Origin of the sequence: Mesobacillus zeae (genome assembly GCF_003570705.1) — a bacterium.
Classification (GTDB): Bacteria; Bacillota; Bacilli; order Bacillales; family Cytobacillaceae; genus Mesobacillus_C; species Mesobacillus_C zeae.
In genome coordinates this window covers 287,497-345,167 of sequence record NZ_QWVT01000008.1, presented here as the reverse complement: position 1 = coordinate 345,167, position 57,671 = coordinate 287,497, and the positions used below count along the sequence as shown (strand labels likewise).

The 57,671-nt window shown below is 45.1% G+C and carries 59 protein-coding genes (2 of these 59 only partly in view); all 59 read right to left on the bottom strand.

Annotation, left to right across the window (positions count from 1 at the left end):
* Positions 1 to 414: the 5' portion of a tRNA pseudouridine(55) synthase TruB gene (truB, locus tag D1970_RS04170; protein WP_119111606.1), read on the bottom strand. Its footprint begins 507 nt before the window's first position; the window shows 414 of its 921 coding nt (coding positions 1–414); it begins with the start codon at positions 412 to 414; the stop codon falls past the left edge of the window.
* Between the two features lie 55 nt (positions 415 to 469).
* Complete coding sequence (rbfA, locus tag D1970_RS04165) at positions 470 to 835, bottom strand: 30S ribosome-binding factor RbfA (protein ID WP_119111605.1); 366 nt, start codon at positions 833 to 835, stop codon at positions 470 to 472.
* 18 nt (positions 836 to 853) lie between these two features.
* Positions 854 to 1,135, bottom strand: a complete 282-nt coding sequence (locus D1970_RS04160) for a DUF503 domain-containing protein (RefSeq protein ID WP_119111604.1) — start codon at positions 1,133 to 1,135, stop codon at positions 854 to 856.
* Positions 1,135 to 3,624, bottom strand: coding sequence for a translation initiation factor IF-2 (gene infB, locus D1970_RS04155; protein ID WP_119111603.1), 2,490 nt, complete (start codon positions 3,622 to 3,624; stop codon positions 1,135 to 1,137). The genes D1970_RS04160 and infB overlap by 1 nt, the downstream gene beginning before the upstream one ends.
* 19 nt (positions 3,625 to 3,643) lie before the next feature.
* Positions 3,644 to 3,943, bottom strand: coding sequence for a YlxQ family RNA-binding protein (locus D1970_RS04150; RefSeq protein WP_374978533.1), 300 nt, complete (start codon positions 3,941 to 3,943; stop codon positions 3,644 to 3,646).
* Positions 3,943 to 4,224, bottom strand: coding sequence for an RNase P modulator RnpM (gene rnpM / locus D1970_RS04145; RefSeq protein WP_119111720.1), 282 nt, complete (start codon positions 4,222 to 4,224; stop codon positions 3,943 to 3,945). The genes D1970_RS04150 and rnpM overlap by 1 nt, the downstream gene beginning before the upstream one ends.
* Before the next feature lie 17 nt (positions 4,225 to 4,241).
* Positions 4,242 to 5,354 carry a transcription termination factor NusA gene (gene nusA, locus D1970_RS04140; RefSeq protein WP_119111601.1) on the bottom strand — a complete coding sequence of 371 codons (1,113 nt, stop codon included), beginning with the start codon at positions 5,352 to 5,354 and terminating at the stop codon, positions 4,242 to 4,244.
* A gap of 62 nt (positions 5,355 to 5,416) precedes the next feature.
* Positions 5,417 to 5,887 (bottom strand): ribosome maturation factor RimP, encoded by a 471-nt coding sequence (rimP, locus tag D1970_RS04135; RefSeq protein ID WP_119111600.1) that lies wholly within the window; start codon positions 5,885 to 5,887, stop codon positions 5,417 to 5,419.
* Between the two features lie 224 nt (positions 5,888 to 6,111).
* A complete protein-coding gene (locus D1970_RS04130) occupies positions 6,112 to 10,434 on the bottom strand; it encodes a PolC-type DNA polymerase III (RefSeq protein WP_119111599.1) in 4,323 nt (1,440 codons plus the stop codon).
* A 151-nt stretch (positions 10,435 to 10,585) separates the two neighbouring features.
* Positions 10,586 to 12,292 carry a proline--tRNA ligase gene (locus D1970_RS04125; protein WP_119111598.1) on the bottom strand — a complete coding sequence of 569 codons (1,707 nt, stop codon included), beginning with the start codon at positions 12,290 to 12,292 and terminating at the stop codon, positions 10,586 to 10,588.
* Between the two features lie 117 nt (positions 12,293 to 12,409).
* Positions 12,410 to 13,669, bottom strand: coding sequence for an RIP metalloprotease RseP (gene rseP, locus D1970_RS04120; RefSeq protein ID WP_119111597.1), 1,260 nt, complete (start codon positions 13,667 to 13,669; stop codon positions 12,410 to 12,412).
* A gap of 80 nt (positions 13,670 to 13,749) precedes the next feature.
* Positions 13,750 to 14,892 carry a 1-deoxy-D-xylulose-5-phosphate reductoisomerase gene (locus D1970_RS04115; RefSeq protein WP_119111596.1) on the bottom strand — a complete coding sequence of 381 codons (1,143 nt, stop codon included), beginning with the start codon at positions 14,890 to 14,892 and terminating at the stop codon, positions 13,750 to 13,752.
* A gap of 109 nt (positions 14,893 to 15,001) precedes the next feature.
* Positions 15,002 to 15,790: a phosphatidate cytidylyltransferase gene (locus D1970_RS04110; RefSeq protein ID WP_119111595.1), complete on the bottom strand. Its 789-nt coding sequence runs from the start codon at positions 15,788 to 15,790 to the stop codon at positions 15,002 to 15,004.
* A 12-nt stretch (positions 15,791 to 15,802) separates the two neighbouring features.
* Entirely contained in the window at positions 15,803 to 16,582 is a 780-nt protein-coding gene (uppS, locus tag D1970_RS04105; RefSeq protein ID WP_119111594.1) for an undecaprenyl pyrophosphate synthase, read from the bottom strand.
* A gap of 279 nt (positions 16,583 to 16,861) precedes the next feature.
* Positions 16,862 to 17,419, bottom strand: coding sequence for a ribosome recycling factor (gene frr, locus D1970_RS04100; protein ID WP_119111593.1), 558 nt, complete (start codon positions 17,417 to 17,419; stop codon positions 16,862 to 16,864).
* On the bottom strand, positions 17,419 to 18,144 hold the full coding sequence (gene pyrH / locus D1970_RS04095) for a UMP kinase (protein ID WP_119111592.1): 726 nt from the start codon (positions 18,142 to 18,144) through the stop codon (positions 17,419 to 17,421). The genes frr and pyrH overlap by 1 nt, the downstream gene beginning before the upstream one ends.
* 90 nt (positions 18,145 to 18,234) lie before the next feature.
* Positions 18,235 to 19,119 (bottom strand): translation elongation factor Ts, encoded by an 885-nt coding sequence (gene tsf / locus D1970_RS04090; protein WP_119111591.1) that lies wholly within the window; start codon positions 19,117 to 19,119, stop codon positions 18,235 to 18,237.
* A 141-nt stretch (positions 19,120 to 19,260) separates the two neighbouring features.
* Entirely contained in the window at positions 19,261 to 19,983 is a 723-nt protein-coding gene (gene rpsB, locus D1970_RS04085) for a 30S ribosomal protein S2 (RefSeq protein WP_119111590.1), read from the bottom strand.
* Positions 19,984 to 20,135: 152 nt separating this feature from the next.
* Positions 20,136 to 20,663, bottom strand: coding sequence for a hypothetical protein (locus D1970_RS04080; RefSeq protein ID WP_119111589.1), 528 nt, complete (start codon positions 20,661 to 20,663; stop codon positions 20,136 to 20,138).
* Between the two features lie 10 nt (positions 20,664 to 20,673).
* On the bottom strand, positions 20,674 to 20,991 hold the full coding sequence (locus tag D1970_RS04075; protein ID WP_119111588.1) for a hypothetical protein: 318 nt from the start codon (positions 20,989 to 20,991) through the stop codon (positions 20,674 to 20,676).
* Between the two features lie 4 nt (positions 20,992 to 20,995).
* Positions 20,996 to 22,372, bottom strand: coding sequence for a flagellar assembly protein A (locus D1970_RS04070; RefSeq protein ID WP_181213277.1), 1,377 nt, complete (start codon positions 22,370 to 22,372; stop codon positions 20,996 to 20,998).
* Positions 22,373 to 22,388: 16 nt separating this feature from the next.
* Positions 22,389 to 23,147 carry a FliA/WhiG family RNA polymerase sigma factor gene (locus D1970_RS04065; protein ID WP_119111586.1) on the bottom strand — a complete coding sequence of 253 codons (759 nt, stop codon included), beginning with the start codon at positions 23,145 to 23,147 and terminating at the stop codon, positions 22,389 to 22,391.
* Positions 23,148 to 23,253: 106 nt separating this feature from the next.
* Positions 23,254 to 23,751 (bottom strand): chemotaxis protein CheD, encoded by a 498-nt coding sequence (locus tag D1970_RS04060; RefSeq protein WP_119111585.1) that lies wholly within the window; start codon positions 23,749 to 23,751, stop codon positions 23,254 to 23,256.
* Positions 23,744 to 24,385, bottom strand: a complete 642-nt coding sequence (locus D1970_RS04055; RefSeq protein WP_119111584.1) for a chemotaxis protein CheC — start codon at positions 24,383 to 24,385, stop codon at positions 23,744 to 23,746. The genes D1970_RS04060 and D1970_RS04055 overlap by 8 nt, the downstream gene beginning before the upstream one ends.
* A 26-nt stretch (positions 24,386 to 24,411) precedes the next feature.
* The gene (locus D1970_RS04050; RefSeq protein WP_119111583.1) at positions 24,412 to 24,858 is read right to left on the bottom strand and encodes a chemotaxis protein CheW; all 447 of its coding nucleotides are present in this window, start codon (positions 24,856 to 24,858) and stop codon (positions 24,412 to 24,414) included.
* Positions 24,859 to 24,914: 56 nt separating this feature from the next.
* Entirely contained in the window at positions 24,915 to 26,960 is a 2,046-nt protein-coding gene (locus D1970_RS04045) for a chemotaxis protein CheA (RefSeq protein ID WP_119111582.1), read from the bottom strand.
* 18 nt (positions 26,961 to 26,978) lie between these two features.
* Entirely contained in the window at positions 26,979 to 28,076 is a 1,098-nt protein-coding gene (locus D1970_RS04040) for a protein-glutamate methylesterase/protein-glutamine glutaminase (protein WP_119111581.1), read from the bottom strand.
* Positions 28,064 to 28,948, bottom strand: coding sequence for a MinD/ParA family protein (locus tag D1970_RS04035; protein WP_119111580.1), 885 nt, complete (start codon positions 28,946 to 28,948; stop codon positions 28,064 to 28,066). Before D1970_RS04035 ends, D1970_RS04040 begins: the two co-directional genes overlap by 13 nt.
* Complete coding sequence (flhF, locus tag D1970_RS04030; RefSeq protein ID WP_119111579.1) at positions 28,935 to 30,128, bottom strand: flagellar biosynthesis GTPase FlhF; 1,194 nt, start codon at positions 30,126 to 30,128, stop codon at positions 28,935 to 28,937. The genes D1970_RS04035 and flhF overlap by 14 nt, the downstream gene beginning before the upstream one ends.
* Positions 30,128 to 32,161 (bottom strand): flagellar biosynthesis protein FlhA, encoded by a 2,034-nt coding sequence (gene flhA, locus D1970_RS04025; protein ID WP_119111578.1) that lies wholly within the window; start codon positions 32,159 to 32,161, stop codon positions 30,128 to 30,130. Before flhA ends, flhF begins: the two co-directional genes overlap by 1 nt.
* 59 nt (positions 32,162 to 32,220) lie before the next feature.
* Positions 32,221 to 33,309 carry a flagellar biosynthesis protein FlhB gene (flhB, locus tag D1970_RS04020; RefSeq protein ID WP_119111577.1) on the bottom strand — a complete coding sequence of 363 codons (1,089 nt, stop codon included), beginning with the start codon at positions 33,307 to 33,309 and terminating at the stop codon, positions 32,221 to 32,223.
* Positions 33,310 to 34,086, bottom strand: coding sequence for a flagellar biosynthetic protein FliR (fliR, locus tag D1970_RS04015; RefSeq protein WP_119111576.1), 777 nt, complete (start codon positions 34,084 to 34,086; stop codon positions 33,310 to 33,312). It lies immediately after the preceding gene.
* A 4-nt stretch (positions 34,087 to 34,090) separates the two neighbouring features.
* Entirely contained in the window at positions 34,091 to 34,360 is a 270-nt protein-coding gene (gene fliQ / locus D1970_RS04010) for a flagellar biosynthesis protein FliQ (protein ID WP_119111575.1), read from the bottom strand.
* A gap of 15 nt (positions 34,361 to 34,375) precedes the next feature.
* Positions 34,376 to 35,041: a flagellar type III secretion system pore protein FliP gene (gene fliP / locus D1970_RS04005; RefSeq protein WP_119111574.1), complete on the bottom strand. Its 666-nt coding sequence runs from the start codon at positions 35,039 to 35,041 to the stop codon at positions 34,376 to 34,378.
* The gene (locus D1970_RS04000) at positions 35,034 to 35,708 is read right to left on the bottom strand and encodes a flagellar biosynthetic protein FliO (protein WP_259339547.1); all 675 of its coding nucleotides are present in this window, start codon (positions 35,706 to 35,708) and stop codon (positions 35,034 to 35,036) included. Before D1970_RS04000 ends, fliP begins: the two co-directional genes overlap by 8 nt.
* Positions 35,709 to 35,725: 17 nt before the next feature.
* Positions 35,726 to 36,088, bottom strand: coding sequence for a response regulator (locus D1970_RS03995; RefSeq protein ID WP_119111573.1), 363 nt, complete (start codon positions 36,086 to 36,088; stop codon positions 35,726 to 35,728).
* A gap of 20 nt (positions 36,089 to 36,108) precedes the next feature.
* Positions 36,109 to 37,305: a flagellar motor switch phosphatase FliY gene (fliY, locus tag D1970_RS03990; protein WP_119111718.1), complete on the bottom strand. Its 1,197-nt coding sequence runs from the start codon at positions 37,303 to 37,305 to the stop codon at positions 36,109 to 36,111.
* Positions 37,292 to 38,293, bottom strand: a complete 1,002-nt coding sequence (gene fliM / locus D1970_RS03985; protein ID WP_119111572.1) for a flagellar motor switch protein FliM — start codon at positions 38,291 to 38,293, stop codon at positions 37,292 to 37,294. The genes fliY and fliM overlap by 14 nt, the downstream gene beginning before the upstream one ends.
* Positions 38,294 to 38,336: 43 nt before the next feature.
* On the bottom strand, positions 38,337 to 38,765 hold the full coding sequence (fliL, locus tag D1970_RS03980) for a flagellar basal body-associated protein FliL (protein WP_119111571.1): 429 nt from the start codon (positions 38,763 to 38,765) through the stop codon (positions 38,337 to 38,339).
* Positions 38,755 to 38,976: a flagellar FlbD family protein gene (locus D1970_RS03975; protein ID WP_119111717.1), complete on the bottom strand. Its 222-nt coding sequence runs from the start codon at positions 38,974 to 38,976 to the stop codon at positions 38,755 to 38,757. Before D1970_RS03975 ends, fliL begins: the two co-directional genes overlap by 11 nt.
* A gap of 75 nt (positions 38,977 to 39,051) precedes the next feature.
* Entirely contained in the window at positions 39,052 to 39,855 is an 804-nt protein-coding gene (gene flgG / locus D1970_RS03970) for a flagellar basal body rod protein FlgG (RefSeq protein WP_119111570.1), read from the bottom strand.
* A 78-nt stretch (positions 39,856 to 39,933) separates the two neighbouring features.
* Positions 39,934 to 40,320 carry a TIGR02530 family flagellar biosynthesis protein gene (locus D1970_RS03965; RefSeq protein WP_119111569.1) on the bottom strand — a complete coding sequence of 129 codons (387 nt, stop codon included), beginning with the start codon at positions 40,318 to 40,320 and terminating at the stop codon, positions 39,934 to 39,936.
* Between the two features lie 13 nt (positions 40,321 to 40,333).
* Positions 40,334 to 40,969, bottom strand: coding sequence for a flagellar hook assembly protein FlgD (gene flgD, locus D1970_RS03960; RefSeq protein ID WP_119111568.1), 636 nt, complete (start codon positions 40,967 to 40,969; stop codon positions 40,334 to 40,336).
* 13 nt (positions 40,970 to 40,982) lie between these two features.
* Positions 40,983 to 42,221, bottom strand: coding sequence for a flagellar hook-length control protein FliK (locus D1970_RS03955; RefSeq protein WP_119111567.1), 1,239 nt, complete (start codon positions 42,219 to 42,221; stop codon positions 40,983 to 40,985).
* Between the two features lie 340 nt (positions 42,222 to 42,561).
* Positions 42,562 to 43,170, bottom strand: a complete 609-nt coding sequence (locus tag D1970_RS03950) for a MotE family protein (protein ID WP_119111566.1) — start codon at positions 43,168 to 43,170, stop codon at positions 42,562 to 42,564.
* Positions 43,171 to 43,174: 4 nt separating this feature from the next.
* Positions 43,175 to 43,621, bottom strand: coding sequence for a flagellar export protein FliJ (fliJ, locus tag D1970_RS03945; protein WP_119111565.1), 447 nt, complete (start codon positions 43,619 to 43,621; stop codon positions 43,175 to 43,177).
* Between the two features lie 5 nt (positions 43,622 to 43,626).
* A complete protein-coding gene (gene fliI / locus D1970_RS03940; RefSeq protein WP_119111564.1) occupies positions 43,627 to 44,940 on the bottom strand; it encodes a flagellar protein export ATPase FliI in 1,314 nt (437 codons plus the stop codon).
* 1 nt (position 44,941) lies between these two features.
* Complete coding sequence (gene fliH, locus D1970_RS03935; protein ID WP_181213278.1) at positions 44,942 to 45,697, bottom strand: flagellar assembly protein FliH; 756 nt, start codon at positions 45,695 to 45,697, stop codon at positions 44,942 to 44,944.
* Entirely contained in the window at positions 45,690 to 46,706 is a 1,017-nt protein-coding gene (fliG, locus tag D1970_RS03930; protein ID WP_119111562.1) for a flagellar motor switch protein FliG, read from the bottom strand. The genes fliH and fliG overlap by 8 nt, the downstream gene beginning before the upstream one ends.
* A 10-nt stretch (positions 46,707 to 46,716) precedes the next feature.
* A complete protein-coding gene (gene fliF, locus D1970_RS03925) occupies positions 46,717 to 48,306 on the bottom strand; it encodes a flagellar basal-body MS-ring/collar protein FliF (protein ID WP_119111561.1) in 1,590 nt (529 codons plus the stop codon).
* Positions 48,307 to 48,380: 74 nt separating this feature from the next.
* Complete coding sequence (fliE, locus tag D1970_RS03920) at positions 48,381 to 48,692, bottom strand: flagellar hook-basal body complex protein FliE (RefSeq protein ID WP_119111560.1); 312 nt, start codon at positions 48,690 to 48,692, stop codon at positions 48,381 to 48,383.
* A gap of 11 nt (positions 48,693 to 48,703) precedes the next feature.
* Positions 48,704 to 49,150: a flagellar basal body rod protein FlgC gene (gene flgC / locus D1970_RS03915; protein ID WP_119111559.1), complete on the bottom strand. Its 447-nt coding sequence runs from the start codon at positions 49,148 to 49,150 to the stop codon at positions 48,704 to 48,706.
* A 2-nt stretch (positions 49,151 to 49,152) separates the two neighbouring features.
* Entirely contained in the window at positions 49,153 to 49,548 is a 396-nt protein-coding gene (flgB, locus tag D1970_RS03910; RefSeq protein ID WP_119111558.1) for a flagellar basal body rod protein FlgB, read from the bottom strand.
* 977 nt (positions 49,549 to 50,525) lie between these two features.
* Positions 50,526 to 51,305: a GTP-sensing pleiotropic transcriptional regulator CodY gene (gene codY, locus D1970_RS03905; protein ID WP_119111557.1), complete on the bottom strand. Its 780-nt coding sequence runs from the start codon at positions 51,303 to 51,305 to the stop codon at positions 50,526 to 50,528.
* Between the two features lie 140 nt (positions 51,306 to 51,445).
* Positions 51,446 to 52,849, bottom strand: a complete 1,404-nt coding sequence (gene hslU / locus D1970_RS03900) for an ATP-dependent protease ATPase subunit HslU (RefSeq protein WP_119111556.1) — start codon at positions 52,847 to 52,849, stop codon at positions 51,446 to 51,448.
* Positions 52,850 to 52,869: 20 nt separating this feature from the next.
* Positions 52,870 to 53,412 (bottom strand): ATP-dependent protease subunit HslV, encoded by a 543-nt coding sequence (gene hslV, locus D1970_RS03895; RefSeq protein ID WP_119111555.1) that lies wholly within the window; start codon positions 53,410 to 53,412, stop codon positions 52,870 to 52,872.
* 20 nt (positions 53,413 to 53,432) lie between these two features.
* A complete protein-coding gene (gene xerC, locus D1970_RS03890; protein ID WP_119111554.1) occupies positions 53,433 to 54,335 on the bottom strand; it encodes a tyrosine recombinase XerC in 903 nt (300 codons plus the stop codon).
* Between the two features lie 62 nt (positions 54,336 to 54,397).
* Entirely contained in the window at positions 54,398 to 55,705 is a 1,308-nt protein-coding gene (gene trmFO / locus D1970_RS03885) for an FADH(2)-oxidizing methylenetetrahydrofolate--tRNA-(uracil(54)-C(5))-methyltransferase TrmFO (protein ID WP_119111553.1), read from the bottom strand.
* Positions 55,706 to 55,970: 265 nt separating this feature from the next.
* Positions 55,971 to 57,671: the 3' portion of a type I DNA topoisomerase gene (topA, locus tag D1970_RS03880; protein WP_119111552.1), read on the bottom strand. The gene runs 375 nt beyond the window's last position; only the last 1,701 of its 2,076 coding nucleotides appear in the window; its start codon lies off the right edge, out of view; the stop codon is at positions 55,971 to 55,973.

Genomic DNA, 57,671 nt, shown 5'->3' with positions numbered 1-57,671 from the left:
CACTTCAATTCCCTGACGGGCATATTCATATAGACGTTTCCCATTTACCTTAACAGCAGAAAACATGGGAGGCGTCTGGATAACTTCCCCCGTAAGTTTAGTTAGGGTATTTACGATTTCTTCTCTTAAAATCGCCCTGTCTACGCGTTTTTCTTCGATTACTTCACCAGAAGAATCCTCCGTAGCTGTTGAAAAGCCTAGAGTCACTTCTCCTTCATAGCTTTTCCCCGCGTCCGTGATGTACTCCGCAACTTTGGTTGCTTTTCCAATACAAATCGGAAGGACACCCGTTACATCGGGATCAAGTGTCCCAGTATGCCCAATCCTCTTCATCCGCAGAATTTTTCTCAACCGGAAAATGCAGTCATGCGATGTCATCCCAGCAGGTTTGTAAAGTGGCAAAATCCCTTCCAAAGGGGCACCTCCTTATTTTTCTTAAAAAAATGGATAGACAAAATTGTCTATCCACCTACTCTCCATCATGATTGTCTTTGTTTTGTGCCTGAACTTGATGAAGAAGTGTATCAATCCTGTTTCCATAATCGATGGATTGATCAAATTCAAATGTAATTTCGGGTGTTTTCCTGAGCCTGATTCGCTGGCCGATTTCACTTCTGATGAAACCTTTTGCCTTCGCAAGTGCTTTCAGTGTATTTTCTTTCTGGGCTTCGTCGCCAAGAACAGAGATAAACACTTTCGCCTGCTGAAGGTCTCCGGTAACCTCAACATCCGTAACAGTCACAAATCCAATCCGCGGATCTTTGATTTTCCGGCCAATGATATCGCCCAGTTCTTTTTTCATTTGTTCTCCAACACGATTTACCCTGTGGGCCATACTATTTCACCTCTTTATTTAAAGCCATTCTATATCTGTTATGGTCCGTTCAATTTCAGGGAAAGAATCGACCAACCTTAGGGCCTGCTGCAACTCCCTTTCAACCTGGACACGGGCGGAGGAAACCGCTGCAATGGCGATTTTTGTCCGCTGCCAGGTATCCTGGTGGTCCACTTCAGCGACCGAAACATTGAATTTCTGTTTCAGCCGCATCATGATCCGCTGCAATACAGCCCTCTTGTCTTTCAAGGAGTGAGCATCATAAATGAGACACTCGAATGAGGCTAGCCCCACTACCATTAACGTTCCACTTCTTCCATGATGTATGCTTCAACGACATCGCCTTCCTTGAGATCATTGAAGTTTTTAATGGTAATTCCGCACTCATAACCTTGTGCAACTTCTTTTGCATCATCTTTAAAACGCTTCAATGCGTCAATCTGGCCTTCGAAAATAACGATTCCGTCACGGATCAGGCGCACGCCGCTGTCACGGGTGATCTTTCCTTCGGTAACGTATGAACCAGCAATTGTTCCGATTTTGGAAACTTTGAAAGTTTGGCGGACTTCAGCCTGGCCGATTGTTTTTTCCTGGTAAACAGGATCAAGCATGCCTTTCATCGCTGACTCGATTTCCTCGATCACTTTGTAAATGATACGGTGAAGGCGGATATCGACCTTCTCGGAGTCGGCAGCACGCTTGGCATTATTATCTGGACGGACATTGAATCCGATTACGATGGCATTCGATGCAGCAGCAAGTGTAATATCAGATTCATTAATTGCGCCTACACCTGTATGGATGATCCTAACATTAACGCCCTCGACATCGAGCTTCTGCAGTGCAGCTGCCAATGCTTCAACAGACCCTTGAACATCACCCTTAATAATCAGGTTCAAGTCTTTCATTTCCCCTTGTTTCATATGTTCAAACAACGTATCAAGACTAACGCGTGTTTTTTCACTGCGCTGTGCCTGAACAGCCTGCTGAGAACGTGCCTCACCAACTTGGCGGGCTGTTTTCTCGTCTGTGAACACGACAAATCTGTCTCCAGCAAGAGGTACATCATTCAAGCCGGTAATTTCCACAGGAGTAGATGGGCCGGCTTCCTTGACGCGGCGACCGATATCATTGACCATTGCGCGGACACGGCCGAAAGTATTTCCGACCACGATTGGGTCACCGACTTTAAGTGTTCCGTTCTGGACAAGCAACGTAGCAACAGAGCCGCGGCCCTTGTCTAGCTGCGCTTCGATCACAGTACCCACTGCGTTACGGTCCGGGTTTGACTTGTATTCTTCGACTTCACTTACAAGAAGAATCATTTCAAGGAGGCTGTCGATTCCTTCGCCAGTCAATGCGGAAAGCGGAACAAAGATTGTATCCCCGCCCCAGCTTTCAGGAACAAGGCCATGCTCTGTCAACTCCTGCATAACTTTATCAGGGTTTGCAGCTGGCTTATCTATTTTATTCACCGCAACAATAATAGGTACGTTAGCGGCCTTTGCATGGTTTATGGCTTCAATTGTTTGTGGCATAACGCCATCGTCTGCTGCAACAACCAGAATTGTGATGTCAGTAATTTTCGCACCGCGCGCACGCATTGTTGTGAAAGCTGCGTGGCCAGGAGTATCTAAGAATGTGATTTTCTTTCCGTTGTCCACGATCTGGTATGCACCGATATGCTGTGTAATTCCGCCAGCCTCGCCAGCAGTTACCTTTGTGTTCCGGATGGAGTCAAGCAATGTTGTTTTACCATGGTCAACGTGGCCCATGATTGTAACAACAGGCGGCCTTTCAGACATGACAGCGCCTTCGTCCTCTTCGAAATAAACTTCAAGATCAGTCGTGTCAACTAAGATCTCTTCTTCAACCTCTACTCCGTAGTCGGTTGCAATAAGTTCGATTGCATCCTTGTCTAGATCTTGGTTGATCGTTGCCATAACGCCAAGCATAAACAGTTTCTTGATGATTTCTGAAGGCTCTCTGTAAAGCTTTTTAGCAAGCTCTCCAACAGTTAGTGATTCCGTAAAAGTAATTTTTTGCGGAAGCTCTCTTTCCTTCTTCACTACAGGCTGGACTGGCTGTTGATGCTGTTGTTTCCCACGGTTGTTCTGCCCTTTTCCCCGATTATTGTTTCCACGGTTTGGACCATTGTTGCCGCGACCGTTAAACTGGGAAGTTCCCGGTTTTCTAGCCCCCTGGCTTTGAGGCCTTTGGCCGTTCTGACCCTGTGCTGGACGTTGTTGTCCCTGGCCACCCTGTGCCGGGCGTTGCTGACCTTGCCCTTGTGCCGGACGCTGTTGTCCCTGGCCTGGTCTTTGCTGTTGACCTTGTGCTGGACGTTGTTGTCCTTGACCTGGTCTTTGACCCTGTCCCTGTGCTGGGCGCTGTTGTCCCTGGCCTGGTCTTTGGCCTTGCCCCTGTGCTGTGCGCTGCTGTCCCTGGCCTGGTCTTTGGCCTTGCCCCTGTGCTGTGCGCTGCTGTCCCTGGCCTGGTCTTTGCTGTTGGCCTTGTGCTGAACGCTGTTGTCCCTGGCCTTGCCTTTGCCCTGAGTTTTGCTGTGATTGTGCTGGCCGCTGCTGCGAGCCTGACTGTTTTTGAGTTGTAGTTGTTTGTTGTTTTTCTTCTGATTTATTATAAATGGCGTCTAATCTCCTCACGGTATCTGGTTCCATTGCCGTCATATGGTTTGAAACCTCTAGTTTCATTTCTTTCAATTTCCCAATTATGTCTTTACTTGAAACATTATGTTTTTTTGCATATTCATAAACGCGTGTTTTGCTCATAATTTCACCCCCGCTAGAATTAATCGAGCAGCATCAGCATTTTTCTCGCAAACCCATCATCCAGTAGGGCAACTACTACACGAGCCTCTTTCCCGATAGCCTTGCCAAGGATATACCGATCCTCGACTAGTCTGTATGGCACGCTATAGTAATTACATTTATCTGTAATTTTTTTATGGGTATTGGCCGAAGCGTCCTTCGCTAAGAGGACCAGCTTCGCCTTACCGCTTCTGATCTCTTTTACAGCCAGCTCTTCACCCGAAATGGTTTTGCGTGCTCGATTGGCTAAGCCAAGCAATGACGTCCACTGACCTTTCATCAGATTAGTCTTTTCTCCTTTTCAATGAACTGGATAAGTTCATCATAGATTGATTCATCAATTTTAGCTTCCAGCTGCTTTGACAGAATATTTTTCTTTTTGGCGAGCTGGACAGCTTCAACGTCCTTAGAAAGATATGCACCGCGTCCGGATTTTTTTCCGGTGTGATCGATGGATACCTCACCTTCCTTGGAGCGAACGATGCGAACGAGTTCTTTTTTGGGCCTCATTTCACCGGTTGCGATACATTTCCGCATCGGAATTTTTTTTCGGCTGTTCACGATCATTTCCCTCTCCCTTATTCAAAATCGCCTTCTGTCAAATCTTCGTCACTATCTTCAAACAAGCCGCCGTTTTCGCGCGGGTAAATCCCCGCTTCACGCGCTTCGCTTTCAGATTTAATATCAATTTTCCATCCGGTAAGCTTTGCTGCAAGACGGGCATTCTGCCCCCGTTTGCCAATAGCCAGCGACAGCTGGTAATCAGGAACGATAACAGTTGTCGACTTTTCATCATCACCGATAATTACATCAAGGACCTTTGATGGGCTCAGTGCATTGGCAACAAAAATGACAGGATCATCTGACCATTTTACAATGTCGATTTTTTCGCCTTTAAGTTCGTTTACCACTGCTTGAACCCTTGTCCCTTTAGGACCGACGCAGGAACCGACCGGATCTACTTCAGCGTTATCAGAATGAACAGATATTTTTGATCTGTCCCCTGCTTCGCGGGCAACAGATTTAATTTCAACTGTGCCATCATAAATTTCTGGAACCTCAATTTCAAACAGCCTTTTCAAAAGGCCGGGATGAGTCCTTGAAACAAAGATTTGCGGGCCCTTGGTTGTCTTTTCCACTTTCGTGATAAAGACTTTAATTCTGTCATGGGGCTTATATCGTTCATTCGGCATTTGTTCATTTGCCGGGAGAATCGCTTCGATTTTCCCTAGACTCACATAAATAAACTTCGAGTCAAGGCGCTGGACAATCCCTGTCATAATGTCTTCTTCGCGATCGATGAACTCAGAGTAAATGATGCCTCGTTCAGCTTCGCGCACCCGCTGGGTCACAACCTGTTTGGCAGTCTGCGCAGCAATGCGGCCGAAATCCTTCGGAGTAACCTCAAGTTCAACGACATCTTCAACGACGTAATTCGGGTTGATACCCTTGGCTTCCTCAATCGATATCTCAAGCCTTGGATCAAATACTTGATCAACGACTTCTTTCCTAGCAAAAACCCTCATTGAACCATTCGCAAGGTTCAGGTCGATGCGTACGTTCTGTGCTTGGTTAAAATTGCGGCGATACGCAGAAATAAGCGCTGCTTCAATCGCTTCAATCAGAATGTCCCTGGAAATGCCTTTTTCTCTTTCAAGCAGTTCCAGAGCATCCATTAATTCACTGCTCATTTGGTTAGAATCCCCCTTTATATACTTCGGTTCATTTTTCCAATTGGTGTTTAAAAAACGGATTAAGAAAAAGTAACTGCAAGGCGGGCGCTGGCAATTTTGTCTAGAGGCAGTGAAATGCTTTTCTTACGTGTTTTTACTTTCACTTCAACTGTGACACTTTCACCATCATAAGCAGTCATTACGCCTTCGAAAGCTTTTTCTCCATCAATAGGTTCATATGTTTTGATAAAAACATTCTTCCCGATGGCCTTTTGGTAATCCCGCTCTTTTTTCAAAGGACGTTCTGCCCCGGGAGAGGATACTTCAAGGAAGTAGTTGTGCTGTATGGGATCAAGCTCATCAAGTTTCTCGCTTAGCCGTTCGCTTACAATGCCGCATTCCTCGATATCAACTCCATTGTCCTTATCGATATATACGCGAAGGAACCAGTTCTTTCCTTCTTTTACATACTCGATATCAACAAGTTCAAGATCAATTTCGTCTAATATTGGAGTGACCAGCTCTTCGACAACCTCTGTCACTTTGCTCATTTTATCCCTCCTTTGGAAAGGTTTTGTTATCTCCGTCTTCAAATACAAATATCCGGAAGAGTGCTTAACAACACGAAAGAGTGGGTTTCCCCACTCTCGTCTGCCAGAGATTATCTTAAGTATTTCCAATAAAAATATAACATAACCGGGCATTTAATGCAAACAGCGAAAAAGCAGGATGCAAGTGGCCAGCCCTTGCCGCAGTAGTTATTTTTAAGCATCGATTAAAACAGGGACAGCTGATTTTGGTCCGGCAGGGATTCCAGGCAGCCTTGATTATCTAGATATTCGATGATCGTCTTGGAAACTTTCCCGCGCTGCTGAAGATCTTCTTTAGATAAGAACTCCCCTGTTTCCCGTGCCTTAACAATATTGATTGCAGCGTTGGTCCCAAGCCCCGGGATGGCATTGAAAGGCGGAATAAGCGTATTTCCTTCGATAATGAAGTCGGAAGCGTCCGAACGATAGAGATCGACTTTCTGGAAGGAGAAGCCACGCTGACACATTTCAAGCGCAAGCTCCATGACGGTCAGAAGGTTTTTCTCCTTTGTGGAAGCTTCAAGGCCTTTCGCATTGATTTCTTCAATTTTCGCCTTTATGCTCTCTGAACCACGAACCATTGCTTCAACATCGAAATCCTCTGCCCTGACGGTAAAGTAGGCTGCATAATAAAGGAGCGGGTGATGCACCTTGAAATAAGCAATCCTTACCGCCATCAATACATAGGCTGCGGCGTGCGCTTTCGGGAACATGTACTTAATCTTTTTACAGGAATCGATATACCATTCCGGCACTTCGTTCTTCCGCATCTCTTCTTCCATTTCATCGGATAGGCCTTTCCCTTTCCGTACCGATTCCATGATTTTAAAGGCAAAAGCCGGCTCAAGGCCCTGGTAAATCAGGTAAACCATGATATCGTCACGACAGCCTATTACCTCACTGAGCGTACAGATGCTGTTATGGATCAGTTCCTGCGCGTTCCCAAGCCAGACATCCGTTCCGTGGGAAAGCCCTGAGATCTGCACCAGCTCAGAAAATGTTGTCGGCTTTGTATCCTCAAGCATCTGCCTGACAAATCGTGTTCCAAATTCCGGGATGCCAAGCGTTCCGGTCTTGCACATAATTTGCTCTTCCGTCACGCCCAGTGATTCTGTATTTTTGAAAATTTTCATGACTTCAGGGTCGTCTGTCGGAATGGTCTTCGGATCAATGCCGCTTAAATCCTGAAGCATCCGGATGACAGTTGGGTCATCGTGTCCGAGTATATCTAGCTTCAAGAGATTATCGTGAATGGAATGGAAATCAAAGTGCGTTGTCTTCCATTCAGATGTGCTTGCATCTGCTGGAAACTGGATTGGCGAAAAGTCGTAAATATCCATGTAATCCGGTACAACGATAATTCCTCCAGGGTGCTGGCCCGTAGTCCGCTTAACACCTGTACAACCTGATGCCAGGCGGTCGATTTCCGCCCCGCGAAGGAGCAGGTTATTGTCAGACTGGTACGCCTTCACATAGCCAAAGGCTGTTTTATCTGCAACAGTTCCGATTGTTCCAGCACGGTAGACATTATCTTCGCCAAAAAGTACTTTCGTATAATTATGGGCCCTTGGCTGGTATTCACCTGAAAAGTTCAGATCGATATCGGGAACTTTGTCACCTTTAAATCCGAGGAACGTTTCAAACGGTATATCATGTCCGTCTTTTCTATATTTTGACTCGCAATTCGGGCAATCCTTGTCCGGAAGGTCAAAACCCGAACCGACAGACCCGTCATTAAAGAATTCCGAGGTTTTACACGACGGGCAAACATAGTGCGGCGGCAGCGGGTTTACCTCTGTAATTTCAGTCATCGTAGCAACAAACGATGATCCGACAGAGCCCCGTGAACCGACAAGGTAGCCATCATCGAGCGATTTTTTTACAAGCTTATGCGAAATAAGATAAATGACGGCAAACCCGTGGCCTATGATACTTTTCAGCTCTTTTTCCAGTCTTGCTTCCACTATCTCAGGGAGAGGCTCTCCATAGATGCTTTTCGCCATTTCATAACTCATGCTGCGCATCTCGTCATCCGCACCCTCGATTTTAGGGGTAAAGAGATCATCCTTGATCGGTTTAATATCATCAATCATATCGCTAACCCTGTTAGGGTGGTCAATTACAATTTCCTTCGCTTTTTCCTTGCCAAGAAACGAAAAACAATCGAGCATTTCATTGGTTGTACGGAAATGGACGTCCGGAAGGTTATGTCTGTTCAGTGGATTTGCTCCACCCTGCGAATTGACCAGTATTTTTCGGTAAATTTTATCATTCTTGTTCAAGTAGTGGACATTCCCCGTTGCAACAACAGGAAGATCCAGTTTTTCGCCAAGCTTGACGATGTTCGAAATGATTTCTTCAAGTGCTTTTTGGTCACTGACAAGCTCAAGCTCGAGAAGGTGTGCATACACTTCCTTCGGATGCACCTCAAGATAATCATAAAATCCGGCAGTGTCTTCCACTTCCTCGGGGGATTTTTGCATCATCCCTTCAAACACTTCACCTTTATCGCAGCCGGAACCGACAAGAATGCCTTCGCGATACTTCTGCAGGATGGAGCGCGGGATGCGCGGAACCCGGTAAAAATACTCGAGATGGGAAATCGAGACTAGTTTAAACAAATTCTTCAAACCTGTTTCATTTTGAGCTAACAGAATGCAGTGGTGCGGGCGGGCCCGCTGGTATGCTTTTCCTTTACCCATATTCTCGTTTAGCTGGTTATGGAATTCGATTCCCTTCTCAAGGGCATCCCTCAGCATTTTCAACAGTAAATAGCCGGTTGCTTCCGCATCATAAATCGCCCGGTGATGCTGGGTTAGCTCAATATCAAACTTCTTGGTAAGTGTGTTGAGCCGGTGGTTTTTCATGTCTGGAAACAAAAACCTGGCCAGTTCGAGTGTATCAATGACAGGGTTTGTCGCTTTTTCGTATCCGATTTTTTTATAGCCTACATTTAAAAAGCCCATATCAAACGAGGCATTGTGGGCCACAAGAATGGCATCCCCCGCCCAATCATAGAATCTCTCAAGGACTTCCTTGATTTCAGGTGCGCTCTCAACCATATCGTCCGTTATTCCTGTCAGGTTGACAGTTGTAGCTGACAGTTTATGGTGTGGATTCGCAAACGACTCAAACCTGTCGATGATTTCCCCGTCCCTGATTTTGACTGCAGCAAGTTCAATGATTGTGTTATACACGGCAGACAAGCCAGTCGTTTCAACATCGAATACTACATAAGTAGCTTCTTCCAACCGGCGGGGAGCCTCATTATAAGCAATCGGCACACCATCATCCACCAGGTTAGCCTCTAACCCATATAGAATCTTAATATCGTTTTTCTTACCTGCACCAAAAGCTTCCGGGAAAGACTGGAGCACTGCATGGTCAGTCACGGCAATGGCCTTATGTCCCCATTTTTTTGCTTGGGTAATCAGCGCGCTGACAGGAGTGACAGCATCCATTTGGCTCATCGGAGTATGCAGATGGAGTTCTACCCGCTTTTCCCCTTCTGGAGAAGTATCCATTCTCTGTTTTGGCTTTATTTCATTTACATCGTTTCCAATCATGACAAGGTCACGGACAAAAGTATCATTCTGGATGCTGCCTCGCACTTTTAGCCACATGCCTTTTTTAACACGATTATAAACAGCAGCATCCTCCTTATCCCTCGAGAACATTTTCACCATGATAGAACTTGTATAATCAGTAATTTTAAAGGTTAATAGTGTGCGGCCGCTCCGAAGCTCCCTTGTCTCTGCAAAGAATACATACCCTTCCACAGCGACACGGCGCTCTTCATCAATGATATCTTCAAGCCTTCGGAAGTCGGCATCGTCCTTGATGGTGAGTCCAATCATGACAGGGCCCTCATGCTGGCCGTCTCCCTGGTCTTTCTCGGACTCCTTCTTCTGCATTTCTGCCAATGCCAGCAGTGCCCTTTCTTGGTCTTCCTTTTCTTTTGCCTTTATAAAATCCTCATATTCTGGGGAAGGCCCATTTTGGACAACCTCTATATCAATTGCCAAAAGCGGAAAACCGAAAGACTGCAGAATATTGGCGATCATCGCGGAATATTTCCGTTTGATTGCCATACCTTCTGTTTCATTACTGACACCCAGAACAAGCTTTGAACCATGTATTTTTGGCATCTGCTCGTTTAAAAGCTTTAATAAAGGAGGCGAAATGCCGTCAATTTCCTTGACACAGCTTTTCCAGTAATCAAGCAGCTCTTCTTCAGTGAACGATTGGTCCTGAACATTGACCGTGAAGGAAACCGCTGCGATATGGGAAAAAGCCTTCTCTAACGCAGCCGTAAACCTGCTGAAGAGACTGCAGGGTATAATTCTTTCGAAAACAAAGAAAAAATGCCATTTTTTCGCCTTCTTTTCGACGATAACCTTGTCGATCGACGCATTGTAAAAATGGCTGGCAGCCGCATCCTCAGTGAGCTGCAGCTGCTGCAGCAAGTGCTGGAAGCTCTCTTTCTTTTTAGAGGAAAGATCGGTCATGAAATTCTCTCCAATCGTAAAAGTCACAAAATCGGTCTGGCCGACGTGAACTTGGTTTCATACAGCAAAGGTAATTATAACATAAAAACAACATTGGCCTTCTCAAAAAAAAATGCCAGACCCAGAAAAGGCGGGTCCGGCATATTCTATACTACTTACGGGATTCCAGAAGGGCAGCAATCTCTCTTTCAAGATCTTCAAGCGCCACTTCCTGCATTTCTCCAGTTTGTCTTGACTTCAATTCAACGATTCCTTCGGATGCCCTCTTGCCGACAGTTACCCTGACAGGGAGGCCAATCAAATCCGCATCGGCAAACTTAACCCCTGCCCTTTCAGTGCGGTCATCAAGCAGTACCTCGAAACCGGCCTTTTTAAGTGTGTCATGCAGCTGAGCTGAAACTCTTGCCTGCTCTTCATCTTTCATGTTAACAGCAATAACATGGACGGCAAACGGTGCAACAGCTGACGGCCAAATCAGTCCTCTGTCATCGTTAAACTGTTCAGCAACCGCGGCCATGGTTCTTGATACTCCGATGCCGTAACAGCCCATGATCATCGGCTGGGATCTGCCGTTTTCATCAAGGTATACCGCATTCATAGCCTCGCTGTACCTTGTTCCAAGCTTGAAGACATGTCCAACTTCGATTCCTTTTGCAAACAAGATGGTCCCCTCACCATCCGGAGAAGGATCGCCCTCCTGGATGAACCTCAGGTCGGCATACTGAGATGGCTTGAAGTCTCTATCAAGATTGACGTTCATGTAATGCCAGCCTTCTTCGTTCGCTCCGCATATACCATTTACAATCGCTTCAACTGCATGATCGGCAACGATTTCAATGTCTTTCAGCCCAACTGGCCCCAGCGAGCCGGCGGCACAGCCAAGGATTTGCTTTGCTTTGCCAGGTTCTGCCAGCTCTGCAACATCTGCTGAAAATAGGTTCTTCAATTTAATGTCATTTACCTCATGATCCCCGCGAACAAGGACAAGCACATGCTTATCATCAACCTTGAAGAGCATCGATTTTATACAGTTCTCCGCTTTAACGCCGAGGAAGCCTGAAACCTCTTCAATCGTCTTTTGGTCTTTTGTTTCGACTTTTTCAAGCTCTTTTGCTTGCTCATTGCTTTTTTCATACTTCATTGTGACTGGGGCCATTTCGATATTGGCTGCATAGCTAGATGTATCGGAATAGGCAATTGTGTCCTCTCCTACATCTGAAAGAACCATAAACTCATGAGTATCTTTTCCTCCCATAGCTCCAGAATCAGCTATAACAGCGCGGAAGTTCAGTCCGCAACGTGCAAAAATATTGGAATAAGCAGTGAAAATTCTTTCATACACTTCATCTAGGCTATCTTTAGAAGCGTGGAAGGAATAGGCATCCTTCATGATGAATTCCCTGCCCCTAAGCAAGCCAAAACGCGGACGCTTTTCGTCCCGGAATTTTGTCTGAATCTGATAGAGCGTGAGCGGGAGACGTTTGTATGACTTGACTTCATCACGCACAAGGCTTGTGATAACTTCTTCATGTGTCGGTCCAAGAACAAAATCCCGTTCGTTCCGGTCCTTTATCCTCATTAACTCCGGCCCGTAAGAATACCATCTGCCGGATTCCTGCCATAATTCTGCCTGCTGAAGTGCCGGCATGAGAAGCTCAGCCGCTCCTGCGTTGTCCATTTCTTCCCTGATGATTGCTTCCACTTTTTGCAGCACACGCTTTGCAAGTGGCATATAGGAATAAATGCCGCTCGCATTTTGACGGATAAACCCAGCTCTTAGGAGCAGCTGATGGCTTTTGGTGTCAGCGTCTGCAGGCACTTCCCTTAATGTAGGAATAAGCATCATGCTTTGCTTCATAGTTTATTCACCTCTTCAAAGTCTAGGAGACGGTTATGTATGGCCGCTGGGCACGGTGTCTGCCGCACCCGGAATAGACCATTGTACCCGGCCGTCTAAAAAGCCCGGGTACAGAGATTATAAGAAAAATCTTTGGATATCGTTCCATGTTACAACAAGCATTAATAGCATGAGCAAGGCAAAACCGATAAAGTGGACCATCCCTTCTTTGTGTCGGTCAATCGGCTTCCCTCTCAACGCTTCGATTCCGAAAAACATCAGCCTTCCTCCATCAAGTGCAGGAAACGGCAGGAGATTCATTATACCAAGGTTGATGCTCAATATCGCAGCCCAATGCATCAAATAGATCACTCCAGACTTCGCCACCGTGTCCGTGGACACATAAATCCCGACTGGCCCTGACAATGCATCAATGGAAAACTGTCCTGTCAAAAGCTTGCCAAGCATGGAGAAAATCTCTTTTGTCCAGTTATATGTTTCCTCAAAACCATAAGTAAAGGATTTTAATGCCGACTTTTCGACAGGGCTGAATACGCCGATAATCCCCATCTTTTCATCCTCTATCTTCTTCACTTCAGGTGTAACTGGAATTTCAAGCTGTTTTCCGTCCCGATCGATTGAGAACTCTAAATTTTTGCCAGGGCTGTTGCGGATAATATCAACTACATCAGACCAGCTAGAGATTTCCGAGCCATCAATTGCGAGAACGGTGTCCCCCTCTTTCAGACCCGCCTTAAAAGCTGAACCTTCCGGAGTCAATTTGCCAAGTACAGGGTCATTAACAGGTACCCCTTGGATAAGCGCAAGAATAATGAACACAATGAACGCGAGGATGAAGTTCATCATTGGCCCTGCAAAAATGGCCATGGTCCTTTGTCCAAGTGTCTTTGCGGCAAACTGTCTGTCATAGGGCGCTATCTGAGTTTCAACTCCGCCCTCTACGAGTACTGCATCCCTGCGAAGCGGGAATACCTTCAACTCTTCTTCCTCGCCCTCTTCATAACCGCTGATGAAAAGCTCCTTCTCGATATCCGCTTTTTCCACTTCAACAATTCGGGCATCCGGATATTTCTCTTTGTTGTTAATGATAATCTTGCTTGCAAAGTTATTTTCGTCAAAAACAAGTCCGACACGATATCCTGGTTTGATTTCAATCATTTCCGGATCTTCTCCTGCCATTCGAACATAACCTCCGATTGGCAGCAGGCGGATCGTATAAGTTGTTTCTCCTTTTTTGTGGGAAAAGACTTTTGGCCCGAAGCCAATCGCAAATTCCCTGCACAAAATTCCGGCTCGTTTCGCAAAAACGAAATGGCCTAGTTCATGGAAGAATACAAGTGCGCCAAAAATGACGATAAAGGCAATGACTGTACTCAATAAGATGACCACCTTTTTTCAGGGATAGGAAAAACAGCCTTCCTGTCTTGCTGGAGCTGCTTTTTGGCAGCTGCATTGTATCACACGAGCGACTTAACGAACTTCCTTGTTTCACTGTCTGCAGCCTGGATTGTTTCGAGGTCAGGATTTGCTGACGACTTGTGCGCGATAAGCGCCTTCTCAATCAAATCCTCTATTTCAAGGAATTTGATTCTTCCCTCGAGAAAGGCCGCCACAGCCACTTCATTGGCAGCATTCATGACAGAAGGCATCGTGCCTCCCGTTTTTCCTGCTTCATAGGCAAAACGGAGACAGCGGAATCTGTCAAAATCCATTTCCGCAAAATGAAGCTTCCCGATTTCTTCAAGACGAAGCCGTTTGCCCGATGGCAAAGGCATTCTGTCCGGATAGGATAAGGCATACTGGATCGGGACCCTCATGTCTGGAGTACCCAGCTGTGCGATGATACTGCTGTCATGAAACTCTACCATTGAATGGATGATGCTCTCTTTGTGGAGAAGTACAGAAATTTTCTCATATGGCATCGAAAAAAGCCAGTGCGCTTCAATTACTTCAAGGCCTTTATTCATCATTGTTGCCGAATCGATAGTGATTTTAGCGCCCATTGACCAATTTGGGTGGTTCAGAGCTTCTTTAACCGTTACATTGGCGAGTTCATTTCTACATCTATCTCGGAAGCTTCCGCCCGAGGCTGTCACAACCAGTCTTTCAATGTTCTTCTCGCGTTCTCCCTGAAGGGCTTGAAAAATGGCAGAATGCTCGCTGTCCACAGGAATAATCTGGGTTCCGTGTTGTTTTGCCGCTTCCATAACCAGATGGCCGGCAGTCACGAGTGTTTCCTTGTTGGCAATCGCCACAGGTCTCCCAAGCTTGATTGCTTCAAGGGTCGGGGAAAGCCCGACGCTTCCAAGCACTGCATTGACAAGGATATCTGTCTTGTAGTAAACAGCCGCTTCCTGAAGTCCATCTGGACCGTAGCTGAACACAGTACCAGGAAATTCAGCCCTCAATGCTTCAGCGTCTTCTTTGTTTTTTACTGAGACAAATTCCGGATGGAACTCTGAAATTATTTTCCGACACAGCGGTATATTTCTTCCCGCAGAAAGTGCTGCCAGAGAAAACTCCTCGGGGTGTTCTCTGATTACGTCAAGCGTCTGGATACCAATGGATCCTGTCGCCCCTAACAGACTAATTTTCTTCACTGAACTTCACTCCAAATCCCTTACCGCAAAATACTGGTTCTTATATTTCATTTCTTAATTTTTCAAAAGGAAAGACGGATACACCGCCGTAACCAAATATGAACCTCCATTATAGCAAAAGAAAGAAATACATGAGAGGCCAGACAAACAACAGGCTGTCAAACCTGTCCAGGATTCCTCCATGCCCAGGAAGAATCCGCCCGGAATCTTTCACAGTAAAATGCCTTTTCAGGGCAGATTCCACCAAGTCTCCAACCTGGCCAAATGCTGACAAAAAAGCAGTGGCGACAAGCAGGCGCAAAAACGGAACATCAAGGCTCCCAGTCAGTTTAAACAGTACAGCCACAATCAAGGCGCACACAACTCCACCAAGTGAACCTTCAATGGTTTTGTTCGGGCTGATTTCCGGCCAGAGCTTATTCTTGCCCATTGCTTTGCCAATGAAATATGCCCCTGAATCGGTTGCCCAAATGATGAACAAGGAATAAAAAACAAATGACAGACCTTCCGATCTTGTTTCGATAAAATAATAAAAGCCTATTCCTGCATAGAGGACTGATATAATGGAAAATGAAACATCTTCAAAGGTGAAGCGGTTCTTAGTTGCGACTGTATAAGTCAGGAACAGCAATACCGCTATAAAGGTCAATTCCATTTTCATTCCGGCAACGTCTCCCAGGATTCCCGCCTGTTTGGAAGGCAGAAGGAACACCCACAATATGGCCAAAGACAATATGCCTGGAGCCGACCATATACTTATCTCTTTCATTCTCAATGCTTCAAATAACGCGATAGAAGCGAGTAAATATACCATCAGTGTAAAAGGAACACCGCCAAATATCACGATTGGCAGGAAAATGGCCGCTGCTATGACTGCTGTTCTGATTCTTTCCTTCATCTAATCCACCCTTTATTTAACTCCTCCAAAGCGCCGCTGTCTCCCTTGAAACTCTTCCAGTGCTTCGAGAAAATGATCTTCATTGAAATCCGGCCACAGCACATCCGTAAACCAAAATTCAGTATATGCAAGCTGCCAGAGCATAAAATTGCTCAGCCGTATTTCCCCGCTCGTCCTGATGAGCAAATCTGGTTCCTGCAGGGAAGCTGTCATTAAATAAGACGAAAATAAGTCCTCTGTCAGATCCATGGAGCTAACAATGCCTTTATTGCAGTCTTCGCTGAAACGCTTGACAGCTTCAAGGATTTCGGCCCTGCTTCCGTAATTAAGTGCAAAGTTTAATATAAGCCCGGTATTGTTTCGTGTGTCATGCATCGCTTTTTGGACTGCTCTCAATGTATGGGCAGGCAGCCCTTCTTTATCGCCCATCATTTCGACCCTGACATTTTCTTCAATCAATTCTGGAAGGAATGTCCCAAGGAATTCCTCTGGCAGCTTCATCAGAAAATCAACTTCCGTCTTTGGTCTTTTCCAGTTTTCGGTTGAAAAGGCATATACCGTCAAAGTTTTGACCCCAAGTTCACTAGCGAGCCTCGTAATCTTCCGGACAACCTTCATTCCTTCGTGGTGGCCCGCAATCCTTGGCAAAGAGCGCTTCTTGGCCCACCTTCCATTTCCGTCCATAATGATAGCAACATGAGCAGGAATGCTTTCTGCTTTAATCTGCTCAATTCGATCATGGAGATTGGAAGGTTTTTTATTGCTCTTCCACGGATTTATTTTATTTAACATAAGCCAGCTCCCCCAAAATAGGATAAACGTACCTCCAATGAAAATAGCTTGCCCGTGCTTTTAGCGGTTTTCGCAATGTCTATTTTCACATGCTCCTATCATATCAAAAATGGAAAAAGATATCTCTATAAAAAGACTATGTATTCATTGGGCCAAACAGAATCTATTCATCGGCACACCGGACCTTTTTGCCAGCCATGGATGCGTAAACTTTTTCAAATAGAGAAAAAACCCCCGTCAATAGAGGGTCTTTCCATCATTGTACAGGAAATGGAAGTATTATACCTCCAAGATTTCCTTTTCTTTTTCTTTTGTAATTTGGTCAATTTTGCTGATGAATTCATCGGTAAGCTTCTGGACATCTTCAGAATAGCCGCGGTGTGCATCCTCTGTGATTTCCCCGTTTTTCTCCAGCTTTTTCAAGTCGTCGTTTGCATCACGGCGGATATTGCGTACACCCACTTTTGCTTCCTCGGACTCTTTTTTGACCTGTTTCGCAAGTTCTTTACGGCGCTCCTCCGTAAGCTGCGGAATGGCAATGCGGATGACCGAGCCATCATTGGTTGGATTAATTCCAAGATCGGATTTCATTATTGCTTTCTCGATTTCACCGAGAATCGTTTTGTCGTAAGGCTGAATAACAAGAAGGCGCGCTTCTGGCACAGAGATGCCAGCCAACTGATTAACCGGTGTCGGAGCACCATAATAATCAACAGTGATTCTATCGAGCAGCGAGGCACTTGCCCTACCTGCACGGATGCTTGCCAGTTCCCTTGAATAAGCCTGGATGGCTTTTGTCATTCTGTCTTTTGCATTTGCAATAACCTGTTTTGGCATTAGTTCTTCCCCCTGACGATCGTTCCGATTTCTTCACCCATAACAGCTCGTTTAATATTGCCCTGCTCCATGATTGAAAAGACGATTAGTGGAATGTCATTGTCCATGCACAGAGATGATGCAGTCGAATCCATGACAGCCAAGCCTTCTTTTAATACATCAAGATAGGAAAGTTCATCATACTTGACTGCATTCTTATCAGTTCGGGGATCAGCAGAATAGACGCCATCCACATTGTTTTTTGCCATCAGGATTACATCCGCCTCGATTTCAGCAGCCCTTAAGGCAGCAGTCGTATCCGTCGAGAAGTATGGATTGCCTGTTCCGGCAGCAAAAATAACTACCCTTGTTTTTTCAAGATGGCGAATTGCACGGCGGCGAATATACGGTTCTGCAACCTGACGCATTTCAATGGATGTCTGGACTCTTGTCTCAATTCCTTCAAGTTCAAGGCTGTCCTGGAGAGCGAGAGAGTTCATGACAGTTGCCAGCATGCCCATATAATCGGCTGTTGCCCTGTCCATTCCCATTTCTTCGCCGATCTTCCCACGCCAAATGTTTCCGCCGCCGACGACAACCGCGACCTCGACGCCTAGCTCGGCTATTTCTTTCACTTGAACTGCCACATTTTTAATGACCGCTGGATTAATTCCGAAACCCTGCTCTCCCGCAAGGGCTTCTCCGCTTAATTTTAAAACAACGCGTTTATATTTTGGGGTATTCATAAATTCCTCCTAGAAAGAGCTGAACTCATTAAAGTTCTTTCCAAAAACAGGGAACACGAAGTGTTCCCTGCGATGACATGAAAGTCGTTATTATTTTTTATTTACTTGGCTCATTACTTCTTCAGCGAAGTTATCTTCACGCTTCTCGATTCCTTCTCCTACTTCGAAGCGTACAAATTCACGTACTGTGCCACCTTTTGATTCTACAAACTGGCGGACTTTTTGGTCAGGGTTTTTAACGAAAGACTGGTCAAGAAGACATACGTCTTCGAAGTACTTGCCAAGGCGGCCTTCAACCATTTTCGCAACGATCTTTTCTGGCTTGCCTTCGTTAAGCGCTTGCTGTGTGAGCACTTGGCGCTCACGCTCTACTTCATCAGCAGAAACTTCGTCACGGGAAATATATTTAGGGTTAAGTGCAGCAATATGCATGGAAACATCTTTTGCAGCTGCTTCGTCGGTTGTTCCTTCAAGCACAGACAAAACACCGATTCTTCCGCCCATGTGCAGGTATGCACCGAAAGCGTCTCCATCGTTTTTTGTTTTGATTTCAAAACGGCGAAGAGACAGCTTTTCACCGATTTTTGCAATTGAAGTATTGATGTGCGATTCAACAGTTGCACCGTTGTCCATTGTTTGTCCTGCAGCTTCTTCAACTGTTGCAGGCTTGTTCTTCAGCAAGTGTGCAGCCAATTCTTTAACAAGCAATTGGAAGCCTTCGTTTTTAGCTACGAAGTCTGTTTCTGAGTTCACTTCAAGAATAACTGCTTCATTGCCCTCTACGACAACAGATGTAAGTCCTTCAGCAGCAATTCTGTCGCCTTTTTTGGCAGCTTTTGCGATTCCTTTTTCGCGAAGGAAATCAATTGCTTTTTCCATGTCTCCTTCTGTTTCTTGAAGGGCCTTTTTGCAATCCATCATGCCGGCTCCTGTTTTTTCACGAAGTTCCTTAACCATTTGTGCAGTAATTGCCATTACGATCTTCCTCCTTGTAATAAATGGGTATGTACCATTACTATTTTTACACATTTATAGAAAACAACACATTCTAAGCTTAAAAAAAGGTGATAAAGGATACCCTATATCACCTTTCCCATTCCAACCCAATTTTAGAAATTAAGCTTCAACTTCCGCAACTGGAGTTTCGGCAATCTCTTCGCCTTGTTTAGCTTCAAGGATAGCATCCGCCATTTTGCCTGTCAAAAGCTTAACAGCACGGATTGCATCATCGTTTGCAGGAATGATTACATCAATTTCATCCGGATCACAGTTTGTATCAACAATTCCAACGATTGGAATGTTCAGTTTGCGAGCTTCAGCTACCGCAATGCGTTCTTTGCGTGGATCGATGATGAAAAGAGCATCTGGAAGCTTCTTCATGTTTTTGATTCCGCCGAGGAATTTCTCCAGGCGTTCTTGTTCTTTCTTCAATTGGACAACTTCTTTTTTAGGAAGGACTTCGAATGTGCCGTCTTCTTCCATTTTTTCAATCTTCTTCAGACGTGAAATACGCTTTTGAATTGTTTCAAAGTTTGTCAATGTGCCACCAAGCCAGCGCTGGTTCACAAAGTACATACCGGAACGAGTTGCTTCTTCTTTAACAGAGTCTTGCGCTTGCTTCTTTGTTCCAACGAAAAGGACTGTGCCGCCTTCGCCAGCAAGGTTTTTGACCCAGTTATAAGCTTCTTCTACCTTCTTGACTGTCTTTTGAAGGTCAATGATGTAGATGCCGTTACGCTCAGTGAAAATGTATTTTTTCATCTTAGGGTTCCAACGGCGTGTCTGGTGACCGAAGTGTACACCAGCTTCAAGCAATTGCTTCATAGAAATGACTGACATGTTTTTTTCCTCCTAATGGTTTGTTTTCCTCCGTCCGCATCATCTTAGGGCGGAAACTGTCTAAACAGCACCATCCGCCGAAATCCGCGGGCGTGTGTAATAACACCATGAAATAATATAGCATATGTAGGGATGGCAATCAAGCCAAACTGTCATTTTTTCTGGAATTTAAGCATTAGTTCGATTTCTGTTTTTCCTTTATCAAGCATTTTTGCAATCTCTTCGGCTGTGTGGCCCTCTGTTTTTAACCGGACGACCCTATCTGTCAGCAGTTCATTTTCCAACACTGGCTTGCCACTATCAGCAGGTGTGTTTCCTTGACCGGAATTGGAATAGGCCGTCTGCACTTTCTTAAAACTGACGTGTGGTTTATGTATGACTGGTGCTTCATGCCTTGTTTCCATTGAGCTATCGGCATCCTGCAACTGTTGCATGTTTTCCTGCATAGCTTCCTGAAATTGTCCATTAACATCAGCTCTCTGCATACGCTTAATGAATGTTTCATTTTCTTCTTTAAGCTCGAGAAGGTACCCAGAAAAGACTTCCTCGATCTCATGAATGATTTTTTTTTGCTTCTGCTCCAATTCAAGTAGCCTATTCTGCCTCGTATATAAAAGAATGATGGCAAATATACACCCCGCATTAAGCATAAGGGAGATGAGCAGTAAAATGATCGTCATTAGGTCCTCCTTATCCGCTGTAATCGATGATTTTTCCTTTGTACGGATGGTGCTCAGAGACTGGGCCTTTCTTTTCTTCTCCGTCCCGTCTGTCTCCTTGCCCCTGCCTTCTTTCATCTTTGCTGCAGGAACCATCCCCCGCTAGTTTCGCTTCCCCTTTTTGCTCCTGCTTAAAAACGGTTTTCCTCTTTTTCTCATCTTCCTTAAGGACGTTCTGTGATGCATTATCCTGCTGAATAAGACTCTGCTGCTTTATTTGCTCTTGTATTTTACCGGCTTCATGCGTCCTTGGAAGTGCAACCTGCATCTCAATGGATTTCAGGCTCATCTCTTCACTTCCTGTCTTTTACGCTCTCTTCGATCTGGTGGAATCTTATTTCATTCCCTGACAGCCCAAAGTGGACATTATGCAAGGTATTGGAGGTTGTACATGTATATTTGCCAAAATGAAGTTTTACATTTGGATAAATGCTTCCATAGATACACACTTTCGCGATAGACTGTTCGCGCCTTTCGATTTCAATGGCCAACAGCCTGTCCTCATGCCTGTAAATTTCTCGCTGGATCCCAACCTTTGTCCGTTTCTGCTTCTCAAGCATTTCCATCTGCTGTACCGAGAGCCTTCTAGTATGCTTCGCCAGCGAGGAAATCTTCACTTCAATTTCTTCAAGTTTTCTTAAGCTTTCCCTTTTTGCCTGAAGGGTCTCGTTAAGCTCGCGTTCTTCCTTGATTAAGACTGGATCCCATCCGGCTGCTGCATCTGTCTTTGCAAAGAGGTGGCTACCCAGTTCCTTCACGTAAACATTCTTTCCAGCTGCCAGCATGCCTCCAATCACAGTGCCTCGGCTACAATCGATATTACCGCCAGCTACTGTCTGGCTATTCAGAATTGAGGTTTTGATAAGGATATTTCCGCCTGCGGCCACATCAGCCTGATTCAGGTACGCCGCCTGCACATTTCCCTCTGCTTCAATTCTTCCTTTATGTCCTGAAGCAACGCCTCCTGAAACGATTACGCTGCCACCAGCTTTTAAATTTGCTCCTTCAACCGTACCCAAAATAATAATATCCCCGCCTGCGATTAACTCGTAGCCCGCCGGGACGTCTCCTTTTATTTGGATGCTCCCTGGGAAATCAATATTTCCTGTTCTTAGATCAAGATCTCCCCTGACCTCATACACCGGATTTACAGAAATTGACTTATGCGTGATGCTTACTTTGCCGTCGATCAGTGAATAAAACTTTCCGTTTTTCTCGGCAACATTTTTCCCTGGCCTAACTCTTAGTGGCTTTCCTTGTTTTGCCGGAATCGGCCGCCCCGCTACATCGATTCCATCCTTGCCCTTTTCGGCCGGAACTATCGTTGCCAGCGCCTGCCCCATTCTGACGGATGGAATATTTAACACATCACGGAAGTTCAGTTTCTCGTCCTTTTCCTTTGCGGCTGTTTTAACTTCGCTGCGCAAATAGGCGTCCCGGCCATTCACCGGCCTGACGCCCTCTGCCACTTTGATCTGAAAAGCCGCAGCGCCTGCGTCTTTCACTATCTCTTCCAGTACATCATATTTTATTCCATAAACAATTTTCTCTTCTTTTAAGAGCTCTTCAATCACTCTGCGTGAAATGACCTGCCCATCCTGCATGGGGGCTATACTAATGCTGGCAGTATGCCCGTCTTTGGATACAGTGACTTTAACTGATTTGTCCATGCTCATCCCCAGTTCCTTATGCTTTTTCAAGCAGTTTTCGAAGCTTGAACAGAGCCTTGGAATGAATCTGTGATATTCGTGATGTGGAAAGGCTCATGACCTGGCCGATTTCGGTCAGTGTCAGCTCTTCGCGGTAAAACAAACTCAATACAAGCTGTTCTTTTTCGTTTAGCTGTGAAATCAGTGCAGCCATTTCTTGTAGCATCTCACCTTTTACAAGGCTTTCTTCAGGAGTAGCCGTCTTGTTATCCTTAATGGAAAAAGACTGTCCTTCGCGTTCATCTTCATTCGATTGTTCATCAATGGAAAGGACATTTGCAAAAAAGTGCTCATTTACTGTTGTGACAATCTCTTCGGTTTCCAAACCAACCACTGCGGCAATCTCTTCAGCAGTTACATTCCGCATATACTGCTGCTCCAGCTTTTCTGCCGCTGCTTCAATCCTTTTCGCCTTTTCTCGTGTACTTCTTGGCAGCCAGTCCTCTTTCCGCAGGCCATCGAGGATGGCTCCGCGGATTCTGAATGATGCGTACGTATCAAATTTCAAATCCCTTTTATGGTCAAATTTTTCGAGCGCATCGTACAAACCCATCATACCAAGGCTTTTCAAATCGCCCCTTGAAACACTTTTAGGGAGGGTAGCTGAAATTCTCTGCACATGGTAGGAAACGAGCTGCATATATTTTTTTATTAATAGATTTGCTGCTTCCCGGTCACGGGATTGTATCCACTTTTCCCAAATCTCCTGTTCATCGCAAACTGATGTCTGTCCCATCCTCATCCCCCTTATTTCATTAATCAGTCACCCAAAAATACGCGATAGGCGAAAACTCGGGGCTAGGCCGGTCTGCAGGAGGAGGACTGGGCGGAAAAACATCTGGTCAGATTTCGTTCGTTCCTTTATTGACCGTCCTGATTTGCAGGATGCATGTATCCGCATTAAATTCAATGGTCCTCCCGCTGTTTCCGCCTACATCCTCGGCAACAACCGGTATCCTGAGTATCTTCAATTGTTCCAGAACCGCTTCCACATTTCTTGGGCCAATTCTCATCAAGTCGCTGCCCCCTGAGAATTGAAACATTTGCGCGCCTCCTGCCAGCTTTGCTTTTAGCGCCGGGACCCTTGCTCCTTTTTGAACAAGTTTGGCTGCGAGCTGCGGGACCGCGGTATCCGCAAATTTCGCCACATTGACTGGCCCGCTTTTGGAAAGGGACGATGAGGGCAACATGACATGGACCATCCCCGCAATTCTCCTTACCTGATCGTACAGCACCAGTCCGACACAGGACCCCAGCCCGGTTGTACGGATCAGGTTAGGGGCTTTTACAATATTCATATCGGCAATTCCGACCTTCACAATCTCAAAAGTGCTATTCATTTGTTTCTACCCCAAGTGACTTAAAAATAACAGCAAATGAGTCAGGATCCGGAAGAAGATAGAAGTGTCCTTTTACTCTCGTTGAAACAGAGGCTTCTTCCTCATTAAGCACTGTATCTATTACAATGGCATAATCGCCAGCCTGCGATATTTCCATAAGCCCATAGCTAAGCACGGCTCCTGCCATGTCAATTCCAAGCCCTGGGACTGAAGGAAGCAAGGATAAATGCGTGAAATCCGAAAGAGACGTCAAGTAAGAGCCTGATAGGATATTTCCCAATTCCTGCAAAACTGATAATCCCAGTTCATCGTATGGCGGATTTCTAAATGATATTGTGCTGTCGCCCAGGAGCTGCTGAATATACTTCTCTGCTTGCTCAATTGGAAGCAAGAAAAACATGCTTCCCGGGGCGTCCCCTTCAATCCTCAGGAATACGCCAGCAACAAGGCTTTCGGATCCCCCCGCCATTTCCATCATTTCATCAAAAGAAACAATTCTCACACTAGGAACTTTCATATCAATCTTTCTTTTCAGCATGGTCGAGAGCGATGTCGCTGCATGGCCTGCCCCGATATTTCCGATTTCTTTCAATATATCAAGATGGATATCTGATATCCGGGTTAAAAATGACATGGAATCATCCTTATCCTTTTCACTTTTTAGTTTTCGCCCTCGCCAAGTATATTTTCAAGGTCGATTAAAACAAGCAGCCTGTTATCCAGCTTGGCAACTCCGCTAATATAATCAGCGGCATGGCTGCCGACAATCTCGGGAGGCGGTTCGATTGAATCAGCCGAAAGGTCGATTACATCGTTGGCTGCATCGACAATCAGCCCCACTTCTTTATCTTCAGCGGCTACAATGATTATCCGGGTGGTATCATCATAGTCTTTCACTTCAAGGCCAAAACGCTTCCTTAAATCAATAATGGGTGTGACGACACCACGCAGGTTGATGACCCCTTGTACGAATGGCAACGCATGCGGAACCCGTGTAATATGCTGTACTTTTTCAATCGATTTTACTTCACTGACTGGTATGGCATATTCTTTATCAGTCAATTGGAAGACAATAAACTTTACATCTGGCAATAAGGCTTCAGTCATCCTGAATCACACCTCTCCGTTATTCAGCTATGCTGGCTTTTTCATCTTTTTTGTATCTATTTGATGAGGGCATTGCAATCAACAATCAGCGCAACTTTTCCATCGCCAAGTATGGTGGCTCCGGAAATGGCAAACACATTGTTAAGAAAATTGCCAAGCCCCTTCAGTACTACTTCCTGCTGGCCGATAAAGGAATCCACAACCAGACCAGCCATTTTGTCTCCCTTTCTGACAATGATGACTGAGTGGAACTGCTCGTCTTTTTCGCCGTCTGCCGGTACTTCGAATATCTCTTTCAAGAACAGGAGCGGAACGACTTTCCCTCTGAAGTCAATCACCTTCTGGTTATGGGCATTTAGGATATCCCCGCTTTTCACGATGGCAGTTTCTATGATTGAAGTGAGAGGTATCGCATATTTCTCTTTTTCGATTTCTACCAGCATAACCGAGATGATCGAAAGGGTTAATGGCAGCTGTATCGAAAAAATAGTCCCTTCATTTTCCTTCGAATCAATGGCGATTGAACCACCAAGCGACTCTATCGTATTTTTTACGACATCAAGACCAACGCCTCGTCCAGATATATCCGAGATTACTTCAGCAGTGGAGAAACCCGACGACAGAATTAATTCATAGACTTGCCTGTCCGAGAATCCTTCTGCAGCCTGGGATGTGATGATCCCTTTGCTGATTGCTTTCTCCAACACTTTTTCTTTGCTTATCCCTGCTCCGTCATCTTCTATTTCAATGAAGACATGATTTCCGCTGTGGTAAGCTCTAAGGATGACTGTGCCCTCTTCGGACTTCCCTTTCCTCCTTCGTTCTTCGGGTTTTTCAACTCCATGATCAACCGAGTTGCGAAGCAGGTGGACTAGCGGATCTCCGATTTCATCAATGACGGTTCGGTCGAGCTCCGTCTCCGCCCCGATAATGTCAAGCCTGATTTTTTTATCTAAATCCCTGGCAAGCTGTCGGATCATCCGTGGAAATCTGTTAAATACCGTCTCTACAGGCACCATCCTCATATTAAGGATAATGCTTTGCAAGTCGCCGGAAACCCGTGACATTCGTTCAACCGTTTCATGCAGCTCGCTGTTATTAAGCTCACGGGAAATTTGTTCAAGTCTTCCCCTGTCTATAACCAGCTCTTCAAACAAGTTCATGAGGATATCAAGCCTTTCGATATTGACCCTGATTGTCTTGTTGGCGTGGTTTTGTTTTTTCTCACTTCTTTTTTCATCCTGCTGCGGAGAAGCTGTCTGCTCGTTGACAAGCGTTTCAGTAACGGAATCTTGATCAGGCTGATTCTGTCTGTCCTCTGCGGTACTTTCCTCTAAGAGGAGGATTTCGTTCACGACGGCACTTTCAACTTCTGCCACCTTCATAATTTTCGCCATGATCTCTTCAGGACTTTCCTTTGAGAGGATAACGACTGTGAATTCATGATCGAAATTCTCTTCTTCAAGCTGTTCAACAGGAGGAGAGGCTTTAATGACTTCTCCGCTTTTCTCAAGAACTTCGAATATCATGTACACTCTGGCAGCTTTGAGAAGACAGTCTTCCCTTAAAGCTACAGTTGCCTGGTATGCGCCAAAGCCTTGCTCTTTCGATTGGCGGATCACTGTCAGTTCAAATTCATCAAAATCGTTGTAAGCAGCCTGTTCCGCCTCACTTGCGGCAGGCAAGCTGTTTTTTTTCTCCGCATTTCCAGAAAGAGTGGTTTCGCCTTGCTCAATCAATTGCAGTTTGGCAACAGCATCAGATACATCTCTTTTTCCGTCTCCTCCAGAAGCGATTGACTGGACCATCTCTTCAAGGTGGTCAACAGCAAGAAATACAACATCGAGTATTTCAGGTACAACAGCAATCCGTCCATTACGGATTGCATCGAGAACATTCTCCATTTTATGTGTCAGGCTCGCCAGATCCTCATATCCCATCGTTGCCGACATCCCTTTCAATGTATGGGCAGACCTGAATATCTCATTCACGATGGATAAATTGTCAGGGTTCTTTTCAAGTTCAAGTAAATGATCATTACATGATTGAAGATGCTCTTTGCTCTCTTCGATAAATACTTCCAAATACTGATTTAATTCCAAAGCATGTCACCCCCAGGCTTAAATATAATGCATGATTGCTGCCGCAATCTCGTCCACTTCTTTGATATCATCAACCAGATTCGTTGATATCGCAGCTTTGGGCATTCCGAAAACAATGCACGATTCACTTGATTCGGCTATTGCCTTCACGCTTCCTTGCTTTTTCATTGCAGCTAGCCCCAACGCTCCATCCGATCCCATTCCAGTCATGATGACAGCGACCTTTGAAAAATTCTCTATTCTGCCTACTGACTCAAAAAGCACATCGACAGAAGGCCTGTGGCCATTGCGGGCATCCGTGGTTGTAAGGCTTGTAGCAAGGCTTGCACCGACCGCCCTTACCTCAAGATGATATCCTCCTGGCGCTATATAGGCTGTGCCTTTCTGGAGGATTTCTCCGTCTTCCGCCTCTTTCACCGTAATGTTGCTTAACATGTTCAGCCTGTCTGCAAGCGATTTTGTAAAACCTGGAGGCATGTGCTGGACTACAAGGACAGGTGCAGATATTTCTTTTGGAAGCCTAGTCAGGACTTGCTGCAGGGCCCGCGGGCCTCCGGTAGAAGTTCCGATGCACACCAGTTTTTTTCTCCGTTCCTCCCATTTGGGGTGAAACGGTGCTTCGTTTGGTTTCTTAAAATTAGTTTTGAGCCGTTTTTCTGACAGATGGCTGCTGTCTGGTTCGGTATGCTTTTCGTCTGAATAAACCTTGTCGATGTTTGCTTTGCTTGCCGAGATGACTTTGTCAATGAGTTCCTGCTTCACTTTGTGCAAATCCAGTGATATGGAGCCTGAAGGCTTTGTTATGAAATCGACTGCACCATACTGCATTGCCTGAAGGGTATTTTCAGCTCCCGCCTTCGTTGTGCTGGATAGCATAACCACTGGCACAGGCCTGCTGGACATAATTTTTCTCAATACTTCAATCCCGTTCATGGAAGGCATCTCGACATCAAGAGTCACCACATCAGGTTGCAGCTCCTGCAACTTCCGCAGCGCTTCTTCACCGTTACGCGCTGTTCCCGCAACTTCAAGAACAGGATGTTCTGAAAGGAAGTCAGTGATGAGTTTTCTCATGAATGCTGAATCGTCTACGATCAAGACTTTTATTTTGTCCATGCCGACCCCTCCCTTTCAAATAAAAAACGCTTTAGTCTGGATGCAAAACCACCTGTTTCCTTCCTGTCCTCATAATTATTGGAGCTTGTTTCATACCGTGAAACCATTAGTTTTAGTGCCCGCGATGCAGGGGCCTTCGGATAAAGGACCGAAAATGGCACCTGCCGTTTCACTGCCTGAGGAACGAGAGGATCGTCAGGAAGCATGCCGAGCTTTACAGGCTGCTTTCCCAAGAAGCGAAGAAGTACCTGCTCAATCCTACCTAGTGTTTCTTCGCCTTCCCGCTGGCTTCTGACCCGGTTTACAACAAGGTGGAACAGCATTTCGCTGTTGGAATGATGGATATACTTAATGGCCGCATACGCGTCCATCATGGCTGTAGGTTCAGGAGCGGTGATTGCGATGATTTCATTCACCGCAAGGATAATGGCAAGATATTGTTCACTCATTCCAGCCCCCATATCAAAGATAGCAAAATCATATCCGTCAAGCACTTTTCCCAAATCGCCTACGAACCTGCTAGCGCTGGCACTGTCCATTGAGATAATTCTGCTGAAGCCTGTTCCTCCCGAAATATAATCAATACCTGTTTCCGACGGAACAATCAGGTCAAAAAGGGAAGCATTCCCTGTCAGGTAATCAGCAAAAGAAAGCGGTGAAGAACTTCCCAGCAGAATCTCGATATTTCCCATCCCGATGTCAAGGTCAAAAAGCAACACCCTGTGGCCTTTTTTGGCAAGCGAGATAGAGAAATTAAGAGAGAAATTCGACTTACCCACACCACCCTTCCCGCTCACGACGGCAATGGTCTTTGCGGATTTCAGGCTGTCTTGTTCCTTAAGTCTGCTTCTCAGCCTTTCAGCTTGGTCCATGGATTTCACCAGCTTTGGCTATTAAATCGGCAAGCTTCTTAGGTGAAGCCTCAATAAGGTCATCTGGAACGTCCTGTCCATTCGTAACATAGGCAACTCCGAATGGAAACTTCTCAGCCATATTGATAATGGAACCAAAAACGGAGGTTTCATCTGCTTTTGTAAAAATAAATTTATCAATTGGAATACTGGAGAATTGGGCACATATTTCTTCCATATCCCGCTCTTTCGATGTCAAAGAAAGGACAAGAAAGGTTTCAGTATCAGCTTCAAAGTCCACAGTATGCTTCAAGTCTTCCACATACTTTTTGTTCCGGAAATTCCGGCCGGCTGTGTCGACGAATACCACATCAAAGTCCTTGAACTTTTCAGCTGCCTTTTTATAATCATCAATGCTGTAGCAAACCTCGAGCGGTACTTCAAGGATGGCTGCGTATGTCTTTAGCTGTTCGATTGCTGCGATTCTGTATGTGTCGGTAGTGATAAAGGCGACCCTTTTTTTATGGTTCAGGACGCAGTCTGCCGCGATTTTCGCAAGCGTAGTCGTTTTGCCGACACCAGTAGGACCTGCAACGTTAATGAACTTCTTGGTAAAGGAAACGCCTCCAAACTGTTTTTTCGATAATCTCTTTTCTATTTCCCTACTGAGAAGCTCCTTCATTTCCAGTCCCGATCGATCCGAAGTGTCGCGGTACCACTCCTCTAATAAAATTGAAAGGATTTCCCTTTGGACACTTTCACATACCTCCTGGTCTTCCAGCAGCTTTGCAGCTTCTTGAATCGGTCCAGGGTAAAGGGAAACCCCATCAAGTGCAGCGGGAGGGCGATTGTTCAACAAGCTTTTTAGTCCTTCTGCCGTCTTGGTAGCAGGTTCTCTTTCGATTACGCATTCCATTTCCTTGGGTTGGCTGTGTTCTATTAAGCTTTGCTGCTTGTTTGCTGACCCGTTACCGCGAATGGCAGGAGGAATGACTTTTACCTTCATTGCAGGTTTTTGGACTTCTTCCTCTGATGGGTCGACAGCAGCAAGGACTTCTATCCTTCTTTTCTTAAAAAAGCCAAGAAAACTTTCGGACTGGAGGACGCGGGAATTCAGGATGACCGCATCCTTTCCCAATTCGTCCCTAACAAGCTTCATCGCTTCGGGCATAGTTGGTGCCGTGAATTTTTTTATTTTCATTAGATTGTCACCACCCCGACGCTTTGGACTTCAACATTTGCTTCCAATTCGTTATACGAGAGAATCGGCATATGCGGAAAATACCGTTCAGTCAACTGCCGCACATACATCCTGACTGCAGGCGAGCACAACACAATCGGGCTTTGCTCCATCACTGACAGCTGCTCAGCCTGCGAAGCTATGGATTCTAGTATTTGCTGAGAAACGGCTGGCTCAATCGACAGATAATTGCCATGCTCCGTCTGTTGAACTCCATCGGCGAGCACCTTCTCGACTTTCCCGGAAAGTGTGACTACCTTAAGTGAATCTCCGCCGCTGGAGTACTGTGCCGTAATTTGACGAGCCAGTGCCTGGCGCACATATTCAGCCAGTACATCTGTATCAGATGAGATTTTCCCAAAATCGGCAAGCGTTTCAAAAATGACAGGCAAATTCCTGATGGATACATTCTCTTTTAGCAGCTTCGCGAGGACCTTCTGCACCTCCCCTACCGAAAGCGGCGCAGGAGTAACTTCCTCCACAAGAATTGGATAGCTTTCCTTCAAGTGATCTATTAACTGCTTTGTCTCCTGCCTGCCGAGCAGATCATGTGCATTGGCCTTAATTACTTCAGTTATATGGGTAGAGACAACAGATGGAGGATCCACGACAGTGTAGCCAAAAATCTCCGCCTGTTCCTTCATCTCTTCTGTGATCCATTTAGCAGGAAGGCCGAATGATGGTTCAACTGTATCGATTCCTTCAATTGATTCATCCTCAACACCCGGGCTCATCGCCAGGTAGTGGTCAAGGAGCAGTTGTCCCCGAGCAAGTTCATTTCCTTTTACTTTCAAGCGGTATTCATTAGGTTCCAGCTGGATGTTGTCACGAATCCTGACAACTGGTATAACAAGTCCAAGTTCGATGGCAAGCTGCCGTCTAATCATGACAATCCTGTCAAGCAGGTCACCACCCTGGTTGGCATCCGCAAGCGGAATCAGCCCATAGCCGAACTCAAATTCTATCGGGTCGACATTCAATAGGTTAACAACGCTTTCCGGACTCTTCATTTCATCCATCTGAATCTCTTCCTCCATTTCCTGAAGCTCCGTTCTGTCAGGTTCAGGAACCTTGGAGAACATATATCCTCCTGTGGCCAGAAGCAGGGCAATCGGAATGGTAAGGATATCCGAAATAGGAGTGAAAATCCCTAACAGGAATATAGTGCCGCCCGCTACATATAACATTTTTGGGTATGCCATTAGCTGCGTGGTTATATCTGTTCCAAGATTGCCTTCCGATGCTGCGCGGGTGACGACAATCCCTGTCGCCGTAGAGATTAACAGTGCCGGTATCTGGCTAACAATTCCATCACCGACTGTCAGGAGTGCGTATCGATTAGCAGCTTCGCTAAATCCGAGGTCCTGCTGCATCATTCCGATGACAATTCCGAAAATCAAGTTAATCATTACGATGATGATCCCAGCAATCGCGTCCCCTTTTACGAATTTACTCGCACCGTCCATCGCACCATAAAAATCCGCTTCCCCGCTGACTTTTTCCCGTCTCAAACGCGCTTCCTGTTCCGAAATCATTCCGGCGTTTAAGTCCGCATCAATGCTCATTTGTTTACCAGGCATCGCATCAAGGGTAAATCTTGCTGCCACTTCTGATACACGCTCAGAACCTTTTGTGATAACGATAAACTGAATGATAATCAGAATAAGGAACACAACCATTCCGACAACGACGTTTCCGCCAACAACAAAGGTACCGAATGTTTCAACTACACCGCCAGCTTCTCCTTTTGAAAGAATAGAACGTGTAGTAGATACATTGAGCCCAAGGCGGAACAGTGTCATCAATAGCAGCAGTGAAGGAAAGACTGAAAATTGAAGCGGTTCCGTCATATTCATGGAATTTAGCAGGACCAAAAGGGCAAGTGAAATATTCATCATGATCAAAATGCTTAGCAGCCAAGATGGAAACGGGATAATCAGCATGGCAACGATCAAAATGACACTCAACACGACGGTCAGGTCTTTTCCGGACATAATCTTTCTCTCCTAACTGCATTAAAAAAATATTTCATTCAACTGCGGGGACGGTACAGCTAAAGAACTTTGTTCTTCGTTTTGTACACGTATGCAAGAATTTCCGCAACTGCTTTAAAAAACTCCTCTGGTATGCTGTCCCCAATTTCAAGCTGGCTATGGAGGGCCCTGGCAAGAGGCCGGTTTTCTACCATCGCAACCTCATTTTCCTTTGCAATAAGCTTGATTTTCTGTGCAACAAAGTCGACACCTTTTGCGACGACAACAGGGGCATCCCCTTTCAATTCGTCATACCTGAGCGCAATGGCATAATGAGTTGGATTGGTAATGACAACATCCGCTTTCGGCACTTCCTGCATCATTCTCCGCATCGCCATTTCCCGCTGTCTCTGTTTGATTTTTGATTTGATGAGCGGATCGCCTTCAGAGTTTTTATACTCATCCTTCATATCCTGTTTGCTCATCCTAATACTCTTTTCGAAATCATATCTTTGGTACATATAATCTAGCAGTGACAAAAACAATAAAGCGCCGGATGCAAATAGGCCCATCTTCACCGTCAAAGCGCCAATCACCGCAAGCGCACTCCCAGCAGGCTTATTCGTGAGCCTGAGAACCTCATCCATCCCTCCCCAAAGAACAGTGAAGGCGATAAATCCAATAAAGGATATTTTCAGAATCGATTTCAGCATCTCGACAAGGGACCTAATGGAAAAAATCCGTTTGAACCCGCTGATTGGATTTATTTTTTCAAGTTTCATCTGAATCGCTTCAGCTGAGAACAAAATGCCCACCTGTGCGTAATTTGCAGCAAGCCCGGCCAAAAGCGCTACAAGCAAAACCGGGCCTGTAAACAGCCCTAAATCATAGAGCACTTCAACCATGATTTTCTTGACATTGTTTTCGGTTAAGTCCATTAACATGTACTCTCCAAATGAATGTCTAAGGATATCCAGCAGGTGCACGACCATATTGCCGCCAAAAAACAAAAGAAACAAGAAAATTGCTAGCAGCCCGACACTTGTATTTAAATCTTGGCTCTTCGCTACCTGTCCTTTTTTTCGTGAATCCTGTTTCTTCTTTGGGGTTGCCTTTTCGGTTTTTTCCCCGGCAAACATCTGAAGGTCAAGCGAAAGAAGCAATTTCATTTAAGAACCCCCAATCAGCTCCATCAGGACTCGCATCGTCGTAAACATATCGCTGAAAAGTCTTTGGACAACCATCATCATGGCACCCATCACTGCAATCAGCACGATGAAGCTTACACCTGTTTTGACCGGCATCCCAACAACGAATACATTTAGTTGCGGCACTGTCCTGGCTACAATCCCCAGGGCAACATCGACAAGAAACAGGCTCCCGACAACAGGAATCGACATTTGAAACGCTGTAGCGAACATGGAGTTAAAACTTTGAATCAAAAACTCTGCCACATTTTCATTTCCAAACGGAATCCACGCTTGGTCAATTGGCACAAAATCATAACTATGATAAATACCATCAAGCAGCATATGGTGACCATTCACAGATAACAGAAACAAGAGTGCGATTGTGTACAAATATTGGCCAGTCAAAGGACTTTGCGTCCCGCTTTGCGGGTCGATGACATTCGCTATGGCGAAACCCATTTGAAAGTCAATTAAACCCCCGGCAATCTGGATGGCCGAAAGGATCATTGCAGCAGCGAAGCCAATCATCAACCCTACCAGCACCTCTTTGATTACTAAAAGAAAATATGCGCCATTTATTTCAAGGGCTGGGGGATCAATGGCTGTAAACATGATCAGGGCGAGGAAGAATCCAAGCCCGACTTTATGCTGAGCAGGAATTGACCTGTACGAAAACAAAGGCATCATGAGAAAAAAGGATGTAACTCTTGTAAAAATAAGCAGGAATGCAGGGAATTGCGGCAGAAGATCCAGCATGCAATCAGCCTACAAACCTATTAAGATTTGAAAATATATCATTGGCATATGTCAACATATGGCTGAGCATCCATGGTCCGAAGAAAACAATTCCAATAAGGACAGCTACTATTTTCGGAACAAAAGCAAGCGTCTGCTCCTGGATTTGTGTTGTTGCCTGGAAAATGCTCACAATGAGGCCGACCACTAGGGCAATAGCAAGCAGCGGACCGCATACCACCAATACCGTATAAATTCCTTGCTCTGCAATTGAGACGACCGCCTCGCTAGTCATATTTCATCACCTATCTTAAAAGCTTTGTAGTAGCGACTTGACAACAAGGTACCAGCCGTCTACAAGCACGAACAGCAGGATTTTAAAAGGCAGTGAAATCATGACTGGAGGCAGCATCATCATCCCCATTGACATTAGAACACTAGCTACCACCATGTCGATGACCAAAAAGGGAATGAAAATCATGAAACCAATCTGAAAAGCAGTCTTAAGTTCACTGATCGCAAACGCCGGCACAAGCGAAGTCAACGGAATGTCCTTAATAGACTCTGGCTTGTCTGCTTTCGAGTATTCAAGGAACAACGCGAGATCTTTCTGTCTTGTGTGCGCGCTCATGAATTCCTTGAAAGGGATGGATGCCTTTTCATACGCCTGCTCTAAATTAATTTTCTCATTAAAAAGCGGAGTCAGCGCCTGTTCGTTTACTTCTTGAAAAGTAGGGGCCATGACAAAGAAAGTCAAAAATAAGGATAAGCCCACAATCACTTGATTCGGCGGCATTTGCTGGGTGGCAAGCGCCGTTCTGACAAAGGAAAGAACAATGACTATTCTCGTAAAGCAGGTCATTAAGATAAGGATACTTGGTGCTACCGAGAGAACGGTCAGAAGGAGCATCAGTTTAACCGATGTAGATACATTGGCAGGATCTGAGCTGTTAAAAAACTCCATGAATTCATTCATTTCCTTCTTTTCCTTTCTTCCCAATCTCTTCGTACAGCTTCTTCCTGCCTTTCGCCGCTTCTTCAAGCTGCATCTTCAGCATGGCAGAGAAATGAGTCCCTTCCTGTTTCCCGCTGTTCTCTGTGCTGTTCGTTCTTTTCAGCAACTTTGTCACAATATCGCTTGGCTGGATAAGCTGTTCAAGTTTGTTGTTATGCTCCTCGATGATCTGACGGAACTCCTCTGGATCGTCAATTTCTTTGAGCAGCTGTATATTTTCACCCACACCTACAACCAGTAGGCGGTTTCCCGCTTTGACAACCTGAATGGAGCGGTTTGTCCCAAGGCTTGTTCCTCCGAGGTTTTCGACTAGCTGGGACCGCTTGTATGTCATGCTTCTTTTATTGATATATTTAAGCAATAAATAAAGCAGGCCAACTACAAACGCCGTGGCAAGGATCATTCGAATGAAGTCCCATATTGTGACCCCTACTTTTGCTTCAGGTTTTCCATCTTTATCTTGCTTCGCTTCTTTTTCCTTCACTTCACCGCAGCCTGCCTTATTGTCAAGACAGTCTTTTACGCTGTTAAGCTGCTCTGCGCCCGTCATAGCAGGCGAACCGAGCAGCACAGCAAGGATACATGCGGCGGCGAGAAATGCTTGCAGTCTTTTTAACAAAATCCACACCCTCTGCCTTCCTCTTTCTACGCCAATGTTTTTGAAATAGCTTCGATGACCCGGTCTGATTGAAAAGGCTTCACAATAAAGTCCTTTGCTCCTGCCTGAATAGCATCGATTACCATTGCCTGCTGCCCCATGGCCGAGCACATAATGACTTTGGCATTTGGATTTATTTTCCTAATCTCTTTCAAAGAGTTGATTCCATCCATTTCCGGCATTGTTATATCCATCGTGACAAGGTCGGGCTGAAATTCCTTGTATTTTTCGATTGCCTGGGCTCCGTCTGCAGCCTCTGCAACTACTTCAAAGCCGTTCTTTGTCAAAATATCCTTTATCATCATCCTCATGAATGCTGCGTCGTCCACGACCAATATTTTATATGCCATTATACAAAATTCCCCTTTACTTATCTTAATTTTTTAATCCTGTCGCTTTGGCTGATAATATCGGAAACCCGGACGCCAAAGTTCTCGTCAATCACTACGACCTCACCTTTTGCAATTAACCTATTGTTGACAAGGATATCAACCTGCTCACCGGCAAGTTTATCAAGCTCTATAATCGATCCCCCTGACAGTTCAAGGATTTCGCGGACAGATCTCTTTGTTCTCCCTAGTTCAACAGTGACCTGAAGCGGTATGTCAAGCAGCATTTCAAGATTCTTGGTTTCCGCTGGCTGTGCCTGGAATGTGTCAAAGCTTGAAAAGACCGCCGGCTGAACTTGAGGCTGTTCCAGCTGGGAAAATGAACTCCCCAAATGCTGGTGGCCTTCCCGCGGTGCAGGTTGGGCCTGTGGTGCGCTGCTTTGCCGTAATGGTTCTGCCTGATATACTGCCTCAACATGGTGTTCCGGCATTTTGGGCGGTGTCTCCCTAACTGGTTCAGCTTTCTTTGTGTTTTCTGCCTGAGGCGCACTTCCTTCATTCTCTTCCGGATTGAACAACTCATTGATCAGGCTGCGCGCAAAGTCAATCGGGAATAGCTGCATAATGCTTGAATCTATCAAGCTACCAACTTTCAGCGAAAAAGAAACCTTAACAAGTACATCTTGTTCAGGAATGCTCTCTGTCCCTTCTCCTTCCTGAACGTTCAAAAGATTGATTGCTGGAGGTGAGATATCGACACGCTTGCTGAAAACGGTTGACATCGAAGTCGCGGCAGACCCCATCATTTGATTCATTGCTTCCTGGACTGCGCTTAACTGGATATCATCGATTAATTCCCTCGGATTCAGACCATCTCCCCCGAGCATCAGATCAGCAATAATTGCTGCATCCCTCTGCTGGATAACAAGCATATTCGTTCCGGAGAAACCTTCCGTATAATGAACTTGGACCGCAACATACGGATCCGGAAATGCCTCCGCTAGTCTCTCTCGTTGAACAACCGAAACGGTAGGAGTCGTAATTTCCACTTTCTGGCTCAACAAGGTTGAGAGAGCTGTTGCAGAACTTCCAAAACTGATATTCCCAATTTCACCTAGTGCATCCTGTTCCATAAAGGATAAGTATTCTTCTATATTAATTGTATCTTCCACTTCCTCTTCGCTTCCGCGGAGCAAAGCATCAATTTCATCTTGAGAGAGCATATCATCGCTCACCATCATCGTCTCCCCCCTTCAAAGTATCCAATACTTGAATGGCTAATTTTTTGTTCATCTTTCCTGGCTGTCCGACAAATTTAGGGATTCCGCCAACAAGGATTGTAAGCGGCTGGTTTATTGGCTGGTTTAGTTCGATGACATCCCCTGCGTTAAGCATAAGAAAGTCCTGAACAGATATTTCCGAGGTTCCAAGCTCTGCTGTTACAGCCACTTCCGCTTTCTGGATTTCTTTCTGGATAAGGTGGTTTTCAGCCGAAAGACTTTCTTTTTTGTCTGCCTGCATCCAGTACCTGACAGACAGCTTTGGAATGATAGGCTCAAGAACAACATGCGGAATACAAATATTAATCATTCCGCTTGCTTCACCAATTGTGATATTCAGAGAAATGACAACCACCGTCTCATTTGGAGATACCATCTGCAAAAACTGTGGATTCACTTCAAATTCTGACAACTGAGGATCTATATCTTCAATAGTGGCCCATGCTTCCCGGAAATTTTCAAAAGCGCGTTCAAACATGGAACTCATAATTTTCGTTTCGATTTCAGTCAGGCTTTCAATTTTGTTGTGGCTGGTGCCTGTGCCCCCAAGCAATCGGTCCATCATGGCATATGCCACATTAGGGTTGACCTCCATCAGAATTCTTCCGTCAAGAGGGGGTACTTCATACACATTAAGAACTGTCATTTTAGGGATGGAGCGGATAAATTCCTCATATGGTATCTGATCGGCAGAGGCCACGGTGATCTGGATATAAGTCCTTAGTTGGGCCGAAAAGAATGTAGTGAGAAGGCGGGCAAAATTTTCATGGATTCTTGTTAGGCTGCGCATCTGATCTTTGGAAAACCTTAGCGCCCGCCTAAAATCGTAGGATTTAACCCTTTTCTCCGATTGTTCTTTTTTTAATTCTTCCGCATCCATTTCCCCGGTGGATAGTGCGGACAATAATGCATCGATCTCGTTTTGCGATAAAACTTCCCCGGACAATGAACTCACCTCCATATACTGATGCGTCTGTAGTTATGCCATGCTATTGGAGGAGCGAACCGGTTATATAAACCCTGACGATTTTTCCTTCCTGCATCAGCGTGTTAATCTTATCTTTAAGGTTTCCTTCAAGCGCTGCCTTTCCGCTGCTGCTTTGAAGGTCTTCAGATTTTTTTTCAGAAAGTTCCTGAATGATGATGTTCCTCACTTGGAAATCACGCTTTTCCAATTCTTCCTTCGCGTCCTTGCTGTCTGTCTGGATCTTGAAAGAAATCCGGATAAAGTCATCTGTTGCCAGATTTGTTGTGATTTCGGGCACATCGACTGAAGCCTCAAGCACTTCATCAATGGATGGTCCCTTGCTTTCCTCTTCCCCGTTCACCTTCAATACAACGAAAGCGGCCGCACCTGCGGCTAGTACGATGGCAACAAGAATGATAGCCATCAGCTTACCTAGATTGTTATTCTTCATCTCTCATTTCCTCCAGCAATTTAGTGCCTGTAATGCCCACAGACCGGAAGAATCCAGCTATCAAGCTGCAAACCTCTTCCTCTGTTTCTTTCACCAAATATTTATGGCCATTGCCAAGTGTAATGGTTGTATCCGGAAAGGATTCGACAATTTCAATGTATAAAGCATTGAGCCGAAACTGCTTCCCATTTAGTCTAGTAAGTTCAATCACAGCATTCATTAGGGTTTTTAACAGTGCTCCAGCCCTAAGGCAGGAGCACTTCACACACCCCGCTCCTCTCCTAGTCTATCGTTTCAGGTTGACAAGCTCTTGCAGTATTTCATCTGAGGTTGTGATAATTCTTGTATTAGCCTGGAATCCGCGTTGCGCAACTATCATTTCCGTGAATTCCTCAGATAAGTCAACGTTTGACATTTCCAGCTGGCCGGAAACGAGCGTACCTGCACCTGATTGCCCTGGCTGGAGTTTAGTTGGTGCCCCAGAGTTGACGCTTTCTGTGTAAAGATTGTCTCCAATCTTTTCAAGCCCGCCGTTATTGTTGAAACGAGCAATTCCAATCGGTCCCGCGTTCACGATGTCAGTGCTTCCGTCCACAATGTAATTGATCGAACCATCATTGGCTATGCTTAGGCTTTTTACCTTTGTAATGTCCCCAGCGTTAATTTTGATTTCATCACCGTTTTTATCCAGTACGAAATCCCCTGAGCTTGTAACAAGGTTGCCGCCATTATCCAGGTAAAGGTTACCAGCCCTAGTATAATAAGTATTTCCATCTCTTTGGACCATCAAGTATCCGTCTCCCTGGATAGCGAGATCGAGAACTCGACCGGTAGTCTGGGCACTTCCCGGAGAATCAATCGTATCGATCGTTGCCAGTTGAGAGCCAAGACCAACTTGTTTGGCGTTAACGCCTCCGGCTCCGGTCGGTGCAGATGCCCCGGAAATTGTCTGGCTTACCGTATCTTTAAATGTGACCCTTCCCTTTTTAAATCCGTATGTATTGACGTTTGCAATATTATTTCCGATGACATCCAGCTTTGTCTGGAAGTTTTTCATTCCGCTGATTCCTGAGTACATTGAACGAAGCATGTTTTTTTTCCTCCTTTTATGTGGACTGCTTCGATCGGTCCGCAGCCCTGGCCTCCGTCTCCGGTCCAGCCATATTTCCTAAGATTCCAGAATGATTGTACCGTTGATATCTGTAAAAATTTGTTCCCCTGCTTCCTGTCGGTTCATCGCAGTGATCACTTTATTATTCTTGGCACTGACAATGAGCGCTGCATCCTTTAGCAAAACAAGCGAGTCTTTGATTCCCATATCCCTTGCCTGGTTGACTTTATCTTCGATCCTCTGCCAACGCTCCGGACTAATACTTATTCCCCTCTGCCTGAGGCGCTCTTCTGCATGTTTGCTCAGCACCAGTTTTCCTGGGGAATCCAACGCAGAAAGCAGATGCTGCGAAAATTTCCCTGATGAGCCCACCGTCTTTACAGGGCTGTTTCTCCCGCCGATGACCGGCAGCTGATGAATGGGGCGAAAAACGGGTTTATCCATCCTGCCACATCCTTTATTCGATTTTTAATATTTGGGAAGAATTGATTGTTGTTTGCGCTTCATTTCCGAGCACGAATTCTGTCTTGCCATTTTTGAAGGTAACAGATTTCACCAAAGCAGATTTTTCTGTTTTGTCTTCGTCAAGATAGGTTACGGTCCGGCCAATGAGCATGCTTGCCTGCATAATTTGGTTGTCAGCTGTTTCTTTATGGATTTCAGAGATATTGGCAGGTTCAAGCTTTGTACCGTCATCAAGAACAAACACCACATTTTCTCCCGTGAATTCGACTCTAGCTACTTTACCTGTTCCCTCCGTCACTACTGGAGCTTCGCCTTCCTCACCTTCTTCGATTTTATGCCAGGTCACTTCTTTCCCGACAAACTCGGTATAGGCAATCAGCTTGTTCTGTTCTTGTGACTGCAAGAGCATTTCCATCGAAGACGCAATATTTGTCATTTGTTCCAGTGACGAAAAAGTAGCCATCTGGGCAATAAACTCTTTGTCCTGCATCGGATTCATAGGGTCCTGGTTTTGAAGCTGGGTCATCAATAGATTTAAAAATTCATCTTTTCCCAGTGTATTTCCCCCTGTCTTCCTCTGTTTAGGCAGAGAAGACAGCATATATTCAGAATCAATCGTATTGGGCATTGACTTTTGCCTCCTACACTTCCGTATTCACAAGCACATTCTCAAATGTCCTTGCTGGTTCCTTATCCGCCTCATCTTTTTTAGCGCCATCCTGTTCCCTGTCCTCTCTTTCCTGACGGGAATCCCGGCTGAATGAGCGTTCTTGCTGTGTTTCCGGATTTGTTATTTCCAGCTTGTCTATTTGAAGGTTCTGTGAAGAGAAAGCGCTCCGTAAACCATTCAAGTTTGCATCAAGCGATTCTTTAGCTGTCTGAGTCGTTGTGAAAATTCGGGCAATCAATCCGTGTTCTTTCTGGATAATTTCGATTCTGATGCTTCCCAGATGTTCCGGAAAGAGCTTAAGGGCTAGTTTTTGGACACCATTTATATTTGAGAACTTCGACCTTGAAAGTATGGATTCGAATTGCCTGATCAGCTGGTCTGCTGTCACAGGCTTTCCTGAACCGTTTTGGAGCAAGGTTAGTTGTTCAGGTCTGGATATAAAAGTCATGGGAGAAATAATTTTGTTCTCTTCTCCGCTGATCCCATCGCTTTTGTTCAGCCCAGATGCATGTTCCTGACTGATGCTATTTTTTTGTGCGGCCTGGTTGATGCTGAAAGCAGCTTGGGAGAATTTTTGCTGTAACATATCCATTCTTGAACTACCTCGGTTCTCTAGCAAGCCAGTAAGCTTTTCTGTAAGCTGTTCTAGTGTTTCATCAAGCTTTTTGCCATCTTTTGCGTAGCAATCCTTATACCCGGAAAGCAAATCAAATAGTTTTATAGCTTTTACTGCGGCTACTCCTGTCTTATCAAGAGCTACCTGGAACTGTTTGTCATCCATTCTAATGAGGGTTGAAAGAAACGCTGCAAGGGCTGCTTCAATCTCTTCATCCGTCAATTCCTTCTTCACTCCAGGTTCTCCCGCTTCATTCGTCTCTTTCAACCCTTCTATACTGGCAGGCGTCAGATTCATCATTGCTAAAGCTGTCTCCAAAAGATTTTTCCCGCTGCCGGAAAGAGCTATGTCCGCGAGCTTGAAACCATCTTCCATTTCCAATAAATCAGGATTATTAAGATAATCAATCAATCCGGGCAAATCGACTTTTTCACTCTCGCTAGACAAGCTACTATCAGCTTTCTCTGCATTCCCTGCCCCTGAAGCTGTTAAGGAGGCAAAAAGAAGTGAAAACTTCCCAGTCGTGTTTCCAGACGAAATTTCACTTTTAGTCTGGGCGTATGCGTTCACACCGCCAAGCGTACCAATCTCCATTTACTCACCTCCTTTTAATAAAAGCGTAAGGGCCTGTTTAGCGCCGTATGAACTGGAGCCACCCGAATCCAGCTGCGGATCCAAGCCCCTCGAGGTCATAAGCTGTACTGCTCTGTGGCAACCTGCGTCACTCCGCAGTCCATCTTATGCTTGTCTGGGCTGGACAGTCGCCTCGCCTTTTAATGACTGAGATAAAGGAAACACGAAAAGCGTTAGCGATTCGATTTTTGGACCTATAACGCTAAGGGCGCGCACGTCCTGTGCTCCATCATAATGAGGTGGGTGAAGTCCACAAGGCGCTGGACAATTATCGAAGAATAAATCTCTCCAGTGTAATCCTCTAATCTTGCCTGCTGTTATCGCCTTCGTTTGTTAAAAGCTCTGTATATTTTGCTGCCTCTTCCGGGGACATTTTTTCCATGATTGCCGAAAGGGTATCAGGCTTGATATTAGTTAGAATTTTTAACGCCTCGTCGCTTTCCATTTTTGCAAGGATAGGCGCTGCACTCTTGGGAGACATTGTCTCGTACGTCCGGACGATGTCCTTAAACGCGCGCTTGTTTTCAGTCTGGATCGCTGCAAGCTCGTCAATTTGTTCCTCTAGCTGCTGCTTCTCAAGTTTGAGTCGCTCAGCTTCCTTGTTCTTGTTATCCATCTTGGACTGCAGCTGTTCCACTTTGGCTTCCTTGTTCTTGATTTCAGCTTCAAGGCCAACGATGTGTTTTTCGGCTTTTTTCATGGAAGCCGTCTCGCTTGGCTGAATAAGCCGTGATACACCCGGAATTTTCGCGCCTATTTCTCTTGCGCTTTCAAAGACATTGATTCCGGCGAAATTTAGGATAACCAAAGCAAATGTGACTGCAAACAAGGCAGGAATAACTATAACGAACATGATCCATTGCACTCTGCTATCGCCAGCTGGCTCTTTTTCTTCCGATATTTTACTCATTGTCTCACCTAACTTCCCGGTTCATATATTGCTGAATCGAGATTTCATCCATCAGCCTTCCTTCTTCGTATTTTTCCTCAGCAAGAAATTGAAGATGGTGGTTTTCTTTTATTCTTTGATATTTTTTCACTTCAATATTTTTTTCCATTAGCTGCGCCTGCTGATAATTCATGTGGTTGCGGGCGTTGATTACCATTTTTTGATAATGGTCGATTGTTTTTTCAATATTTCCAACAAAATGCTGATGATGCCTTATTTCCTGGATAGGAAGTCCTGTGTTCAGCCTCTCCGCCTGATAGGACTCAAGGTCTTCCTTTTTTTTCAGGAGGCTGTACAAATGTTCTGCTGCGTCCTCAAACCTTTTGACCGTTTCCTGGTATACTGTCTGGGCTTCATCTTTTTCTTTTGCTTTCAGTGAAAGAATCTTTTCGAATTTGAACTGATACTGCATGATGGTCACCCTTTGCCTGTTAGTTCAATCAATTTGAAAATACTTTCCTGCATGGATACCTTCTCATCTGTTTCCTGCTTGAGGAAGCGGATAATATCCGGATAAAGCCCAATGGCTTCATCTATTTCGCTGGATGTCCCTTTTTTATAAGCTCCAATATTGATCAGATCTTCTGATTTTAAATACGTACCCAACAAATCTCTCAAACGTTCGGCTGCTTTTCTGTGTGGTTCATCCACAATATTGTTCATGATCCTGCTGATGCTCTTAAGGACATTTACAGCAGGGTACTGGCCTTTATTGGCAAGGTCCCTATCCAGGACGAAGTGTCCATCCAAAATTCCCCGGACCGTGTCAGCAATAGGTTCGTTCATATCGTCTCCATCCACAAGAACAGTATAAAAAGCGGTAATGGAACCGAATTTATTTGTTCCAGTCCGTTCGAGCAGCCTTGACAGGACAGCAAAAACTGAAGGTGTATAGCCTTTTGTTGTCGGCGGCTCTCCAATGGCCAAACCGACTTCGCGCTGGGCCATGGCTACCCTTGTGACAGAGTCCATCATCAGCATGACATTCAGGCCTTTGTCCCGAAAATATTCGGCAATAGCTGTGGCTGTTGAGGCTCCCTTTATTCTCATAAGAGCCGGCTGGTCTGATGTTGCCACGACGACAATCGACCTTTTTAGGCCCTCGGAACCTAAATCCCTCTCTATGAACTCCCGGACTTCTCTGCCACGCTCTCCAATCAGCCCGATGACATTCAGATCAGCTGTCGTGTTTCGAGCAATCATACCCATCAGCGTGCTTTTTCCAACCCCACTGCCAGCAAATATGCCGACACGCTGGCCAGTCCCGACTGTTAACAGGCTATCAATCATTGTGACGCCCACTTCGATTGGCTCTGAAATCGGCGGCCTACTAAGCGGATTGGGAGGCGCCTGGTCCGTCGGTACAGAGGCCAGTCCTTTTGGAAGGGCGGATCCATCAAGCGGCATGCCAAGCGAGTTGACCACCTTTCCGATCAGTTCCTGCCCAGCCTTGATTTCCAGAGGTTTTAAAGTCGTTTCCACCAGACTTCCCGGAGCAATATTATGCGTAGCTGTATATGGCATTAATACTACGTTTTCATCTTTAAATCCGACTACTTCAGCCTGGATTTTCCGCTTGTGCTTCGTTCCTACATGGATGTAGCATACGTCGCCTATTGAGCTTTCCGGTCCCTGGGACTCAATCATCAAACCGACTACTTTTTTTACTCGCCCATATCTTTTGAAAGAATCCAGCTCGGAAATATGTTCTATTAAATCAGATGCTTTCACTTTAAGCTTCACCTTCCAACAGGTCGGACAGTTTTTGCTTAATTTCAGCAAGCTGGCTGTCCACACTGGCGTCTATTCGTCCATTTGCGGATTCAATCACACAGCTTCCTTCTGGCAAATCATCATTCGGATAAATATAAAAATCGGTTTCACGTGGAAATACTGCTTCGAGTTCTTCCTTTTGTGTCAAGAGAAACTCATAATGCACCGGAGGAATATGAAGCTGTACTTCTTTATAATCTCTCGCACTTTTCAGCGCACGTTTTACATAGTGCATATAGCTGTCTTTTTCTTCATTGATGGCTTTTCCGATAATTTTCTCTGCAACCTTCATTCCCAGTTCGAGAATGACAGTCTCAGCAGACTCAATTTGTTGACGGTAATCCGCTTTAGCTGAATCAATAATTCCTTTTGCAAAGTTCAACAGTTCGGTGTATTCCTCATAACCTCGGTTTCGTCCGTCCATAAGGCCTCTGACAAATCCATTTTCCTTTGCTTCATCAGCCAGCCTTACTTTTTCCGTTTCCCAATCTTCTTTTTCATCATTTGCCAGTTTCCTGATTTCTTCAGCCTGCAGAACTGCATTTCGAATGATCTCCTCGGCCTCCGCTTTTGCATTGTCGAGGATTTCGCTCTTTTCTACTTCGGTATGCTGGAAGAATGGTGTACTTTCGCCCTGATCACCCTGTTCAAGGACACGGATCCCAATCACTTTGCCCGATTGCTCTTTCTGAGGAGATTTTATCAGCCTAGACAATGATGTCATCTCCTCCGCCACGGGCTACCACGATTTCTCCCGCTTCCTCGAGACGGCGTATTGTCGAGACAATACGTGATTGTGCTTCTTCAACATCACGGAGACGTACAGGGCCCATATATTCCATTTCATCCCTGAATGTTTCAGCCATGCGCTGTGACATATTTTTAAATACAATTTCTTTAACTTCATCACTGGAAACCTTAAGCGATAGCATAAGATCTTCATTTTCACAATCACGAATGACACGCTGTATCGCCCTGCTGTCAAGCGTGACAATATCCTCGAAGACAAACATTCTTTTCTTGATTTCTTCAGCGAGTTCAGGATCCTGTATTTCCAGTGCATCAAGGATTGTCCTTTCAGTAGATCTGTCAACACCGTTCAGCACTTCTACCACTGACTCTATCCCGCCTGTCTGGGTATAGTCCTGGGTAACCGTTGAAGAGAGCTTTCGCTCTAGAACCTGCTCAACCTCGTTTATAATTTCAGGGGATGTGCTATCCATCATTGCAATTCTTTTAGCAATATCCGTCTGCATATCCTGAGGCAATTCAGACAGAATTTGCCCGGCCTGCACTGAATCCAGGTACGAAAGAATGAGTGCGATTGTTTGCGGGTGTTCGTTTTGGATAAAATTTAAAATTTGTCCCGGATCTGCTTTCCTTGCAAAATCAAAAGGCCTCACCTGAAGCGAGGAGGTCAGCCTATTAATAATGACAGAAGCCTGGTCTGACCCAAGTGCCTTTTCAAGTATTGTTTTGGCGTATCCAATTCCGCCCTGCGAAATATAATCCTGCGCAAGGGCAATATTGTGGAACTCTTCGACTATTTCCTCTTTGGCAGCAGAATCCACTTTCCTTACACCCGAAATTTCTAATGTTAGTTTTTCAATTTCTTCTTCACTTAAATGTTTATACACAGATGCGGAAACGTCAGGCCCCATCGAAATAAGGAGGATGGCTGCCTTTTGTTTTCCTGTCAGTTGATGTTGCTCTCTCTTTGCCATTTCCGCCCTCCTAATCCTCGCTTAGCCAGGTCCGCAAGAGTTTTGCGAAGTCCTCAGGCTTTTCTTTCGCCATTTTTTCAAGCTGCTTCTTTTTCAGTGAACTTTCGTTTTCTTTTTCCGTGTTTACATCAGGTACATACATTAGCACTTCCTCGTCTTCTGCCGCCTCAATCGGCTCTATCTCCTTCTGGCGTGACTTCACGAACAGGAATAAGAGAATAATGACAGCTGCCAAAAGGACGCCGCCCACTACATAGACCCACCATGGAAGGCCGCTGTCTGCCGCCTCATCAAACTTGATTTTTCCGTTGAACGGCTGTACCGATACAGCAATCTTCTGCTCAATTAACTCATCTGTCAGTTCCGTTCCTTCTTGCTTATCGATCGTTGTACGGACGATGGTGCCGAGAATTTTGCTTATATCATCAATCCGTTCCTGTGGAAGGGAATTAGGGTCGTTAGGTTTAGGCGGTTCCACCATGACCTGGATGCCCAGATCTCTTACCTTATAAGGGCTTTCGACGATTTCTTTACGGATACGATTGACTTCTTTGTTGATTGTTTCTTCTTTCTTCTCATAATCACCGTTGCCACCACTTGACTCAAGGTACTGGGATCCAAGGGAATCTGCAGGGTCCTGACCTGAAGGAACACCTCCTGCCTGCTCTCCTTTTCCGGAAAAAGTTTCCGTCAGCCGCTGAGCACTAATTGCAATGCCCTCCATATTTTCTTTATCAACAGGCTCGACAAGGTTCTCTTCCCTGTTCTCCTGTGTAAAGTCGATATCTGCAGTAACCGATACTACCACTTTTTCCTGGCCCATCAATGTTCCAAGCATACTTTGGACCTGGCGCTGAACATCTCTTTGTACCTGCTGTTTAACTTCATGCTGGGAGGCAAAGTTGGTTTCAGAAGAATTATCCCTATTTTTAAGATCGAAATACTCGGAAAACTGGTTCATGATAACGATATTTTCCTCAGGCAAGTTGGGGACACTCTTTTCAACAAGCCGATACAGTGCTTGAACCTGTTCATCCTTCAATTCATTCCCGGGAATTGTATTCAGCACAATGGAAGCAGATGCCTTTTCAGGAGCATCGCTAACGAAAATGCTTTTTTCAGGAAGGTTGATCATGACTTTTGCGTCTTTGACACCTTCTACACCCTTCATGAGCTCCGCCAATTCCGTCTGCATTGCCTCAACCTTTAACACATTAAATTCATTGTCTGTCATTCCAAGGCCAGCGTTTTGGCTGAAGAAAGAATAATCAATGCTTCCTGATTTGGGAAGACCCTCAGCAGCGAGTTCTACTTTCAGCGTATCGACCGACCCCTCGGGAACTTTGATCGTCCCTCCTCCGTCGGTGATCTCTGAAGGTATGCCTCGTCCGTCCAAGCTTTCCTTGATTGTCCCAGTTTCAGTAGGAGACAAATTGCTGTAAAGCGGAACAAATGTCGTCCTGTTCATCAGAAAACCGGCGGTACCCGCTCCAAGAAGTACTAATAAAACAGTGGCAATCAAAACCGTTTTACTTTTCTTTGTCCGCCCCTGCCAAAAAATTTTCAATGAATCTGCATATTTTTGAAATTTTTCTTTCATCTCAATCCCCCGGTTATTAAATCTTCTATGTTTCTAGCTAATAACCGTCATTCCAGTAGTTTTTAGCTTTTCTATTACACCTGCATCCTCATCATTTCCTGGTACGCCTCGACCACTTTGTTACGTACTTCAAGAGATGCCTGAAGAGTAATGCCTGCTTTCTGAGACGCAATCATCACCTGATGAAGGTCAACGTCCGCCCCACTTGCAAGTTTTTCTGTGAGTTGGTCTGATTGAAGCTGTGTTTCATTAATTTTTTCAATTTGTTGCTTTAATACGGACGAAAAACTTTTCTGCGCTTCGAATGGTGTATTGGAATTTGAAATAGACTTGGAATCGAACGGCTTTATTGCCGGACTTACTGGCGAAAACGAGATGCTGTCCATACTCTTCTCCTTTATTTACCGATTTCTAATGCTTTCATCATCATGCCCTTTGAAGCATTGAAAACGGTTACGTTTGCTTCATACGATCTTGTTGCACTGACAAGGTCAACCATTTCCCTTAGTGGATCGACATTTGGGTACCGAACGTAGCCATCGGTTCCAGCATCCGGATGTTCAGGGTCGTAGACTAGCTTGAACGGAGTTTTTTCGTCTTCAATAATCCGGGATACTTTGACTCCTTCACCAGCACCAGCAGCTGATGAGCCTATCGCTTTGTTTAGAAAGGATAAGAACTGCCCTTCTTTTGGCTGGAGGACCGTCAATTTGCGGCGGTAGGGTTCTCCGTTCGCTCCTCTTCTCGAATCGACGTTCGCCATATTAGAGGAAATAACATCCATCCTTAAGCGCTGTGCCGTTAATGCAGATGCTGTTGTGTTCATGCTATGAAAAATCGTCATGCTTATTTTCCACCCCTAATGACCGTTTGCAAAGAATTGAATTTCCCACTCAGCCTCTCTGTCAATGCGTTGTAATATATCTGGTTTGTTGCGAGGTCTGACATTTCCTTGTCGAGATCAACACCATTTCCATTATGGTTATAATTGACATTTTGTCTGATAACTGTACCATACCCCGATTCTCCATTTTCTTTAAAATCAAGATGGCGGATACTCGTCTTGTTTGCCTCAAGTCTTGTTCCCATCGCCTCATCAAGCACCGACTTAAAACTTACGTCCTTTTTTTTATACTGCGGCGTATCGACATTTGCGATATTTTGTGAAATCACTTTCTGTTTAAGGGTAGAATAATCCATCGCTTTTTCCAGTGAGGAAAAAGTATTGGAAAAGAGTTTCAAAAGATACACCTCTTTCAAGAAAATATTTCATTTGTAGAAATTTGTTGGTATTTGGAGATTTCCTTCTAATTGTAATGAATCTGCAATAATCTGTCTATGTTCTTTCTATTATTTTCCCTCGTGCCTTATACTCATTTTATTTTTTAGTTCAAAAGACTCACCCACTCTTTTTCCCGCATCCCTATTGGATATACCTTCCTTTAACGGGCATAATTTCCCAATCACCAATACTATATACCTATATAACTCCCGCATTCGGGTGTCTTTTTTAGTCATTTCAATCCTTCCTTTTTATATCAACGGTACTTTAATACTATCGACTAACTTTTCTCACATATGCCCATTTCTACCTTTTTCGGCATCCTATATATTCCTTTTTGTAACATTTTTGTCATAATTCCTTATTCGAAATTTTTTTATTAATCATTTTACATTTATACCTCCTATTGAAATAGAAAAAGTGGAAGCACCTTGCTCAGAGGCGACAAGCATAAGACGAGCCAGCGAGAAGCTCGCTCTTTGATATTCTTGACGGATTGGCTTATGACTCGAGACCCTAGGCGCCGTAGCTGGACAATAAGAAAAATTGGAAGCGCCCGTTCAGCGACGTATGGACTGAAGCCAACCGAATAAGATAAAGGAAACACGGAGAGCGGGTCGATTCGATGTTAACTTATAACGAAGGGCGCGCACGTCCTGTGCTTAGGAAAATGAGCGAAGTCACTAGGCGCTCGCTGGGCGTTGCAGCTGGACAATAAAAAGCGGAAGCGCCTTTCACAGGGGCTCGATCTAGACAACACGAATAGCGCAAGCAATCCAATGGTGGATTTTACCATCAAGGCAGGGACGCCTGCACTTCTTAGTATGTAAGTGGGCGAAGTCCTGATGACACTGGCCGCTTATCAAAATCTAAAATTATACACTCTATTATCTTTAAACAAAAAATAGCCCGCTCAAAGAGCGGGCTAACTTCATTATTAATTCGATTTTAATTTTTCCAATTCATTAAGGAACTTATCATTTAACACTTTAATATAAGTACCTTTCATTCCAAGGGAACGAGATTCAATGACACCGGCACTTTCCAGCTTGCGCAGCGCATTGACAATTACAGAACGAGTGATGCCTACACGATCGGCAATTTTAGAAGCAACCAGAAGTCCTTCCTTGCCATTAAGTTCTTCGAAAATGTGCTCAATCGCTTCAAGTTCGCTATATGAAAGGGAGCTGATGGCCATCTGTACGACAGCTTTGCTTCTTGCTTCATCTTCAATTTCTTCTGCTTTCTCACGGAGGATCTCCATGCCGACAACAGTTGCGCCATACTCGCCGAGGATTAAATCATCATCATGGAACTGCTCTTGCACACGTGCAAGTATTAATGTTCCAAGCCTTTCTCCTCCACCGATGATTGGAACGATAGTTGTCAAACCTGTTTTAAACAAATCACGGTTTTCTACAGGGAAAGCTGTATAATCGCTTTCGACATCAAGGTTTGAAGATGTTTCCTGAATGTTGAAAAGACTCTTTGTATATTCTTCAGGGAACTGGCGGTCCTCAAGCATTTTTTTCATCCGCTCATTTTCGATTTGCTGATTGATCGCAAATCCAAGCAGCTTTCCGCGGCGGCTGACTACAAATGTGTTTGCTTCAATGACGTCACTAAGTGTTTCAGCCATTTCCTTAAAGTTAACTGGCTTTCCGGCTGCTTTTTGCAGCATAGCATTAATTTTTCTAGTTTTTGTAAGTAAATCCATTGATTCTTCCTCCTAATTGCAACAGCAATAAAATATACCTTGTTGTGAAGTTATTTGTGAGTGAAATGAAATCATATAATATCCGGCAGAAGGGTCCTTTACCTCTCTACCCTGATGCCCTGCCGTTAAAACAGCTAAAATTACAGAATGAACCTGCTCAAATCTTTGTTACGGGATATGGCACCAAGCTTCTCTTCCACATACTGTGGCGTGATGGCAACTTTATCAAGAGTAATGTCAGGGGCCTCAAAGCTGAGGTCTTCAAGCAATTTTTCCAGGATGGTATGAAGGCGGCGTGCGCCAATATTGTCAGTATTCTGGTTGACTTCATATGCCACTTCAGCAATCTTACGAATAGCTTCGTCAGAAAATTCAATTTGTATACCTTCAGTTTCTAATAATGCTTCATATTGTTTCGTGAGAGCATTATCAGGCTCTACTAGAATTCTGTAAAAATCCTCTACAGTCAATTTTGTCAATTCAACCCGGATTGGGAAACGGCCCTGAAGTTCCGGAATCAAATCTGATGGTTTAGCGATATGGAATGCGCCTGCGGCAATAAAGAGAATGTGGTCGGTCTTAACTGCACCATGCTTCGTAACAACAGTGGATCCTTCCACAATCGGAAGAATATCACGTTGTACGCCCTCCCTTGAAACATCTGCTGAAGACCCTCCGGAATTTTTACTGGCGATTTTGTCAATTTCATCGATAAAAATGATTCCTGTCTGTTCAGTTCGATAAACTGCTTCCTGGGATACTTCATCCATGTCGATCAGTTTCTGCGCTTCTTCCATCGCAAGTACCTTACGCGCTTCCTTCACCTTAAGCTTACGTTTTTTTCGTTTTTTTGGAATAAGGCCACCCAGAGCATCCTGCATGTTCATGCCCATCTGCTCCATTCCTGATCCTTGGAGCATATCGAACATGGAAGGTGCCTGCTCTTCGACTTCGATGGTAACCAATTCTTCCTCAAGCTCGCCTTGGGAAAGCTTTTGCTCGACAGATTTGCGCCTATCGACTAAATTGCTTTCCTCAGCAGATTCAGGTTCCTGTTCCTGCTGGCTGTTGCTGCCGCCGAAAAGCATATCCAGAGGGTTTTTATACCCATGTTTTTTCGATGACGGCACCAGAAGTTCCACAAGCCGGCGGTTGGCATTACCCTCGGCCCTTTCCTTGACGTCCTGCATCTTTTCTTCTTTTACAAGGCGGACAGAAGTTTCTGTCAAATCACGGACCATTGATTCCACATCACGGCCTACATAACCAACCTCTGTGAACTTAGTAGCTTCTACTTTAACAAACGGTGCTCTTACAAGCTTGGCAATCCGCCTGGCAATTTCTGTCTTCCCAACGCCAGTTGGACCAATCATCAAAATGTTTTTAGGGATGATTTCATCCTTTAAACGATCCGGAAGCAGGCTTCGCCTATACCGGTTTCTCAATGCTACCGCTACTGCTTTTTTCGCATCTCTCTGCCCAATAATATACTGGTCAAGGCGTTCAACAATCTGCCTTGGAGTCAAGTTGCCTGTATCTTTCATGCCCATAAGCCCCCTTTTCGTTAAAGTTCTTCCACAATGATGTTTGTGTTAGTGTAGACACAGATGTCTGCCGCGATTTTTAAGGCTGCACCCGCAATTTCTTTAGCTGTTAGCTGGTTGCCTGAATATTGTTTCAAAGCACGGCCTGCTGATAGGGCGTAATTTCCGCCTGACCCAATGGAGAGAATTCCGTCATCCGGTTCGATCACTTCGCCAGTTCCCGAAACAAGAAGCATATTCTCCTTATCCATAACAATCAGCATGGCTTCAAGCTGCCTGAGCATCTTGTCACTTCTCCACTGCTTTGCAAGCTCCACAGCTGCCCGCTGAAGATTGCCGTTATATTCCTCAAGCTTCCCTTCGAACATTTCAAATAAAGTAAACGCATCTGCCACAGAGCCCGCAAACCCTGCGATTACTTTACCATTAAACAGTTTCCTAACCTTGCGTGCAGTGTGTTTCATCACAACTGCGTTCCCGAATGTAACCTGTCCGTCACCTGCCATTGCGCACTCGCCGTTATGGTGTACGGCAAATATCGTAGTTGCATGAAATTGCGACATTCATTTAACCTCCTTCGGAACTATGCCCTGGGATGATGGGATCGATAGGTATTCCGTAAATGTTCGTTTGTTACATGGGTATACACCTGGGTTGAAGATAGAAAAGAGTGTCCCAGAAGTTCCTGGACAGTTCTCATGTCTGCCCCGTTGCTCAGCAAGTGTGTAGCAAAAGTATGCCGAAGCTTATGGGGGTGAATTTTCCCGGTAAGTGCAGATTTTTCAACGAGCTTGTTTAATATTTCACGTATGCCCCTGTCAGTCAGGGGTCCTCCGCGAAAATTAACAAATAACCAACCATGGTCCTCTTTGCCTTTCAACAGCTCTGCTCTAGCTTTTTGTATGTATTGCTCGAGGGCATCATGCGCAAAGCTGCCAAATGGAACATATCTTTCTTTGTTCCGCTTACCATGTACTAAAACAGTGGACAGATGAAAATCAAGGTCTGACAGGCGGATTTTAACACATTCGCCCACCCGTATTCCAGTGCCATACAGCAATTCAAGAATAGCCAGATTCCTTATACCAAGCGGCGTATTTGTTTCGCAAGCTTCAAAAATCAGCTGAAGTTCCTGTTCATAAAAGAAACCCGGCAGCCTTTTTTCCGCCTTAGGGATTGAAACGAGCGAAAAAGGGTTATCGTTAGCCAGGTTCTCCCGTAGAAGGAATTTATAAAAGCTACGGAGACAGGAAATCTTTCGTGCTACTGTCTTCCTGGACAGCCGATTTTCATGGAGCCTTGTCAGGTAGACCCTTGCATCCGAGTATTGAACCTCTTCAATACCAGAAATTGCTTGCTCAGACATGAACATAAAAAAGTCACTAATATCACGGTGATAATGCTCAATTGTATATTGTGAATAGTTTTTTTCTATTTGTAAATATTCAATAAATAAAGTTAATGAAATGTTCACATCTGCTGTCATTATCGCTCACCTCACAAGGGCTACTAAATAGTATCATATTACAGCAGCCCTCGCAACAGCATTTACAAATTTTTCACAAAGTTCTGAATTGTTTCCAGTGCCCTGGATGCGTGGCTTTCATTTCTTTCCTGCTTTCCCTTAATCTTTACAGGCAAATCGGGAAAAAGACCAAAGTTGGCATTCATCGGCTGAAAACTTTTCGAATTGGCTTCAGTAATATATCGTGCCATACTGCCCATTGCAGTCTCAGCAGGAAACTCCAGCGGTTCTTTACCCATTGCGACCTTTGCAGCATTAATGCCTGCAATCAAACCGCTTGCTGCGGATTCAACATACCCCTCAACGCCAGTCATCTGGCCAGCAAAAAAGAGATCCTCTCTGTTTTTGAATTGATAGGTTGCTTTCAGCACCTTTGGAGAATTAATGAACGTATTTCGGTGCATAACTCCGTAACGTACGATTTCAGCGTTTTCTAAGCCCGGGATTAACCTGATCACTTCTTTTTGCGGTCCCCATTTCAAATGTGTCTGAAAACCAACAATATTGTAAAGTGTGCCCGCAGCATCGTCCTGCCTTAACTGTACGACAGCAAACGGACGTTTTCCTGTTTTAGGATCTTCAAGGCCTACCGGCTTCATCGGGCCAAAAAGCATTGTCTTCTTTCCGCGGCTTGCCATGACTTCTATCGGCATGCAGCCTTCAAAAAAGACCTCTTTTTCAAATTCCTTTACCGGAACCGTCTCGGCAGTAATGAGTGCATCATAAAACCGGTTGAATTCTTCTTCTGTCATCGGACAGTTCAAATAAGCAGCTTCTCCCTTATCATACCTGGATTTTAAATAAACCTTGTCCATGTCGATGCTCTCTTTTTCCAGAATGGGTGCTGCAGCATCATAGAAATAGAGATAATCTTCCCCGGTAAGCTCTTTCAGCTGCATGCTGAGCCCTTCGCTTGTCAGCGGCCCTGTTGCAATAACTGTCGGCACCTCTGGTATTTCAGTTATTTCTTCATTTATTACAGTAACATTCGGATGGCCTTTGACCATCTCTGTCACTTTTGCCGCAAACTCATGCCTGTCGACCGCAAGCGCTCCGCCTGCAGGAACCGAGCAGGCATCAGCAGAATCAATAATAACTGAATCCAGCCTGCGCATTTCTTCCTTTAATACACCGACGGCATTGGTAAGCGTATTGGCTCTTAACGAATTGCTGCAGACAAGCTCGGCAAATTTATCAGTATGATGGGCGGGCGTCTGTTTCACAGGCCTCATTTCATACAATCTAACTTTAATTCCCCTTTTCGCCAGCTGCCAGGCTGCTTCACTACCAGCAAGCCCGGCTCCTACGACAGTTACAGTTACATCATTCATTTTCGATCCTCCAATATTTTCATCAGCGCCAAGGGCGCTTTTACTTTCCTTTGTCTAGCTGCGACGGATAGGAAGTCCTAGTGCCGACGTTGCCGCAGGAAGTGGCGATTTTAGTCGGCCTGCGCCTAGCTTCTAGTGAACTTCGCTTTTCTATTTTACCCATTAAACTTTCCTATTGCACTTTACCATACGAAACGAAAAGAAAAAAGTTTCAAGGCTCTTTTTCCTGGCGCTCAATGCAAAAGAGTGAGCAGTTTGCTCACTCTTAGCTTTGAGGCGCCTCTTTATAGTCACATTCGGTGCAGCTAACCTGGATTCCTTTTTTGAGTTTCTTCTCAACAAGCAAGTGGTCGCACTTTGGACAGCTCCGTGCAATCGGCTTATCCCATGAAAGAAAATCACATTCAGGAAAACGGTCGCAGCCATAAAAAATACGGCGTTTTTTACTCTTTCGCTCGATAATATTTCCTTCGGAGCATTTCGGACATTTCACACCGATTTCCTTAACGATTGCTTTCGTATTCCTGCAATCCGGAAAATTGCTGCATGCCATAAATTTGCCGTATCTCCCCATTTTGAAGACCATAGGATTACCGCACTGTTCACAATCTTCCCCTGCAGGTTCATCCTTGATCTCAACATGCTGCATTTCCTGTTCTGCTTTTTCAAGGTGTTTCTCGAAGTCATTGTAAAAGCCCTCAATTACTCTCACCCAGGCGACTTTGCCATCTTCAATGTCATCAAGGTCCTGTTCCATCTTTGCCGTAAAAGCAACATCTAGGATATCTGGGAAAAACTCCAGGATGAGTGTATGAACAATTTCACCAAGTTCTGTCGGGACAAAACGCTTATTATCAAGGCTGACATAACCGCGTTTCTGGATTGTATCAAGCGTCGGTGCGTAGGTTGAAGGCCTACCTATTCCCAGTTCTTCCAGAGTTCGCACCAGCCTTGCTTCTGTATAGCGGGGCAGCGGCTGTGTGAAGTGCTGTTTTGGTTCAATGTCCTTCTTCAGAGCCTTATCGCCTTCATGGAGATCAGGGAGCATCTTGTCTTTCTCTTCAACCTGGTCATCGCTGCTTTCCACATACACTTTCATGAATCCCGGGAATTTTATTTTCGAGCCAGTTGCCCTGAAAAGAACTCCGGAATTCTCCAGATCAACACTCATTGTGTCCATGACTGCCGGTGCCATCTGGCTGGCAATGAACCGTTCCCAAATCAACTTGTAGAGTCTGAACTGGTCCCTCCCCAAGTATTCCTTGAGGCTGTTTGGTTCACGCATGATACCAGTCGGGCGGATGGCTTCATGGGCATCCTGGGTATTGCCTTTCTTTTTTTCTTTCCGTGCTTCCGTCTGCAGGTATTCTTTACCGTATTCAGCTTCGATATAAGTTTTCGCTTCAGTACGCGCAATATCTGAAATCCTAGTAGAGTCCGTTCTCATATAAGTGATTAAACCAACGGTTCCTTCTTTTCCAAGGTCAATTCCCTCATAGAGTTGCTGAGCAAGCATCATTGTCTTTTTCGCACGGAAATTTAATTTCCTTGCTGCTTCCTGCTGGAGCGAAGATGTTATGAACGGTAGGGCCGCATGTCGTTTCCGCTCCTTCTTTGTCACAGACGCAACAGTAAATTCGTTGCCTTTCACGCGGTTCAGGACCATTTCAACATCCTTCTCCGCCTTCAGCTCAACCTTTTCTCCATCCAGTCCATAGAAGCTGGCTTCAAAAGCAGCTTTACCCTTCATGAATTCTGCGCCAATAGTCCAGTACTCTTCCGGCTCAAAAACTTGGATTTCTTTTTCCCGGTCAATGATCAGCTTCAAAGCAACAGATTGAACCCGCCCTGCACTCAAACCCTTTTTCACTTTTTTCCAAAGAAGAGGGCTTATATTGTAACCTACAAGCCGATCAAGAATCCGGCGCGCCTGCTGTGCATCCACCAAATCTGTATTAATTGGACG

What these genes read in the sequence shown, in the direction of transcription:
- rbfA (WP_119111605.1), bottom strand. Translation starts at nt 835, where the DNA reads ATGGCCCACAGGGTAAATCGTGTTGGAGAACAAATGAAAAAAGAACTG.
- D1970_RS04160 (WP_119111604.1), bottom strand. Translation starts at nt 1,135, where the DNA reads ATGGTAGTGGGGCTAGCCTCATTCGAGTGTCTCATTTATGATGCTCAC.
- infB (WP_119111603.1), bottom strand. Translation starts at nt 3,624, where the DNA reads ATGAGCAAAACACGCGTTTATGAATATGCAAAAAAACATAATGTTTCA.
- D1970_RS04150 (WP_374978533.1), bottom strand. Translation starts at nt 3,943, where the DNA reads ATGAAAGGTCAGTGGACGTCATTGCTTGGCTTAGCCAATCGAGCACGC.
- nusA (WP_119111601.1), bottom strand. Translation starts at nt 5,354, where the DNA reads ATGAGCAGTGAATTAATGGATGCTCTGGAACTGCTTGAAAGAGAAAAA.
- rimP (WP_119111600.1), bottom strand. Translation starts at nt 5,887, where the DNA reads ATGAGCAAAGTGACAGAGGTTGTCGAAGAGCTGGTCACTCCAATATTA.
- D1970_RS04130 (WP_119111599.1), bottom strand. Translation starts at nt 10,434, where the DNA reads ATGACCGATCTTTCCTCTAAAAAGAAAGAGAGCTTCCAGCACTTGCTG.
- D1970_RS04125 (WP_119111598.1), bottom strand. Translation starts at nt 12,292, where the DNA reads ATGAAGCAAAGCATGATGCTTATTCCTACATTAAGGGAAGTGCCTGCA.
- D1970_RS04110 (WP_119111595.1), bottom strand. Translation starts at nt 15,790, where the DNA reads ATGAAGGAAAGAATCAGAACAGCAGTCATAGCAGCGGCCATTTTCCTG.
- uppS (WP_119111594.1), bottom strand. Translation starts at nt 16,582, where the DNA reads ATGTTAAATAAAATAAATCCGTGGAAGAGCAATAAAAAACCTTCCAAT.
- frr (WP_119111593.1), bottom strand. Translation starts at nt 17,419, where the DNA reads ATGCCAAAACAGGTTATTGCAAATGCAAAAGACAGAATGACAAAAGCC.
- pyrH (WP_119111592.1), bottom strand. Translation starts at nt 18,144, where the DNA reads ATGAATACCCCAAAATATAAACGCGTTGTTTTAAAATTAAGCGGAGAA.
- tsf (WP_119111591.1), bottom strand. Translation starts at nt 19,119, where the DNA reads ATGGCAATTACTGCACAAATGGTTAAGGAACTTCGTGAAAAAACAGGA.
- rpsB (WP_119111590.1), bottom strand. Translation starts at nt 19,983, where the DNA reads ATGTCAGTCATTTCTATGAAGCAATTGCTTGAAGCTGGTGTACACTTC.
- D1970_RS04080 (WP_119111589.1), bottom strand. Translation starts at nt 20,663, where the DNA reads ATGACGATCATTTTACTGCTCATCTCCCTTATGCTTAATGCGGGGTGT.
- D1970_RS04075 (WP_119111588.1), bottom strand. Translation starts at nt 20,991, where the DNA reads ATGAGCCTGAAATCCATTGAGATGCAGGTTGCACTTCCAAGGACGCAT.
- D1970_RS04070 (WP_181213277.1), bottom strand. Translation starts at nt 22,372, where the DNA reads ATGGACAAATCAGTTAAAGTCACTGTATCCAAAGACGGGCATACTGCC.
- D1970_RS04065 (WP_119111586.1), bottom strand. Translation starts at nt 23,147, where the DNA reads ATGGGACAGACATCAGTTTGCGATGAACAGGAGATTTGGGAAAAGTGG.
- D1970_RS04060 (WP_119111585.1), bottom strand. Translation starts at nt 23,751, where the DNA reads ATGAATAGCACTTTTGAGATTGTGAAGGTCGGAATTGCCGATATGAAT.
- D1970_RS04055 (WP_119111584.1), bottom strand. Translation starts at nt 24,385, where the DNA reads ATGTCATTTTTAACCCGGATATCAGATATCCATCTTGATATATTGAAA.
- D1970_RS04050 (WP_119111583.1), bottom strand. Translation starts at nt 24,858, where the DNA reads ATGACTGAAGCCTTATTGCCAGATGTAAAGTTTATTGTCTTCCAATTG.
- D1970_RS04040 (WP_119111581.1), bottom strand. Translation starts at nt 28,076, where the DNA reads ATGGACAAAATAAAAGTCTTGATCGTAGACGATTCAGCATTCATGAGA.
- D1970_RS04035 (WP_119111580.1), bottom strand. Translation starts at nt 28,948, where the DNA reads ATGGACCAAGCTGAAAGGCTGAGAAGCAGACTTAAGGAACAAGACAGC.
- flhF (WP_119111579.1), bottom strand. Translation starts at nt 30,128, where the DNA reads ATGAAAATAAAAAAATTCACGGCACCAACTATGCCCGAAGCGATGAAG.
- flhA (WP_119111578.1), bottom strand. Translation starts at nt 32,161, where the DNA reads ATGTCCGGAAAAGACCTGACCGTCGTGTTGAGTGTCATTTTGATCGTT.
- flhB (WP_119111577.1), bottom strand. Translation starts at nt 33,309, where the DNA reads ATGAAATTGCTTCTTTCGCTTGACCTTCAGATGTTTGCCGGGGAAAAA.
- fliR (WP_119111576.1), bottom strand. Translation starts at nt 34,086, where the DNA reads ATGCTGGATCTTCTGCCGCAATTCCCTGCATTCCTGCTTATTTTTACA.
- fliQ (WP_119111575.1), bottom strand. Translation starts at nt 34,360, where the DNA reads ATGACTAGCGAGGCGGTCGTCTCAATTGCAGAGCAAGGAATTTATACG.
- fliP (WP_119111574.1), bottom strand. Translation starts at nt 35,041, where the DNA reads ATGAATGAATTCATGGAGTTTTTTAACAGCTCAGATCCTGCCAATGTA.
- D1970_RS03995 (WP_119111573.1), bottom strand. Translation starts at nt 36,088, where the DNA reads ATGGCATATAAAATATTGGTCGTGGACGACGCAGCATTCATGAGGATG.
- fliY (WP_119111718.1), bottom strand. Translation starts at nt 37,305, where the DNA reads ATGGTGAGCGATGATATGCTCTCTCAAGATGAAATTGATGCTTTGCTC.
- fliL (WP_119111571.1), bottom strand. Translation starts at nt 38,765, where the DNA reads ATGAAGAATAACAATCTAGGTAAGCTGATGGCTATCATTCTTGTTGCC.
- flgG (WP_119111570.1), bottom strand. Translation starts at nt 39,855, where the DNA reads ATGCTTCGTTCAATGTACTCAGGAATCAGCGGAATGAAAAACTTCCAG.
- D1970_RS03965 (WP_119111569.1), bottom strand. Translation starts at nt 40,320, where the DNA reads ATGGATAAACCCGTTTTTCGCCCCATTCATCAGCTGCCGGTCATCGGC.
- flgD (WP_119111568.1), bottom strand. Translation starts at nt 40,969, where the DNA reads ATGCCCAATACGATTGATTCTGAATATATGCTGTCTTCTCTGCCTAAA.
- D1970_RS03955 (WP_119111567.1), bottom strand. Translation starts at nt 42,221, where the DNA reads ATGGAGATTGGTACGCTTGGCGGTGTGAACGCATACGCCCAGACTAAA.
- D1970_RS03950 (WP_119111566.1), bottom strand. Translation starts at nt 43,170, where the DNA reads ATGAGTAAAATATCGGAAGAAAAAGAGCCAGCTGGCGATAGCAGAGTG.
- fliJ (WP_119111565.1), bottom strand. Translation starts at nt 43,621, where the DNA reads ATGCAGTATCAGTTCAAATTCGAAAAGATTCTTTCACTGAAAGCAAAA.
- fliG (WP_119111562.1), bottom strand. Translation starts at nt 46,706, where the DNA reads ATGGCAAAGAGAGAGCAACATCAACTGACAGGAAAACAAAAGGCAGCC.
- fliF (WP_119111561.1), bottom strand. Translation starts at nt 48,306, where the DNA reads ATGAAAGAAAAATTTCAAAAATATGCAGATTCATTGAAAATTTTTTGG.
- fliE (WP_119111560.1), bottom strand. Translation starts at nt 48,692, where the DNA reads ATGGACAGCATCTCGTTTTCGCCAGTAAGTCCGGCAATAAAGCCGTTC.
- flgC (WP_119111559.1), bottom strand. Translation starts at nt 49,150, where the DNA reads ATGACGATTTTTCATAGCATGAACACAACAGCATCTGCATTAACGGCA.
- codY (WP_119111557.1), bottom strand. Translation starts at nt 51,305, where the DNA reads ATGGATTTACTTACAAAAACTAGAAAAATTAATGCTATGCTGCAAAAA.
- hslU (WP_119111556.1), bottom strand. Translation starts at nt 52,849, where the DNA reads ATGAAAGATACAGGCAACTTGACTCCAAGGCAGATTGTTGAACGCCTT.
- hslV (WP_119111555.1), bottom strand. Translation starts at nt 53,412, where the DNA reads ATGTCGCAATTTCATGCAACTACGATATTTGCCGTACACCATAACGGC.
- xerC (WP_119111554.1), bottom strand. Translation starts at nt 54,335, where the DNA reads ATGACAGCAGATGTGAACATTTCATTAACTTTATTTATTGAATATTTA.
- trmFO (WP_119111553.1), bottom strand. Translation starts at nt 55,705, where the DNA reads ATGAATGATGTAACTGTAACTGTCGTAGGAGCCGGGCTTGCTGGTAGT.